Source organism: Actinomadura sp. KC216 (genome assembly GCF_004348535.1).
In the GTDB taxonomy this organism is placed as follows: domain Bacteria; phylum Actinomycetota; class Actinomycetes; order Streptosporangiales; family Streptosporangiaceae; genus Spirillospora.
The window spans coordinates 1-55,387 of sequence record NZ_SMJX01000015.1; the positions used below are offsets into that span (position 1 = coordinate 1).

At 70.9% G+C, this 55,387-nt stretch carries 45 protein-coding genes, 1 tRNA gene and 1 riboswitch; of the genes, 24 read left to right on the top strand and 22 right to left on the bottom strand.

What is annotated here, in order from left to right:
- Positions 1-2,298 (top strand): DUF3516 domain-containing protein (locus E1264_RS04610; RefSeq protein ID WP_132169883.1); only part of this gene is annotated, 2,298 nt, incomplete at its 5' end.
- A gap of 18 nt (positions 2,299-2,316) precedes the next feature.
- The gene (locus E1264_RS04615; RefSeq protein ID WP_132169953.1) at positions 2,317-3,153 is read left to right on the top strand and encodes a carbon-nitrogen hydrolase family protein; all 837 of its coding nucleotides are present in this window, start codon (positions 2,317-2,319) and stop codon (positions 3,151-3,153) included.
- Here E1264_RS04615 and E1264_RS04620 read toward each other — a convergent pair.
- The 4 genes from E1264_RS04620 to E1264_RS04635 form a co-directional block, all read right to left on the bottom strand.
- A complete protein-coding gene (locus E1264_RS04620; protein ID WP_132169885.1) occupies positions 3,139-3,687 on the bottom strand; it encodes a Clp protease N-terminal domain-containing protein in 549 nt (182 codons plus the stop codon). The two genes, E1264_RS04615 and E1264_RS04620, sit on opposite strands and share 15 nt — an antisense overlap.
- A 4-nt stretch (positions 3,688-3,691) precedes the next feature.
- Complete coding sequence (locus tag E1264_RS04625) at positions 3,692-3,925, bottom strand: RNA polymerase subunit sigma-70 (RefSeq protein WP_132169887.1); 234 nt, start codon at positions 3,923-3,925, stop codon at positions 3,692-3,694.
- 61 nt (positions 3,926-3,986) lie between these two features.
- The gene (locus tag E1264_RS04630; protein ID WP_132169889.1) at positions 3,987-5,000 is read right to left on the bottom strand and encodes a hemolysin family protein; all 1,014 of its coding nucleotides are present in this window, start codon (positions 4,998-5,000) and stop codon (positions 3,987-3,989) included.
- Positions 4,997-6,343 (bottom strand): hemolysin family protein, encoded by a 1,347-nt coding sequence (locus tag E1264_RS04635; protein WP_132169891.1) that lies wholly within the window; start codon positions 6,341-6,343, stop codon positions 4,997-4,999. The genes E1264_RS04630 and E1264_RS04635 overlap by 4 nt, the downstream gene beginning before the upstream one ends.
- A 168-nt stretch (positions 6,344-6,511) precedes the next feature.
- Between E1264_RS04635 and E1264_RS04640 the strand changes: the two genes are divergently transcribed.
- Positions 6,512-7,471 carry an MBL fold metallo-hydrolase gene (locus E1264_RS04640; RefSeq protein ID WP_132169893.1) on the top strand — a complete coding sequence of 320 codons (960 nt, stop codon included), beginning with the start codon at positions 6,512-6,514 and terminating at the stop codon, positions 7,469-7,471.
- Positions 7,472-7,706: 235 nt separating this feature from the next.
- Complete coding sequence (locus E1264_RS04645) at positions 7,707-8,711, top strand: hypothetical protein (protein WP_132169895.1); 1,005 nt, start codon at positions 7,707-7,709, stop codon at positions 8,709-8,711.
- A gap of 216 nt (positions 8,712-8,927) precedes the next feature.
- Here E1264_RS04645 and E1264_RS04650 read toward each other — a convergent pair whose 3' ends face one another.
- Complete coding sequence (locus tag E1264_RS04650; protein ID WP_132169897.1) at positions 8,928-9,257, bottom strand: Lsr2 family protein; 330 nt, start codon at positions 9,255-9,257, stop codon at positions 8,928-8,930.
- Between the two features lie 20 nt (positions 9,258-9,277).
- Positions 9,278-9,634, bottom strand: coding sequence for an Lsr2 family protein (locus tag E1264_RS04655; protein ID WP_132169899.1), 357 nt, complete (start codon positions 9,632-9,634; stop codon positions 9,278-9,280).
- A 254-nt stretch (positions 9,635-9,888) separates the two neighbouring features.
- Between E1264_RS04655 and E1264_RS04660 the strand changes: the two genes are divergently transcribed.
- Entirely contained in the window at positions 9,889-11,985 is a 2,097-nt protein-coding gene (locus tag E1264_RS04660; protein WP_132169901.1) for a catalase, read from the top strand.
- A gap of 45 nt (positions 11,986-12,030) precedes the next feature.
- Here E1264_RS04660 and E1264_RS04665 read toward each other — a convergent pair whose 3' ends face one another.
- The 3 genes from E1264_RS04665 to E1264_RS04675 all read right to left on the bottom strand — a co-directional run bounded on the left by E1264_RS04665 (position 12,031) and on the right by E1264_RS04675 (position 14,198).
- Positions 12,031-12,417 carry a nuclear transport factor 2 family protein gene (locus E1264_RS04665; protein WP_132169903.1) on the bottom strand — a complete coding sequence of 129 codons (387 nt, stop codon included), beginning with the start codon at positions 12,415-12,417 and terminating at the stop codon, positions 12,031-12,033.
- 112 nt (positions 12,418-12,529) lie between these two features.
- Positions 12,530-13,720, bottom strand: coding sequence for a zinc-dependent alcohol dehydrogenase (locus tag E1264_RS04670; protein ID WP_132169905.1), 1,191 nt, complete (start codon positions 13,718-13,720; stop codon positions 12,530-12,532).
- Positions 13,721-13,745: 25 nt separating this feature from the next.
- On the bottom strand, positions 13,746-14,198 hold the full coding sequence (locus E1264_RS04675; protein WP_132169907.1) for a YbhB/YbcL family Raf kinase inhibitor-like protein: 453 nt from the start codon (positions 14,196-14,198) through the stop codon (positions 13,746-13,748).
- Positions 14,199-14,282: 84 nt separating this feature from the next.
- Here E1264_RS04675 and ctaD point away from each other — a divergent pair, with 84 nt between their 5' ends.
- On the top strand, positions 14,283-15,926 hold the full coding sequence (ctaD, locus tag E1264_RS04680) for a cytochrome c oxidase subunit I (RefSeq protein ID WP_132169909.1): 1,644 nt from the start codon (positions 14,283-14,285) through the stop codon (positions 15,924-15,926).
- Between the two features lies 1 nt (position 15,927).
- Here the strand turns inward: ctaD and E1264_RS04685 are convergent, their stop codons facing one another.
- The gene (locus tag E1264_RS04685; RefSeq protein WP_132169911.1) at positions 15,928-17,559 is read right to left on the bottom strand and encodes a ubiquinol-cytochrome c reductase cytochrome b subunit; all 1,632 of its coding nucleotides are present in this window, start codon (positions 17,557-17,559) and stop codon (positions 15,928-15,930) included.
- Between the two features lie 478 nt (positions 17,560-18,037).
- On the opposite strand from E1264_RS04685, the gene E1264_RS04690 reads away from it, so the two are divergent.
- The 8 genes from E1264_RS04690 to E1264_RS04725 all read left to right on the top strand — a co-directional run bounded on the left by E1264_RS04690 (position 18,038) and on the right by E1264_RS04725 (position 31,767).
- Positions 18,038-18,898, top strand: coding sequence for a siderophore-interacting protein (locus tag E1264_RS04690; RefSeq protein ID WP_132169913.1), 861 nt, complete (start codon positions 18,038-18,040; stop codon positions 18,896-18,898).
- A 33-nt stretch (positions 18,899-18,931) separates the two neighbouring features.
- On the top strand, positions 18,932-19,921 hold the full coding sequence (locus E1264_RS04695) for an ABC transporter substrate-binding protein (protein WP_132169915.1): 990 nt from the start codon (positions 18,932-18,934) through the stop codon (positions 19,919-19,921).
- On the top strand, positions 19,918-20,937 hold the full coding sequence (locus tag E1264_RS04700) for an iron ABC transporter permease (protein ID WP_132169917.1): 1,020 nt from the start codon (positions 19,918-19,920) through the stop codon (positions 20,935-20,937). The genes E1264_RS04695 and E1264_RS04700 overlap by 4 nt, the downstream gene beginning before the upstream one ends.
- Positions 20,934-21,968, top strand: a complete 1,035-nt coding sequence (locus tag E1264_RS04705; protein WP_243710745.1) for an iron chelate uptake ABC transporter family permease subunit — start codon at positions 20,934-20,936, stop codon at positions 21,966-21,968. The genes E1264_RS04700 and E1264_RS04705 overlap by 4 nt, the downstream gene beginning before the upstream one ends.
- On the top strand, positions 21,965-22,786 hold the full coding sequence (locus E1264_RS04710) for an ABC transporter ATP-binding protein (RefSeq protein ID WP_207935712.1): 822 nt from the start codon (positions 21,965-21,967) through the stop codon (positions 22,784-22,786). Before E1264_RS04705 ends, E1264_RS04710 begins: the two co-directional genes overlap by 4 nt.
- The gene (locus E1264_RS04715) at positions 22,783-28,833 is read left to right on the top strand and encodes a non-ribosomal peptide synthetase (protein WP_132169919.1); all 6,051 of its coding nucleotides are present in this window, start codon (positions 22,783-22,785) and stop codon (positions 28,831-28,833) included. Before E1264_RS04710 ends, E1264_RS04715 begins: the two co-directional genes overlap by 4 nt.
- A 14-nt stretch (positions 28,834-28,847) precedes the next feature.
- Positions 28,848-30,821 carry an MDR family MFS transporter gene (locus E1264_RS04720; RefSeq protein WP_132169921.1) on the top strand — a complete coding sequence of 658 codons (1,974 nt, stop codon included), beginning with the start codon at positions 28,848-28,850 and terminating at the stop codon, positions 30,819-30,821.
- A gap of 127 nt (positions 30,822-30,948) precedes the next feature.
- Positions 30,949-31,767 carry a hypothetical protein gene (locus E1264_RS04725; RefSeq protein ID WP_132169923.1) on the top strand — a complete coding sequence of 273 codons (819 nt, stop codon included), beginning with the start codon at positions 30,949-30,951 and terminating at the stop codon, positions 31,765-31,767.
- 72 nt (positions 31,768-31,839) lie between these two features.
- Here the strand turns inward: E1264_RS04725 and E1264_RS04730 are convergent, their stop codons facing one another.
- Together E1264_RS04730 and E1264_RS43070 are read right to left on the bottom strand one after the other, a co-directional pair.
- Positions 31,840-32,928: a PrsW family intramembrane metalloprotease gene (locus E1264_RS04730; RefSeq protein ID WP_165964002.1), complete on the bottom strand. Its 1,089-nt coding sequence runs from the start codon at positions 32,926-32,928 to the stop codon at positions 31,840-31,842.
- The gene (locus tag E1264_RS43070; protein WP_165964003.1) at positions 32,925-33,509 is read right to left on the bottom strand and encodes a hypothetical protein; all 585 of its coding nucleotides are present in this window, start codon (positions 33,507-33,509) and stop codon (positions 32,925-32,927) included. Before E1264_RS43070 ends, E1264_RS04730 begins: the two co-directional genes overlap by 4 nt.
- Positions 33,510-33,628: 119 nt before the next feature.
- Between E1264_RS43070 and E1264_RS04735 the strand changes: the two genes are divergently transcribed.
- The 4 genes from E1264_RS04735 to E1264_RS04745 all read left to right on the top strand — a co-directional run bounded on the left by E1264_RS04735 (position 33,629) and on the right by E1264_RS04745 (position 36,554).
- Positions 33,629-34,426: a putative protein N(5)-glutamine methyltransferase gene (locus tag E1264_RS04735; RefSeq protein WP_132169927.1), complete on the top strand. Its 798-nt coding sequence runs from the start codon at positions 33,629-33,631 to the stop codon at positions 34,424-34,426.
- Between the two features lie 54 nt (positions 34,427-34,480).
- Positions 34,481-34,651, top strand: a complete 171-nt coding sequence (locus E1264_RS43075; RefSeq protein WP_165964004.1) for a hypothetical protein — start codon at positions 34,481-34,483, stop codon at positions 34,649-34,651.
- 297 nt (positions 34,652-34,948) lie between these two features.
- Positions 34,949-35,019 (top strand) — tRNA-Gly (locus E1264_RS04740).
- Positions 35,020-35,387: 368 nt separating this feature from the next.
- On the top strand, positions 35,388-36,554 hold the full coding sequence (locus tag E1264_RS04745; protein WP_132169929.1) for an acyl-CoA dehydrogenase family protein: 1,167 nt from the start codon (positions 35,388-35,390) through the stop codon (positions 36,552-36,554).
- Here E1264_RS04745 and E1264_RS04750 read toward each other — a convergent pair.
- Entirely contained in the window at positions 36,547-36,861 is a 315-nt protein-coding gene (locus E1264_RS04750) for a hypothetical protein (protein WP_132169931.1), read from the bottom strand. The two genes, E1264_RS04745 and E1264_RS04750, sit on opposite strands and share 8 nt — an antisense overlap.
- 730 nt (positions 36,862-37,591) lie before the next feature.
- Positions 37,592-41,038, bottom strand: a complete 3,447-nt coding sequence (locus E1264_RS46190; RefSeq protein ID WP_347813359.1) for an anthranilate synthase component I — start codon at positions 41,036-41,038, stop codon at positions 37,592-37,594.
- A 150-nt stretch (positions 41,039-41,188) separates the two neighbouring features.
- Here E1264_RS46190 and E1264_RS04770 point away from each other — a divergent pair, with 150 nt between their 5' ends.
- Together E1264_RS04770 and E1264_RS04775 are read left to right on the top strand one after the other, a co-directional pair.
- The gene (locus E1264_RS04770) at positions 41,189-42,037 is read left to right on the top strand and encodes a class I SAM-dependent methyltransferase (RefSeq protein ID WP_132169935.1); all 849 of its coding nucleotides are present in this window, start codon (positions 41,189-41,191) and stop codon (positions 42,035-42,037) included.
- Positions 42,038-42,074: 37 nt separating this feature from the next.
- Positions 42,075-42,815, top strand: a complete 741-nt coding sequence (locus E1264_RS04775) for a haloacid dehalogenase-like hydrolase (protein ID WP_207935713.1) — start codon at positions 42,075-42,077, stop codon at positions 42,813-42,815.
- 16 nt (positions 42,816-42,831) lie between these two features.
- On the opposite strand, the gene trpD is transcribed toward E1264_RS04775, so the two are convergent.
- The 3 genes from trpD to E1264_RS44465 all read right to left on the bottom strand — a co-directional run bounded on the left by trpD (position 42,832) and on the right by E1264_RS44465 (position 45,608).
- Complete coding sequence (gene trpD / locus E1264_RS04780; RefSeq protein ID WP_132169937.1) at positions 42,832-43,848, bottom strand: anthranilate phosphoribosyltransferase; 1,017 nt, start codon at positions 43,846-43,848, stop codon at positions 42,832-42,834.
- 1,041 nt (positions 43,849-44,889) lie between these two features.
- Complete coding sequence (locus E1264_RS44460; protein WP_207935714.1) at positions 44,890-45,297, bottom strand: hypothetical protein; 408 nt, start codon at positions 45,295-45,297, stop codon at positions 44,890-44,892.
- On the bottom strand, positions 45,294-45,608 hold the full coding sequence (locus E1264_RS44465) for a hypothetical protein (RefSeq protein WP_207935715.1): 315 nt from the start codon (positions 45,606-45,608) through the stop codon (positions 45,294-45,296). Before E1264_RS44465 ends, E1264_RS44460 begins: the two co-directional genes overlap by 4 nt.
- 92 nt (positions 45,609-45,700) lie before the next feature.
- Between E1264_RS44465 and E1264_RS04790 the strand changes: the two genes are divergently transcribed.
- Complete coding sequence (locus E1264_RS04790) at positions 45,701-46,543, top strand: SAM-dependent methyltransferase (protein WP_132169939.1); 843 nt, start codon at positions 45,701-45,703, stop codon at positions 46,541-46,543.
- A 545-nt stretch (positions 46,544-47,088) separates the two neighbouring features.
- On the opposite strand, the gene E1264_RS04795 is transcribed toward E1264_RS04790, so the two are convergent.
- Entirely contained in the window at positions 47,089-48,561 is a 1,473-nt protein-coding gene (locus E1264_RS04795) for a SulP family inorganic anion transporter (protein WP_132169941.1), read from the bottom strand.
- 389 nt (positions 48,562-48,950) lie between these two features.
- On the opposite strand from E1264_RS04795, the gene E1264_RS04800 reads away from it, so the two are divergent.
- A complete protein-coding gene (locus tag E1264_RS04800) occupies positions 48,951-49,595 on the top strand; it encodes a carbonic anhydrase (protein ID WP_132169943.1) in 645 nt (214 codons plus the stop codon).
- Between the two features lie 304 nt (positions 49,596-49,899).
- Here the strand turns inward: E1264_RS04800 and E1264_RS44470 are convergent, their stop codons facing one another.
- Positions 49,900-50,190 (bottom strand): beta-eliminating lyase-related protein, encoded by a 291-nt coding sequence (locus E1264_RS44470; RefSeq protein ID WP_207935716.1) that lies wholly within the window; start codon positions 50,188-50,190, stop codon positions 49,900-49,902.
- A gap of 357 nt (positions 50,191-50,547) precedes the next feature.
- On the opposite strand from E1264_RS44470, the gene E1264_RS45125 reads away from it, so the two are divergent.
- Positions 50,548-50,772, top strand: coding sequence for a hypothetical protein (locus tag E1264_RS45125; protein ID WP_243710746.1), 225 nt, complete (start codon positions 50,548-50,550; stop codon positions 50,770-50,772).
- Between the two features lie 509 nt (positions 50,773-51,281).
- A complete protein-coding gene (locus tag E1264_RS43085; protein ID WP_165964001.1) occupies positions 51,282-51,497 on the top strand; it encodes a hypothetical protein in 216 nt (71 codons plus the stop codon).
- Positions 51,498-51,955: 458 nt separating this feature from the next.
- On the opposite strand, the gene E1264_RS04815 is transcribed toward E1264_RS43085, so the two are convergent.
- From E1264_RS04815 to E1264_RS04825, 3 genes are all read right to left on the bottom strand, one after another.
- Positions 51,956-52,570 (bottom strand): DUF4232 domain-containing protein, encoded by a 615-nt coding sequence (locus E1264_RS04815; protein ID WP_132169947.1) that lies wholly within the window; start codon positions 52,568-52,570, stop codon positions 51,956-51,958.
- A complete protein-coding gene (locus E1264_RS04820; protein WP_132169949.1) occupies positions 52,507-53,247 on the bottom strand; it encodes a hypothetical protein in 741 nt (246 codons plus the stop codon). Before E1264_RS04820 ends, E1264_RS04815 begins: the two co-directional genes overlap by 64 nt.
- Before the next feature lie 193 nt (positions 53,248-53,440).
- Positions 53,441-54,457 (bottom strand): ATP-dependent DNA ligase, encoded by a 1,017-nt coding sequence (locus E1264_RS04825; protein ID WP_132169951.1) that lies wholly within the window; start codon positions 54,455-54,457, stop codon positions 53,441-53,443.
- A gap of 819 nt (positions 54,458-55,276) precedes the next feature.
- A riboswitch (cobalamin riboswitch) is annotated at positions 55,277-55,387 on the top strand. This riboswitch is flagged as partial in the annotation.

Here is a 55,387-nt window from a genome sequence, read left to right on the forward strand (position 1 = left end):
GGGCTGGGGCGGGACCAGGTCGGCTTCTACACCGCGCCGATCAAGGCGCTGGTGTCGGAGAAGTTCTTCGACCTCTGCGAAATGTTCGGGCGCGACAACGTCGGCATGATGACGGGCGACGCCAGCGTCAATGCGGACGCGCCCATCGTCTGCTGCACGGCGGAGGTGCTGGCCAATATCGCGCTACGGGACGGCGCCCAGGCCGACATCGGCGTCGTGGTCATGGACGAGTTCCACTTCTACGCCGAGCCCGAGCGCGGATGGGCGTGGCAGATACCGCTGCTGGAGCTGCCGCAGGCCCAGTTCTTGCTGATGTCGGCGACGCTCGGCGACGTGTCGTTCTTCCAGAAGGACCTGGCCCGCCGCACGGGGCGCCCGACCGCGCTGGTGACGTCGGCGGAGCGGCCCGTCCCGCTGATCTACGACTACCGGGTGACGCCGCTGCACGAGACGATCGAGGAGCTGCTCGCCGAGCAGAAGGCGCCGGTGTATCTGGTGCATTTCACGCAGGCGGCGGCGATCGAGCGGGCGCAGTCGCTGATGAGCATCAACGTGTGCACGAAGGCCGAGAAGGCGCGGATCGCGGAGCTGATCGGGAACTTCCGGTTCACGACGAAGTTCGGGCGGAACCTGTCGCGGTTCGTCCGGCACGGGATCGGGGTGCATCACGCCGGGATGCTGCCCAAGTACCGGCGGCTGGTGGAGCGGCTCGCGCAGGCCGGGCTGCTGAAGGTCATCTGCGGTACCGACACCCTGGGCGTGGGCGTCAACGTCCCAATCAGGACCGTGGTGTTCACCGCGCTCAGCAAGTACGACGGGCACCGGGTGCGGCGGCTCCGGGCGAGGGAGTTCCACCAGATCGCCGGGCGGGCCGGGCGCGCCGGGTTCGACACGGTCGGGTTCGTCGTCGCGCAGGCGCCCGAGCATGTGGTGGAGAACGAGAAGGCCCTGGCCAAGGCGGGGGACGACCCGAAGAAGCGGCGCAAGGTCCAGCGCAAGAAGCCGCCCGAGGGGTTCGTCGGGTGGGACGAGGACGTCTTCAAGAAGCTGCAGGAGGCCGAGCCGGAGATGCTCCGGTCCCGGTTCCAGGTCAGCCACGCGATGCTGCTGTCGGTGATCGCCCGTCCGGGCAACGCGTTCCAGGCGATGAAGCGGCTGCTGACCGACAACCACGAGGAGCCGGCGGCGCGGCGGAAGCACATCTCGCGGGCGATCGCGATCTACCGGTCGCTGCTGGCGGGCGGGGTCGTGGAGGTCCTGCCCGAGCCCGACGACATGGGGCGGTACGCGCGCATCACCGTCGATCTGCAGGAGGACTTCGCGCTCAACCAGGCGCTGTCGACGTTCGCGCTGGCCGCGTTCGAGGTCCTCGACCCGTCGTCGCCGTCGTACGCGCTGGACGTCCTGTCGGTGATCGAGGCGACGCTGGAGGATCCGCGGCAGATCCTCGCGGCGCAGGTCAACAAGGCCAAGGGCGAGGCCGTCCAGGAGATGAAGGCGGAGGGCATCGAGTACGAGGAGCGGATGGAGCTGCTCCAGGACGTCGACCATCCGAAGCCGCTGGAGGACGAGCTCGACGCCGCGTACGAGATCTACCGGGCCGGGCATCCGTGGGTCGGCGACCATCCGCTGCGCCCCAAGTCGGTCGTGCGCGACATGTACGAGCGGGCGATGACGTTCACCGAGTACATCGGGTTCTACGAGCTCGCGCGGGGCGAGGGGCTCGTCCTGCGGTACCTGTCGGGGGCGTACAAGGCGCTGCAGCAGACCGTCCCGGAGTCGATCAAGACCGATGACCTGATCGACCTGATCGAGTGGCTGGGGGAGCTGGTCCGGCAGGTCGACTCCAGCCTGCTGGACGAGTGGGAGCAGCTCGCGAACCCGCAGGACGAGGACCTGGACGAGCCGATCGAGGAGCGCGTCACGAAGGTGACCGCGAACGCGCGGGCGTTCCGGGTGCTGGTCCGCAACGCGATGTTCCGGCGGGTGGAGCTGGCGGCGCTGGAGCGCTACGCGGAGCTCGGTGAGCTCGACCCGGACTTCGGCGCCGGCGCCTGGGCGGACGCCATGGACGGCTACTTCGCCGAGCACGACGAGCTGTTCACCGGCCCGGACGCGCGGGGCCCGAAGCTGCTGCAGATCGAGGAGGTCCCGGACGACGCGCTGTGGCGCGTCCGGCAGGTGTTCGACGACCCCGAGGGGCACCACGACTGGGGCATCACCGCCGAGGTGGACCTGGCGGGCTCCGACCAGGCGGGCGAGGCCGTCATCCGGGTGACCGGCGTCGACCGCATGTGACACGGAAAGGGGATGGGCATGGTGCACGTCGCGGTGGCGCAGTTCGCGCCCGGCGTCGACAAGGACGAGAACCTCGCGGCGATCCGCAAGCTCGCGGAGGACGGGGCCGGGCGCGGCGTGCACGTCGTCGTGTTCCCCGAGTTCGCCATGTTCACGGCGCCGAAGCTGGACGAGCGGTTCCTCGACTCGGCCGAGCCGCTCGACGGCCCGTTCGCGTCCGGGCTCGCCGAGCTGGCGGGGCGGCTCGGCGTGCACGTCGTCGCGGGCGTGAACGAGCGGCTGGACGAGCCCGCCCGGATCTCCAACACGCTCCTCGCCTTCGGCCCCGGCGGCGACATCGTCGCCGAATACCGCAAGATGCACCTGTACGACGCGTTCGGCTACAAGGAGTCGGCGCTGGTCCGGCCCGGCGAGATCGGGGAGCCGGAGACGTTCACGGTCGAGGGCGTCACGTTCGGCCTGCAGACCTGCTACGACGTCCGGTTCCCGGAGGTGACGCGGCGGATCGTGGACGCGGGCGCCGACGTCCTCGCGCTGCCCGCCGACTGGGTGCCGGGGCCGCTGAAGGAGGACCACTGGCGGACGCTCGTCCGGGCCCGCGCGATCGAGAACACCATCTACGTCGCCGCCGCCGGGCAGTGCGCCCCGACCGGCGCCGGCAACAGCATGATCGTTGACCCGATGGGCGTGGTGACGGCCGGGCTCGGGGAGGGGACCGGCGTCGCGTCCGCCGAGGTGTCGCCGGAGCGCGTCGCGGCCGTCCGCGAGAAGAACCCGGCGCTCAGCCTCCGCCGCTTCGCGGTCACCCTCGCCGACCCCCACGCGGCTGAGGCATCGCGGTCAGGCCGCCCGTGACGCCGTCAGGCGTTCGATGCGGGCGCGCAGGGCCGGGACGTCCACCCCGGCCTCGGTGGCGAGCCGCACCGACAGGAACTCGTCGTCGTGCAGCAGGCCCAGCAGGATGTGCCCCTCGTGGATCGCCTTCTGCTTGAGCCTGATCGCGTGCCGCAGGCTCAGCTCCAGCGCCTTCTTCGCCTTCGGCGTGAAGGGGAGATGGCCCTTGGGGCCGCGGCATCTGCCGGGGGGAAGGTCCAGGGCGCCGGGCCCGAAGGTCCGCTCGGTCGCCTCCCGGACGGCGTCCAGGTCGATGCCGAGCATGCTGAGCGCCTCGGGGTCGAGCGGGTCCTCGCTCTTCCGGACGATCCGCGCCCGGAGGTCGGACGCGTCCAGCCCGTGCTCCGCCACCGCCCGCGTGATCTCCGCGCCGCCGCCGTCCAGGAGGGAGAGCAGGAGGTGCTCGGTGCCGATGTGATGGTGCCGCAGGCCCCGCGCCTCCGCCTGGGCGTCGACGACGACCCTGCGCGCGCCGTCGGTGAAACGCTCGAACATCGCGCTAGTCCTCCTTCTTGAGAATGCGGCGCTTGCCGCCGTGCTTCTTGTGGACGGCCTGCCGGCTCACGCCGAGGCAGACCGCGATGTCCTGCCACGAATAGCCCTGGTCGCGGGCGTTGGCGACCTGGAGGGCCTCCAGCCGCTCGGACAGCTCGCGCAAGGCCCGGACGGCCCGCAGCCCGACCGCGGGATCCCGGCTGCTCGCCTCCTGGGCGAGCGTCACTCCATCGCTCATGGCGTCAATGTAGGTTGACACCGGCGCCGATGTCAACCCATGTTGACGCGTGCGCGGAGGATCAGCGGACGGCCAGGAGCGTCGTCAGGAGGTCGTCCAGGTTGATCAGGCCCGCGACGCGGCCGTCGGGCGTCATGGCGAGGCCCAGGTGGCTGTGGTGGCGCTTCAGGAGGGCCACCGCCTCGCCGACCGGAGCGCCGATCGGCACCGCGGGCACCGGATGCGCCATCTCGCGGGCCGGGGTCCGGCGTCCGCGCGCACGGGCCAGGTAGGCGTCGCGGACGTGCACCATGAGGGACTCGCTCCCCGCGTCCCGCAGCATGATCCGGAGATGGCCGGTGCGGGCGGCGGTGTCGATGATCTCCTGCGGCGTCGCCCCGGCCGGTGCCGACACGATCCGGGAGACCGGGACGACGAGCCCGGCCAGCGGGGTGCGCGGTGCGTCCAGCGCGGCGGTCAGCAGGGACAGCTCGCTCTCCTCGATCAGCCCGAGGCGCCGCGAGTCCTGCGCGATGCTGCGCAGCTGCTCCGGCGTCCGCGACACCTCCCGCGAGTCGGCTGGCTCGATGCGGATCATGCGCAGGAGCAGGTTCGTCGTGCCGTTCAGCGCGGCCAGCAGCGGCCGGACGACGGTCGCGAACGCGCGGAACGGCAGCCCGAGCAGCGTCGCCGAGCGCTCCGGCGCGGTGATCGCCCACGACTTCGGCGCCATCTCCCCGACGACCATGTGCAGGAACGTGACGATCGCCAGGGCCAGGACGAACGCGACCGCGTGCGCGGCCCCGTCCGGCAGGCCCGCGGCATGGATCGGCGGCGTGAGCGTCGCCGCGAACACCGGCTCGGAGACCAGCCCGAGCCCGAGCGAGCACATCGTGATGCCGAGCTGAGCCCCGGCCAGGGTCAGCGACAGCTCGTCGATCCCCGCGATCGCGGCGGCCGCGGCCCGGCCGCCCCGCGCCGCGGCCCGCTCCAGGCGGGGCCGCCGCGCCGCGACCAGCGCGAACTCCGTCGCCACGAAGAAGCCGTTGCCGATCAGCAGCGCGAGGGTGACGAGCGCGCCCAGCGTCAGACTCACGAGTCCCCCTCGCCGGTCTCCCGGTCATCCGCGACGGCGCGGACGCGGATCAGCTCCGGCACGTGCCGGTGGACGGTCAGCACCTCGATGAACGCGGTGCGGGCGGGCTCGTCCAGGCGGGTCGGCGGCAGGTCGACGGTGACGACGTCGCCCGGGCGCGCGACCCGTCCGAGCCGTTTCAGCAGCAGGCCCGCGATGGTCTCGTAGTCGCCCTCGGGCAGCGCGATGCCGGTCTCGTGGGCGACCTCGTCCATGCGCAGGCCCGCGTCCGTCGTCCACCACTCGCCGGTGCGGATCGCGAGGTCCTCGCCGGGCTCGTTCTCGTCGGCGATCTCCCCGACCAGCTCCTCGGCGACGTCCTCCCAGGTCACCAGGCCCGCGAAGCCGCCGTACTCGTCCATCACGCAGGCGATCGGCGCGTCGGCGGCGCGCAGCCTGGTGAGCACGTCCGGCAGCGGCAGCGAGGACGGCAGCAGCAGCGGCGCCCTGGCGATGTCGCGGACGGTGGTGCGCTCCGCCTCGTCCGGGCCGAGGAGGATCAGCTCCTCCAGCCCGACGACCCCGACGAGGTCGTCGACGCTCTCGCCCACGACGGGATACCGTGAGTGCCCGGTCGCGGAGATCACGTCGCTCAGCTCGGCGGCGCGCGCCGCCGCCGGGACGGTCACCACGTCCACGCGCGGGACCATGACCTCCTCGGCGTCGCGCTCGGAGAACACCAGGGCCCGCTCCAGCAGGTCGGCGTGCCCCGCCTGGAGCTTCTCGCCGGACTCGCCGATGATGTGCCCGAGCTCCTGCAGCGTCGCGCCGTGGTGCAGCTCCTCCACCGGCTCGATCCCGGCGGCCCGGACGAGCCGGTTCGCGGCCGCGTCGAACAGCCGGATCAGCGGGCCCGCCACCGCCAGGTAGACGAGCGTGGACCCGGCCAGCACCCGCGCCAGCGCCTCCGCCCTGACCAGCGCCAGGTTCTTCGGGAACAGCTCGCCCAGGATCATCTGGACCACGGTGGCGAGGCCGAACCCGAGCGCCACCGCGATCCCGCCGGACGCCGCGTCCGGCACCCCGCCCGCCCGCAGCGCCGGGTCGATCAGGTCGGCCAGCGCGGGCTTGGCGATGAACCCGACGACGAGCGCGGTGACCGTGATGCCGAGCTGCGCGCCGGACAGCATGAACGACAGCCGCCGCATCACCCGCACGGCCCGCGCGGACGCCCGGTCGCCGTCCGCGGCGCGCTGGTCGAGGAGCGCCCGGTCGGCGGTGACGTACGCGAACTCCTGCGCCACGAAGTAGCCCGTCGCGGCCGTCAGCACGAGGACGGCCAGCAGCCCGAGCGCGGCGTTCACCCGGCCCTCCCTCCGTCGCGGGGGGTGTGCAAGATCCCCTTACCCGTCCGGCGGGGTTCTCCCCACCGGACGGTTGGGACGGTTATCGACCGCCGTGTGTGGAATGAACCCGGGGGAATGGGGCGGGGACGAGCAGAGGCCGCGGCCACGAGTTCGAGAGGGGCGCCCATGCCCAGACCGTTCGCGTCGTCCGCAGACCTGGGCGACAAGACGCAGACGCTGGAGGTCCTGGCGGACGGGGTGTACGCGCTCACCGCCGAGGGCGACCCGAACGTCGGGGCCGTCGAGGGGGAGGACTTCCTCGTCTGCTTCGAGGCCCTCGCGACGCCGGCCGCGGCCCGCGACTGGCTCGCCGTGCTGCGCGAGCACACCGACAAGCCGATCCGCTACCTGGTGCTGTCGCACTACCACGCCGTCCGGACCCTCGGCGCCAGCGCGTTCGGCGCGCCGATGATCATCGCGCACGACCTGACCCGCGCGCTGATCGCCGAGCGCGGCAAGGAGGACTGGGAGTCGGAGTACGGCCGGATGCCGCGGCTGTTCAAGGACCCGGACGGCATCCCCGGCCTCACCTGGCCGACCGTGACGTTCTCGCGGACGCTCACCATCGACCTCGGCGGCGACCGCGGCGACCTCGACCTCGCCTACTGCGGGCGCGGCCACACCGAGGGCGACCTCATCGCGTGGCTGCCGCGGCACCGGATCCTGTTCGCGGGCGACCTCGTCGAGACGCAGGCCGCGCTCTACACCGGTGACGCGTTCCACCGCGACTGGGCGTCCGGGACGCTCGACCACGTCGCCTCGTTCGGCGCCGAGACGCTCGTCGGCGGGCGCGGCGCCGTCGCGCACGGCCGGGACGCCGCCGACGCCGCCATCGGGCAGACCCGCGACTTCCTGACCACGATGATGCGCGAGACGAACAGGGTCCGGGTGGGCGGCGGGACGCTCAAGGACGCGTTCGGCGCCGTCCACGCCGCGCTCGCGCCCGCCTACGGCCGCTGGCCGATCTTCGAGCACTGCCTCCCGTTCGACGTCGCCCGCCTCTGGGACGAGCTGGACGGCGTCGAACGCCCCCGGATCTGGACCGCCGAACGCGACCGCGACGTCTGGGCCCGCCTCCAGGACTAGCGGATCGGCGCCCTGACCGCGGGACCGATCCCGTCCGCAGGACCAGTCCGGCAAGCACGGTCTGACGCCCACGTCAAGGACCGATGTCCGGATCTCGTGACAATCTGGAGGGAGCCGACCCCGCGTGATTAGGGTCGGAACCGGGCCCCCGGCACCCGCCACGTGCCGGGAACGACCCGCACCCGCCGGTTCGCTTCGCTCGACATACAGGGTTCCCACGCGGTGGGGAGTGCCGATGATTGTAGAAAGCCGTCCCCGTCCGGTGTTCGATCCCGGCATCTGCGATGACGACCGCGCCGTCCTCGCCGCCGCGCCGGAGCTGCTGGTCGCGGCGTGCAGGCCGCGCCCGCCTCGCCCCAGGCTCCGGCCCGTCACCGTCGCGGCGCGGCTGGTGTGGATCCCGGCGTTCGCGTTCTTCTACGGCGTCCTGCCCGGCGGCTGGCTCCGGGTGTTCTTCCTCGCCTCGCTCGACGGGGACGAGCTCGTCGGCGGCGCGGCCCGCTGGGGACGGCTGCCCGTCGCCGCGATGATGCTCACCCCGGCTCTGCAGGTCGTCCTGCTGCTTCTCGGCCAGACCGAGGCCGCCGCCGTCCTCGCGGCGGTGAGCTTCGGCGGGTGGGTCGCCGGCGCGCTGCGGTATGTCCGCGAACCGGCCGCCGCCCGCGCGGCCCGCGAGCACCACGGCTCCTACCTGCTGCCCGGCGACTTCGACCGGGCCGCCGCGCGGCTCCTCGTCCGCGCCCAGCGGGCCATCGACGCCGTCCTCGGGTCGCAGGCGCACGGCGCCGGGCTGCTCGACGACGTCAACAACGCGGTCGTCCTGCCGCGCCAGGAATGGGCGATCGCGGCCGCGCTCGCCGAGCACACGCGGCTGCGCCGGGAGCGCCGCGCCCAGCAGCCCGAGCGGCTCTCGCCGCGGGTCCGGGCCATGCTCGAACCGCAGGACCGCGCCCTGGAGCTGTCGGTCCGCTCGGTCACCCGGCGGATCGAGGCGCTGGAGGCGTACGCGCGCCGGGCGGGCGAGGCCGACGACGCCTACCACGAGTCGCGGGTGCTGCAGGAGCTGCCCGAGCAGAACGCCCGGTACCGGGACCTGCTCGCGAGCACCGTCGGGGACGAGATGGCGGGCGCGGAGATCCGCGGCATGGCCGAGGACGCGCACCGCGCGGAACGGGCGCTGCGGGAGCGCGTCACGAGCGCCCTGCGCGCCGGCCACGAGCTGAGGCTCCCCGCCGAGTAGGCCCGCCGTGCCGGGACGCGCCGGGTGACGCCCGCCGTGCCGCGCGCGCTGAGTAGGGCAGGGGCGGCCATTGTGTTGTCGCGTACCATTCCCGACGAATGCGGACCAGAAAAGGCGATTTGCCCGTTGTGCACGCAAGGGCCGGGGCGATGGGATATCCCACCACCCCGGCCCCGGGTGTGCGCCGTAACGCCGGCGGCGTCGCGGCCGGCCGTGCTAGTGCGCGGCCTCGTACTGCTCGATCACATTGGCGGGGATACGGCCCCGCTCATTGACCTTGATGCCGCGGCTCTTCGCCCACTCGCGAATCTCGGCGGACCGTTCGCGGCTGCCCGCGGTGCGGGCCGCGCGGCCGCCCCGGCCGGCGGGCTTGCGCGCCTTGCGGGCACCGGCCACGAACGGCTCCAGGCCGTTGCGCAGCTTGCTGGCGTTCTTCTTGCTCAGGTCGATCTCGTATGCGGTGCCATCGATGGAAAAGCTGACGGTCTCGTCAGCCTCGCCGCCGTCGATGTCATCCACGAGAAGGACTTCGACCTTCTGTGCCATGCGGGGACTCCCTCTTCTTGCTATGCGTCCGGCCTCGCGTCCGGATGTGCGTCGATGAATGCAGCATAGACCTCATCCGATATCTTGCCACGTTCAGAGACTTCGATGTTACTTCGCAATGCCCACGCGCGGACATCGCCGTTCGTGTAGCCCTTGATCTTCGCGGTGCGGGACTTGCGGCCCTTCCCGGCGGGCTTCACCTCGGCGGCGTTCTCGATGAAGGGCGCGAGCGCGTCCAGCATCTCGTTCAGGCGCTTGAAGTTGTCGTCGCTCAAGTCGATCGTGAACGTCCGGCCCAGGACTTCGAAGTCCCGCTTTGCGACATCGGCCCCTTCGGAGCCGTCGATGTCGTCCACCCGAATGACCTTCTCGGCCATGTGTACTCAGTGTTCCTTCCCCTCGCCTGCGCGGCGCCCCCGACCGTAGCGGATCAAGGTGCCGGGCGGTGCGCCGGGACGCGCCGTGGCAGGTGGAACCGCCGGTAGGCGGCACGCGCGTGTCGCGCCGGGGGCGTCTCGACCAAGTTCCGGTCAAAGGGTGCATGTCCGGTCGATCGGGGGGTAGCGGGCACCAGCAGTGACAGCAGCGCCGGCATCAGCACCGGGCCAATTCGCCGAGAAGGAGCCGAAACATGGTCGACCCCGCCGACCGGGAGGACCGGAAGCAGGAGCAGCTGGAGCACCGGCGGGTGAGCCCTGAAGGCGCGCGGCTCACCACCGATCAGGGAATCAGGGTCGACGACACCGACAACTCGCTGTCGGCGGGCGAACGCGGCCCGTCCCTGATGGACGACTTCCATCTCCGTGAGAAAATCACCCATTTCGACCACGAGCGGATCCCGGAACGGGTCGTGCACGCGCGCGGCGCGGGCGCCTACGGCCATTTCCGGCTGCACGAGTCGCTCGCGGCCTACACCACCGCCGAATTCCTGTGCGACACGTCGCTGACGACGCCGGTTTTCGTGCGGTTCTCGACGGTCGCCGGATCGCGCGGTTCGGCCGACACCGTCCGGGACGTCCGCGGCTTCGCGACGAAGTTCTACACCCGGCAGGGCAACTTCGACCTCGTCGGGAACAACATGCCCGTTTTCTTCATCCAGGACGGCATCAAGTTCCCCGACTTCGTGCACGCGGTGAAGCCCGAGCCGCCGAACGAGATCCCGCAGGCGTCGTCCGCGCACGACACCCTCTGGGACTTCGTCCAACTGCAGCCCGAGACCATGCACATGATGATGTGGCTGATGTCGGACCGGGCGCTTCCGCGCAGTTTCGCGATGATGCAGGGATTCGGCGTCCACACGTTCCGGCTCGTCAACGCCGAGGGGCGGCCGACGTTCGTGAAGTTCCACTGGAAGCCGCGGCTCGGCACCCACTCGCTCGCCTGGGACGAGACGCAGAAGATCGCCGGCAAGGACCCCGACTTCAACCGCCGCGATCTCTGGGACCGGATCGCCGCCGGAGACTTCCCCGAATACGAGTTCGGGGTGCAGCTCGTCGCGGCCGAGGACGAGCACAGGTTCGGGTTCGACCTGCTCGACCCGACCAAGATCATCCCGGAGGAGGAGGTCCCGGTGCGGCCGGTCGGCACGCTGACCCTGGACCGCAACCCCGACAACTTCTTCGCCGAGACCGAGCAGGTCGCCTTCCACATCGCCAACGTCGTGCCCGGCATCGACTTCACCAACGACCCGCTGCTCCAGGCGCGGCTGTTCTCCTACCTGGACACGCAGCTGATCCGGCTCGGCGGGCCGAACTTCCCGCAGATCCCCGTCAACCGGCCGGTCGCCGACGTCCGCAACCACCACCGCGACGGCTACCACCAGATGGACGTCCACCAGGGGCAGGCGAGCTACCACAAGAACACGCTGTCGGGCGGCTGCCCGGTCGTCGGCGGCGAGGGCTCCTTCACCCACTACGAGGAGCGGGTGGACGGCTCCAAGATCCGCAAACGGAGCGACAGCTTCGAGGACCACTACTCCCAGGCGACGCTGTTCTGGAACAGCATGACCGACTGGGAGAAGGAGCACATCGTCGGAGCGTTCCGGTTCGAGCTGGGCAAATGCGAGCACAAGCACGTCCGCGAGGGCGTCGTCGAGCAGCTCAACCACGTCGACCACGACCTGGCCCGCCAGGTCGCGGACGGCGTCGGGGTCGAGCCGCCGAAGGCGCCGGCGTCGGCCAACCACGGGCGCAGCTCGCCCGCGCTGAGCCAGGCGAACGCGCCGGGCTCCGTCCAGGGCCGCAAGATCGCGATCCTGGCGGCGGACGGCGTCGACTCGGCGGCCGTCGCCGCGGTCGGCGGCGCGCTCAAGGACGCGGGCGCGATCTGCGAGATCCTCGCCGCGAAGGACGGGTTCGTCCAGGCGGCCAACGGGGGCCAAGTCGAGGTCACCCGGGCGATGCCGACCATGGCGTCCGTCCTGTACGACGCGGTGCTGGTGCCCGGCGGCGAGGAGAGCGTCCGGACGCTCGCGCAGGACGGCGACGCCGTCCACTTCGTCGCGGAGGCGTTCGTGCACTGCAAGGCGATCGGCGCCCTCGACGCGGGCATCGGCCTGCTGGAGCGCGCCGGGCTCACGGGCGTGGAGTTCGCCGGTGGCGACACGGCGGTCAGCGACACGGGCGTCGTCACGGGCCGCGGGCCGGGCGGCGACTTCTCCGCCAAGCTGATCGACGCGGTGAAGGCCCACCGGCACTGGACGCGCGCCAAGTCGCACGTGCCCGCCTGACGCCCGGCGGGGGCCAGGCGGGGGCGGTGGGAGAGTTCGGGGCCGTCAGGCCAGGCCCAGCTCGCGCTTGACGGCCTCGAACTCGACCGCCATCGCCTCCGACAGCGCCAGCGCGCCCGACAGCGGCCGGACCATGACGCAGAACTCGTCGATCAGCCCGTCGTCGTCATGGTGGAGGAAGTCGCAGCCGTGGAGTTCCCTGTCGCCGACCCGCGCCTTGAAGACCAGCGCGTGGTCGCGCCCGCCGCCGATCTCCCGGACGTAGCGGAAGTCGGTGAGCACCCGCGTCACCGCGCGCAGGATCGCCGAGACCGCCGCGCGTCCCTGGTACGGCGCGTACGCGACCGGGCTGAGGAACGTGACGTCCTCGGCCAGCAGCGCCGGGAGGGCGGCGAGGTCGCCCTTCTCGATGGCCGCGCGGAACGGGTGCATCGGGCCCACCTCCATGCTCGCCCGGGGAGTCGCGGGCAAGCCTAGAGGCAGCGGACCCGATCCGCGATCAAGGGCGGTTCAGGCGGACGCGCGGTTCAGGGGCGAGCGCGGTTCAGGCGGTCTCGGGCTGGAGCAGCACCTTGATCGCCCCGTCCTGCTTCTTCTGGAAGATCTCGTAGGCGAGCGGTGCCTTCTCCAGCGGCCAGCGGTGCGTCGCGAGGTCCATCACGCCGAGCGGGTCGGCGTCGTCGGACACCAGCGGCAGCAGGTCGTCGATCCACCGCTTGACGTGCGCCTGGCCCATCCGGAGCGCGATGCCCTTGTCGAACATCCGCAGCATCGGCAGCGGGTCGGTCATGCCGCCGTAGACGCCGATGATCGAGATCGTCCCGCCGCGCCGGACGATCTCGATCGCCATGGCGAGCGCGGCGAGCCGGTCGACGCCGAACCGCGACATCAGCGGCGCGGCGGCGCCGCCCGGGAGCAGCCCGGCGAGGGTCTGCGCGAACTTGGCGCCGGGCGAGCCGTGCGCCTCCATCCCGACCGCCTCGATCACCGAGTCGGGGCCGCGGCCGCCGGTGATCTGCCGGACCGCGTCCGGGACGTCGTCGGCGCCGTCGGCGTCGATCACCTCGATGCCGTGCCGCCGCGCCATCTCCAGCCGCTCCGGCACGAAGTCGATCGCGATCACGCGGTGGCCGTGATGGCGGGCGATGCGGGCCGCCATCTGCCCGATGGGCCCGAGGCCGAGCACGGCGACCGTCCCGCCCTCCGGGACATCGGCCCACTCGACGGCCTGCCACGCGGTCGGCAGCACGTCGGACAGGTACACGAACCGCTCGTCCGGCGGGCCCTCCGGCACCCTGATCGGCCCGAAGTGGGCCTGCGGGACGCGCAGGTACTCCGCCTGCCCGCCCGGGACCTGCCCGTACAGCCTGGTGTAGCCGAACAGCGCGGCGCCCATCCCCTCGTCGCGGACCTGCGTGGTCTCGCACTGGGCGTACAGCCGCATCTCGCACATGTGGCAGCGGCCGCACGAGATGTTGAACGGGATGACCACGCGGTCGCCGGGCTTGACGTGGGCGACGTCGGCGCCGGTCTCCTCGACGATCCCCATCGGCTCGTGGCCGAGGACGTCGCCCTCGCTCATGAACGGCCCGAGCACCTCGTACAGGTGCAGGTCCGAGCCGCAGATCCCGGACGAGGTCACCCTGATGATCGCGTCGTCCGGCTCCTTGAGCTCGGGGTCGGGCACCTGCTCGACGCGGACGTCGCGCTTGCCGTGCCAGGTGACAGCCTTCATCGTGTCCTCCAGGAATGGGTGCGGATCAGCGGGCGTAGGTGCCGACCAGGGTCGCCGAGGCGAGCACGTCGTCCTTCAGGGACGCGCGCAGGTCGTCCATCGAGAACCCGGACGTCAGCCCGGACGGCCCGCGCAGCGCGTAGAGGGTGAAGACGTAGCGGTGCGGCGGGTCGCCGGGCGGCGGGTGCGGGCCGCCGTAGCCGTTGTCGCCGTAGCCGTTGCGGCCGCGGGCGATGCGCGGGGGCTCCTCGCCCGCCGCGAGCCCGTCGCGCTCGGGCGGGATGCCGCCGAGCATCCAGTGCACGAACGTGCCGCCGGGCGCGTCCGGGTCCTCGCACGTCAGCGCGAGCTCCAGGCACGCGGCCGGCACCCCCGACCAGCGCAGCTCGGGGGAGAGGTCGCCCGACTCGTGCGAGTACGCCGGCGGGATCGGATCGTGGTCGGCGAACGCGGGGCTCCGCAGCGATATCTCCTCCATGGTCCCCTCGTGCCCGATGACGGCGTTTGAAACGGGGCTGTCGCGGCATGTGCCCGGTGGGCTCGGACGAGGAGGGGAGGCCGGATGACCGCCGTGCGGGGCAGGGACGACACCAGCGTCGCCGACGCGCTCGCGCGGCACCGCAAGGGCACAAGGATCGGCCACGTCCTCGCGACGACCGACCACAAGATGGTCGGCTACCTGTACCTGACGACCTCGTTCGCGATGTTCCTGATCGCCGGGCTGATGGCGATGCTGATGCGCGCCGAGCTGCTGGAGCCCGGCCGGCAGGTGATGAGCAACCAGCAGTACAACGAGCTGTTCACCATCCACGGCACGATCATGATGCTGCTGTTCGCGACGCCGCTGTTCCTCGGGTTCGCGAACGTGATCGTCCCGCTACAGATCGGCGCGCCCGACGTGGCGTTCCCGCGGCTGAACACGCTCACCTACTACCTGTTCCTGTTCGGGTCGCTGACCGTCCTGTCCGGGTTCCTGATGCCGGGCGGCGCGGCGGCGTTCGGCTGGTTCGCCTACGCGCCGCTGACGTCGGAGACGTTCTCGCCCGGCCGCGGCGCCGACCTGTGGATCATGGGGCTGATCGTCTCCGGGGTCGGCACGACGCTGACCGCGGTCAACCTGATCACCACGATCATCGGGATGCGCGCCCCCGGCATGGTGATGTTCCGGATGCCGATCTTCTGCTGGAACACGCTGCTCACCGGCCTGATGGTGATCATCGCGTTCCCGGTGCTGGCCGCGGCGCTGTTCGCGTTGGAGGCCGACCGCAGGCTCGGCGCGCACATCTACGACGGCGCGCACGGCGGCGGGCTGCTGTGGCAGCACCTGTTCTGGTTCTTCGGCCATCCCGAGGTCTACATCGTGGCGCTGCCGTTCTTCGGCATCATCACCGAGATCATCCCGGTGTTCGCGCGCAAGCCGCTATTCGGCTACCTCGGCATGGTCGCCGCCACGATCGCGATCACCGGCCTGTCGATGACGGTGTGGGCGCACCACATGTTCGCCACCGGTCAGGTGCTGCTGCCGTTCTTCTCGATCACCTCGTTCATGATCGCCGTCCCGACCGGGATCAAGTTCTTCAACTGGGTCGGGACGCTCTGGAAGGGGCATCTGACGTTCGAGACGCCGATGCTGTTCGCGCTGGGGTTCCTGACGACGTTCCTGTTCGGCGGGCTGACCGGCGTGATCCTGGCGTCCCCGGCGATGGACTTCCACCTCACCGACTCGTTCTTCGTCATCGGGCACCTGCACTACGTGCTGTTCGGCACCGTCGTGTTCGCCATGTTCGGCGGGTTCTACTTCTGGTGGCCGAAGATGACCGGCCGGATGCTGGACGAGACCTGGGGCAAGATCCACTTCTGGTCGCTGTTCGTGGGCTTCCACACGACGTTCCTCGTCCAGCACTGGCTCGGCGCGGAGGGCATGCCGCGCCGCTACGCCGACTACCCCGAGCAGTTCGCGACGCTGAACTTCATCTCGTCGGTCGGGTCGTTCGTGCTGGGCGCGTCGACGTTCGCGTTCCTGTGGAACGTGCTGCGCACCTGGCGGCGCGGCGAGAAGGTCGGCGTGGACGACCCGTGGGGGACCGGCGGCTCGCTGGAGTGGGCGACGTCCTGCCCGCCGCCGCGGCACAACTTCACCACGATGCCGCGGATCCGCTCGATCCGTCCCGCGTTCGACTTGCGCTACCCGCCGAAGGACGCGTGACCTACTCGCCTTCGCCGTCCCGGCGCTGCCCGCCCTGGCGGAGGTCGCCCTGGCCGCCGCCGTGCGACTCGCTCTGGTAGTTGAGGTAGAAGCGGTTGACGCGCGTCCGGACCTGCGTGCGCGCGCGGTCCGGCGTCGGCAGCGGGATGAGGTGGTGCGGGTAGGGCGCGACGAGCTCGCCCGGCTGCCGGGCCCGCAGAAGGGCCTCCTGCTCGTCCGACGGCCGCTCATGCCGCTCGTGGAACCCGCCCTCGGGGCTCAGCCTGATCAGCCCGCTCTCCACGCCCTCCACGCGCTGCTGGAGGTCGCGGCGCTGCAGGCTCAGGCAGACCCGCCGGGTGACGGTGAACGCCAGGAGCGGCGCGACGAAGAAGCCCACGCGGAAGAACCACGTCGTCCAGAACAGCGGGATGCCGAACACGTACGCGAGGACGTCGTTGCCGCCCGCCGCCCACAGGTTGCCGTACCAGGCGATGGCCGCCGCGCCGATCGCCGTCCGGGTCGCGGCGTTGCGCGGCCGGTCGAGGAGGTGGTGGAGGCGCTCGTCTCCCGTCGCCCAGCGCTCCACGAACGGGTACATCGCGATGAGCGTGAGGAACACCCCCGGCAGGACGACGGCGGGCAGCAGCACGTTCCACGAGACCGTGTGCCCGAACACGGTCGTCGACAGCGGCGGCATGATCCGCAGCGCGCCTTCGAGGAAGCCGACGTACCAGTCGGGCTGCGAGCCGACCGAGACCTGGTCCGGCTCGTACGGCCCGTACAGCCAGATCGGGTTGATCTGCGCGAACGCCGCCAGCCCGGCCAGGACGCCGAACACGTAGAGGAAGTACGCGGCGCTCTGCACGGCGAAGTTCGGGAACGTCGGCTCGCCGGTCACCGACCGCTCGCGCCGTCCGCGGCCCGGCCAGATCGTGTGCGTCTGATGCCAGAGGATCATCAGGTGCGCGGTGATGAGCGCGAGCAGCAGCCCCGGGATGAGCAGGATGTGGACGGTGAACAGCCGCGGCAGGAACGTCTCGCTCGCCGGGAACTCGCCGCCGAACACCCACAGGCTCAGGTACGTCCCGGCGAGCGGGATCGACATCACGATGCCCTGCATGATCCGCAGCCCGGTGCCGGACAGCAGGTCGTCCGGAAGCGAGTACCCGGCGAACCCCTCGGCCATCGCCAGCGCGAACAGCGTCACGCCGATCAGCCAGTTGACCTCGCGCGGCTTGCGGAACGCGCCGGTGAAGAAGATCCGCATCAGATGGATCGTGATCGCCGCGAGGAAGACGATCGCCCCCCAGTGGTGGATCTGCCGCATCAGCAGCCCGCCCCGCACGTCGAACGAGATGTGCAGCGTGGACGCGTACGCCTCGCTCATCGTGAGCCCGTTCAGCGGCGTGTAGGAGCCGTCGTAGACGACCGTGGCACCGGACGGCTTGAAGAACAGCGTCAGGTACACGCCGGTGATCAGCAGGACGATGAACGAGTACAGCGCGATCTCGCCCAGCAGGAACGACCAGTGCTTCGGGAACGCCTTCCCGATGTTGCGGTGCAGGAACTCCGTGGAGCCGAGCCGGTCGTTGACGCCCCACGCGAGCCTTCCGAGTCTCTCGGCCTTCGCGCCGCCCTTCCGACCCGCCATCGAGCTTTCTCCCCTGGCCCAGCACCGGTTCCGCAGGGCGGGTACCCGAGGCCGGATAGGGCAAACGCGAGACTAAGTGCCAAGAAAGCGGCACCGGAAACCACTGCGCCATTCACTGTGGCCTTTCCGTGCCCGGCCGAGCGGGGCACGGCATTGGGGTGAATCGTCCGATTGGGGGGTGTACGTCCGGCTGAGATATCGCTAACTTAGGCGAGGCTAACCTAATGGCGAGGAGGTCGGGATGGTGCTGCCGGAGAGCGGGCCAGGCGCGACCTTGGGAGCCACCGTGGCCGCGTTCGGCGTTGATCTCCAGATGATATTAGGTTAGCCTAACCTAAATTACAGGAAGGAAGCTCCCCGTGGACCCCGCCGCCGACCTGTTAGCCGGGTATCTGCCCGGCTCATCCTGCTTCTCCCCGCCCCGTGGCACGAGCCGCCGGCCGCGGCTCCGCGCGCCCGCGCGGACGGGGGTGGGCCGGTGACCGGGCACCTGACCAGAATCGCCGAGGTGCGGGCGGGCACCGTACCCGCGAAGGTCCGCTACCCGACCCGCGTCCGCGCGGCCGTGGTGCTCCGCACCGGCATGGTCGGCGCGGGACTGGTGCGGGTCACGCTGGGCGGGCCGGGCATCGACGGGTTCGAGTCCCACGCACCGGACGAGCACGTCAAGCTGATCTTCCCCGAAGAGGACGGCAGCCTGCGGCTGCCCGAGAGCGACGGCGACGTCCTGCGCTGGCCGCGGCCCGCGCCCACCTCACGCGAGTACACGGTGCGCCGCTACGACCCGGCCGGCGGGGAACTCGACATCGACATCGCGCTGCACGGGGCCGGAGGCACCGAGGGGCTCGGCGCCGCGTGGGCGCGGTCGGTGCGCCCCGGCGAGATCGTGCACGTCGCGGGCCCGCCCGGCGGCCTGATCGTGCCGCACTACGACCGCTACCTCCTCGGCGGCGACATCACCGCGCTGCCCGCGATCGCCCGGCGGCTGGAGGAGCTCCCCCGCACGGCCCGCGGCTGGGCGTTCGTCGAGGTCGCCGACGCGCGGGAGGAGATCGAGCTGAACCCGCCGGAGGGGGTCGAGGTGCGCTGGCTGCATCACGGCGCCGCCGCGCCCGGCGCCGCCGGCCCGCTCGCCGACGCGGTGCGGTCGGTCGAGGTCCCGCGCGACGAACGCGTGTACGTGTGGCTCGCCGGCGAGGCCGGAGCGCTCAAGCCCTTGCGCCGATGGGTCCGCGACGACCTGCGGCTGGCCAGGGCCGACTACGACATCACCGGCTACTGGAAGCGCGGTGTCACCGACTTCGACGAGGAAGACGAGCACGAATCCGCACGCCACTGACCCGCCAGAACCCCCGCACCACAAAGGAAGAACATGTTCAGCTCCCCCCAGCTCCGCATCGTGGGTGCCCTGGTGCTCGCGGCCACGCTGACCGCCGGCTGCGGCTCCAGCGCCGGATCCGACGCCGACTCCGGCCCCACCAGGCAGTTCGCCGCGGACAACGGAACCATCACCATCCCGGTCAAACCGAAGCGGGTGGTGGCCACCGGCTACGCGGTGCCCGCGCTGCTCGAGTCGGGCGCCCCGCTGGTCGGCATCTCCACCTGGAAGCGCGGCCTGCCGCTGATGAGCGCCGCGGACCGCAAGACCTACGAGGAACTCCCCAAGATCGCCGGTGAGTCCGCCGCGGAGACCAACTACCAGGCGATCGCGAAGGCCGAACCCGACCTGATCATCGTCGGGGTGCCGAAGGTGGTGCTCGGCGACATCAACATGAAGCGCCTGACGTCCATCGCCCCGGTGGTGGCGATCGGCCCGACGGTGCCCAAGGCGTGGCGCGAGCTGTCCCAGAAGCAGGCCGACGCGGCGGGTGCGCTCAAGGGCTTCGACGCCGTCCGCGGCTCGTACGAGCAGAAGGCCGCGAAGCTGGCCGAGAAGTACAAGTCCGTCCTGCCCAAGCTGAAGTTCGGGCACGTCGGCGCTTACGGAGAGGTCTCCAAGGGCAGCTTCGAGCGCGAGTTCAACGGCTCGTGGGGCACCAATGTGGCGCAGGACATGGGCGCCAACTACTACGGCCGGGTCAAGGTCATGGGCAAAGGCGCCAAGTCCGTCAGCGAATACCCGTCGATCGAGGAAATGCCCGCCGCTTTCGGGCAGGCCGACGCGATCACCTATTCGGTCGACGTGGACGGCTCGGTGCCGCCGGAAGTGCAGTATGTCCTGGACTCGCCCCTGTGGAAGAACCTGCCCGCGGTCAAGGCCGGCATGACCTTCCCGCTGCGCTACACCGAGGCCGCGACCTACCGCCAGGCCGAGTTGACGCTCGACGCGGCCGACAAGGCGTTCTCGCGCCTGCTGAAATGACGACCACGATCGCCGCGGCCGACCGCGCCGGTCCGAAATGGGGCGTGCGTCCGCTGCTGCTGGTCCTCGGCCTCGCCGCGCTGCTCGTGATCGCGGTGGCCAGCGTGGGGGTCGGCGCGCAGTCCATCGGGCCGGTGACGGTGCTGAACGCGTTGTTCGGGAGCGGGGATCCGGACGACGTCGCCGTGGTCCGAGACATCCGGATCCCGAGGGCGGTGCTTGCCATCGGGGTCGGTGCCGCCCTCGCGGTGTCCGGGGTGCTGGTGCAGGTGTTGTCGCGCAATCCGCTCGCCGAGCCCGGGTTGCTCGGCATCACCTCGGGCGCCGGGTTCGCGATCACCGTGGGGGCCGGTCTCGGGCTCACCGCGAACGCGCTCGGCGAGCTGCTGGCGGCCGTGGTCGGCGCGGTGGCGGCGGCCACGATGGTCGCCGCGGTGGGCCTGCGCTCACCGCTGCGCATGTTGCTGGCCGGAGTGGCGCTCAGCTCCGTGCTGACGGGTGTCGCCCTGGGCATGCAGCTGATCTCGCCGACCGTGTTCGACGAGTACCGGTTCTGGTCGGTCGGTTCGCTGGCGGGCCGGGAACAGGTGCCGCACACGGTGCCGCTCCTGGTGATCGCGGTCTCGGTGGCCGCGGTGCTGCTGCTGAGCCGCCAGCTGGCGGCCATCGCGCTGGGCGAGTCGGTGGCGCGCACCCTCGGCGTGAACGTGATGGTCGTGCGGATGGTCACGCTGGCCCTGGTCATCGCGTTGGCGGGGGCCGCGACCGCGATCGCCGGCCCGATCCTGTTCGTCGGGCTGATCGTGCCGCACCTGGTGCGCCGGGCCGCGGGCGGGTCGGTGCCGTGGCTGATCGGGTTCGCCGCCGTGCTCGGCCCGGTCGTGCTGCTGGTCGCCGACACCGCCGGCCGCCTGCTGCTGCCCACCGGCGAGATGCCGGTGGCCATCGTCACGGCCTTCGTCGGCGGCCCCGCCCTGATCTGGGCGGTACGGCGGTACGGGGTGGGGCGGCTGTGAGCGCGATCGGAACCGCCGTGGTGCTGCGCCGGGGCCGCTTCTCGGCCCTGGTGGAGCGCCGGACGCTGGTGTTCACGTGCGTCCTGCTGACGCTGATGCTCGCGCTCGGGCTCACCGCGCTCAGCTACGGTGCGGGCTGGTCCAGCCCCGCGCAGGTGCTCGACGCGCTGAGGGGGGAGCGCGGCGGCCTGAACGTGATGATCCGCGAATGGCGGCTGCCGAGGGTGCTCGCCGCCGTGGTGTTCGGCGCGGCGCTCGGCGTCGCGGGCGCCATCTTCCAGAACGTCACCCGCAACGCGCTGGGCAGCCCGGACGTGATCGGCCTCGACGCGGGCGCCTACACCGGCACGCTGGTCGCCCTCACCCTCCTGTCCGCCGCGCCCGCCCAGCAGACCGCCGGCTCGGTGGTCGGCGCCCTCGCCGCCGCCGCCCTGGTCTACGTGCTCGCGATGCGCGGCGGGGTGTCCGGGCTGCGGCTGATCGTGGTCGGCATCGCGGTCAACGCCATGATCACCGCGGTCAACTCGTGGATCGTGCTGCGCGCCGAACTCGAGGTGGCGATCGCCGCCGTCGGCTGGAGCGCCGGCTCCCTCAACGGCCTGGACTGGGACCACGTGCGCGTCCCGTTCTGGGTCATCGGGGTGCTGCTCGCCGTGCTGGTGACCCGGGCGCCCGCGATGCACCAGGCCGCGCTGGGCACCGAGGTCGCGGTCGGAACGGGGGTCCGGACGGGGTCGCTCCAGCTGCAACTGGTGCTGATCGGGGTCGGTTGCACGGCCACCGTGACCGCCGTCACCGGGCCGATCGCGTTCGTCGCGCTGGCCGCACCGCAGATCGGGCGGCGCATCGCCCGCACCCCCGGTGTCGGCCTGCTGCCCGCGGCGCTGACCGGCGCGCTGCTGCTGCAGTCGGCCGACCTGATCGCCCAGCTGCTGCTCTCGCCGGTGTCGCTGCCGGTCGGTGTCGTCACCACCGCGATCGGCGGTTGCTACCTGATCTGGCTGCTCACTAAGGAGGTGCGTAGCGGATGACGCCCCGCCTCACCGCACGCGACCTGACCCCCCGCCTCACCGCACGCGACGTGACCCTCCGCTACGGCGACCGGGTTGTGTCCACCCGGCTCACGGTCGACGTCCCGGACGGCGCGTTCACCGCCGTCGTCGGCCCGAACGCGTGCGGCAAGTCGACCATGCTCCGCTCGTTCGTGCGGCTGCTGCGGCCCGACCAGGGCGTGGTGACCTTCGACGGCACCGACGTCAACACCATCGGGGGCAAGCGGTACGCCCGGTCGGTGGCGTTCCTGCCGCAGGAACCGTCCGCGCCCGACGACATCCGGGTGCGCCAGCTCGTCGCGCGGGGCCGGTTCCCGCACCAGTCGATGTTCACCGCATGGTCCCCGCAGGACGAGGAGGCGGTGGTCGAGGCGATGGCCGCGGCCGGGATCACCGATCTCGCCGAGCGCTACGTGCGGGAGCTGTCCGGCGGGCAGCGGCAACGCGTCTGGGTGGCCATGGCGCTGGCGCAGCGCACCCCGTACCTGCTGCTGGACGAACCGACGTCCTTCCTGGACATCACGCACCAGTACCAGCTGCTGGCGCTGCTGGGCCGGCTGCGCGACGAGGGCCGCACGGTCATCGCGGTGCTGCACGACATCAACCAGGCGTGCCGGTTCGCCGACCATCTGATCGCCATGAAGGACGGTGCGGTGGTCGCCGAGGGCGCACCCGCCGACACGGTGGACGCCGCGCTGATCAAAGAGGTCTTCGACCTCCCATGCCTGGTCGTGCCGGATCCGGTGACCGGCACGCCGATGGTCGTCCCCACCATGGATCGAGGCGGTATCACATGACCGACCTGCCCCTGACCGGCGCGCAGCTGGGCATCTGGCACGCTCAGCGGCTCGAGCCGGACTCGCCGTACTACGTGGTCGGTGACGTGGTGGAGATCACCGGCGGCGCGCCCGTCGACGTGGCCGCGCTGGCCGACGCGATCCGGGCGACCACCGAAGAGGCGGAGAGCCTGCGCCTGCGGGTGCACGACACCCCGGACGGCCCGCGCCAGACGGTGTCCACCGATCCCGTGCCCGTCCCGCAGGTGATGGACCTGCGCGCCGAGGCGGACCCGCCGGCCGCGGCGCGGGTGCGCGTCGACGAGCTGCGCTGGCGGGCGGCCGACCGGTGGCGGGCGATGGTCGACCGGCCGCTGTTCGGCCACACCGTGCTGCGCCTGTCCGACACCGAGGTCTGGTACACGCAGCTAGGCCACCACCTGGTGTTCGACGGCTACACCGCGGCCATGCTGAGCCGCCGTGTCGCCGCGCGCTACACGTCCGCGGTGCGCGGCGAAGCGGTGCCGCCCTGCCCGTTCGGCGCGTTCGCCGATCTGGTCGCCGCGGACGCCGACTACCAGGCGAGCGACCAGTTCGTCGAGGACCGGGCGTACTGGACGGACCGGTTCACCCCGCTGCCCGACTTCGGCGACACCGGCCATGCCTCGGGCGCACCCGAGCGGACCGTGACCGCCGGCGCGGTGCTGTCCGCCGAGCGGCTGGCCGAGCTGAAGAGCTACGCCGAGCGGATCGGGTCGACCTGGGGCGAGGTGCTGATCGCGGGTTACGTCGCGTTCCTGCACCGGGTCCACGGCCACGACGACATGGTGCTCGCGATGCCGCTGATGTGCCGGTCCGGCAGGGCCCTGCGCACCCCGGCCATGACGGTGAACGTGCTCCCGCTGCGGGTGCGGGTCCACAAGACCGACACCCTCCGGGAGCTGACCGGGCGGGTGACCGAGGCGTTGCGGGAAATGCGGGCGCACCAGCGCTACCGGGGGGAGAACCTGCCGAGGGACCTCGCGGTGCCGGGCGCGGGAGCGCTGCTGCACGGCCGGGGCATCAACCTGAAGGCGTTCGACCTGGTGCTGGATTTCGCCGGAAGCACCGGCAACATGCGCAACATCGCCGGTGGGCCCCCGGAGGACATGGGCCTGAGCGTGCTTCCGACCGTGGAGGGCGGCCTCTCGCTGGGGTTCGAGGTCGACGCCCGGACTCATGACCAGGCCGGGGTGGACGCGCGCCTCGCCGGACTCCTGACCCTGCTGGACGCACTGACCGGGCCGGATCATGGTGGGGGGACGACCCCCCACACCCCCCGGAACGGCCCTGGGGAGTCAACCGTCGGCACCACAGACCTGGTGCCCGCCGGCGAGCGGGCGGCGCTGCTCCGGGCGTGGACGACCCCGGCGGTGCCGGGGCGGCCGACACCGGTGCCGGACCTGCTCGACACCCTCCCCGGCGACCAGACGGTGCTGGTGCACGGCGGGCGGCGGGTCACCGGGCGGGAACTCGCCGACCGGGTGCACCGCCTGGCCGGATGGCTTCGCGCCCGGGGCGTCGGCGCGGACGACGTGGTGGCGCTGGAACTGCCGCGCTCGGTGGAGTTCGTGGTGGCGATGCTCGCGGTGCTCGACGCCGGCGCGGTGTTCCTGCCGCTGGACGTGGACCAGCCCGCGCAGCGCGTCCGCGAGCTCGTCGCCGAGTCCGGCGCCGCGCTCGTGCTGACCCCCGCCGACCTCGCCGCCGCCGACGGCCCCGCATCCGCCGCGCGGCCCACCGCCGCCCGGCGGCCGGGCACCGGCGGCTACCTGATCTTCACGTCGGGATCGACGGGGCGGCCCAAGGGGGTCCTGGTCCCCGCGCGGGCCCTCGCCGAACTGGTGCACCGGCAGCGGGCGACCACGGTCGCCGAGGCCGAACGCGCCGCCGGCCGGCGGCTGCGGGTCGCGCACACCTACTCGTTCGCGTTCGACTCCGCGCTCGACCAGCTCGCGTGGCTGCTGTGCGGGCACGAGCTGCACCTCTACGACACCGATACCGCGCGCGACGCGGACGCCCTGCTGGCCGCGTTCGCCCGGGACCGCATCGACGTCGTGGACACCACGCCGTCCATGGCCGCGCCGCTGCTGGACCGCGGCCTGCTCGACGGCGCGCGGCGCCCGGTCCTCCTGATACTCGGCGGCGAGGCGACCCCGCCCGCGCTGTGGTCGCGGGTGCGTGACTCGGGGGTCCCCGCCCGCAACATGTACGGCCCCACCGAAGCCACCGTGGACAGCGCGAGCGCGCCGGTGGCGGGACCGGCGCCGGTGATCGGCACCGCGGTGCCCGGCACCCGTGCCTACGTGCTGGACGACGCGTTGCGCCCGGTGCCGCCGGGCGCGGTCGGCGAGCTGTACCTGGCCGGACCGCACCTCGCGCTCGGCTACCTCGGCCGGGCCGACCTCACCGCGGAGCGGTTCGTCGCGGACCCGCTGGGCGCGCCCGGCGACCGCATGTACCGCACCGGCGACCTGGTCCGCTGGCAGGGGGAGCTGGAGTTCCTCGGCAGGCGCGACGACCAGGTGAAGGTGCGCGGCCACCGGATCGAGCTGGGCGAGGTGGAGGCCGCGCTCGGCGCGGTGCCCGGCGCCCGCGCCGCCGCGGCGGCGGTGCGCGGCACCCGGCTGGTCGGCTACGTGGTCGGCGACGTCGACGGCGACGAGGTGAAGTCGTGGCTCGCCGAGCGGTATCCCGAGCACCTGGTGCCCTCGGCGGTGGCGGTGCTGGCATCGCTCCCGGTCACCCCGAACGGCAAGCTGGACCGCGCGGCGCTGCCCGAACCCTCCCGCACCGGCAGCGGCCGGGCACCGGCCACCGAGCCGGAGAAGATGCTGTGCGCGGCGGTCGGCGAGGTGCTGGACGTGCCGGAGGTCGGCGTGGACGACGACTTCTTCGCCCTCGGCGGCGACAGCATCACCGCGATCGGGGTGAGCGGCAAGCTGCGCGAGTACGGCCTCGACCTGCGCCCGCGCGATCTGCTGGCGCGCCGCGACTTCGCGTCCCTCGCGTCGGCGGTCCAGCCGCTGCACGCCGGCCAGGCCGGCGGCGACGAGCCCGACGAGCCGCTCGGCGACGTCCCTGCACCGCCGATCGTGCGCGTGCTGCTGGACAGCAACCCGGATCGGGCGGCCATCGCCGGGTACGCGCAGTGGACCGCGGTCGAGCTGGACGAGGACGTCCCGCTGGACCGGCTCCGCGCGGCCGTGCAGACCCTGCTCGACCACCACGACGCGCTGCGCCTGCGGATCGACCCGCTGACCGTGCCGCCGCCCGGCTCCGCCGCCGCGGTCGTCACCGAGGTCACCTCGGCGGCCGAACCGCTGGACGCCGTCGCGCGCCGGTTGGCCGGCGAGCTGGACCCGGCCCGGGGCGACCTGGTCCGGGTGGCCGCGCTGCCCGGCCGGTTGCTGATCGTGGTGCACCACCTGGCGATCGACGGCGTTTCGTGGCGGGTGCTGCTGCCGGACCTCCATGCCGCGTGCACGGGCGCTCGGCCGGCCCCGGTCACCACCTCGTGGCGGGCCCACGCCCTCCGGCTGGCCGAGCAGGGCACCGCGGGCGCCCGGCGCGGCGAGCTGCCGCACTGGCGGACCGCGCTGCGCCAGACGCACCTCGGCGGGCGCGGGCTGGACCCAAGCCTCGACACCGTGGCCACGGCCATCGAGACCACCGACGTGGCCTCGCCAGAGGCCACCGCCGCGGTGCTCACCGCGCTGCCCGCCGCGTACCGCGCCGGGGTGGACGACGTGCTGCTCGCCGTGCTCGTGCTCGCGCTGCGGCTGTGGCGCGCGGGCGGCGTGGACGCCGAGACGGTCACGGTGGAACGGCATGGGCGCGAGGGCGAGCACGACGTCGCCCGCACGATCGGCTGGTTCACCGCGGAGTACCCGGTGCGGGTGCCCGCCCACGCCGTCCACGACGACGCCGATCTGACCGACGCGCTGGCCGGCGGGCCCGCCGCCGGACGGCTGCTGCGGGCGGCGATCAGCGCGGGCGACGCCGTTCCCGGCGACGGGCTCGGTTACGGCGTCCTGCGTCACCTCGACCCCGAGGTCCGGGGCGCGGAGCTGACCGGGCCGCCGCCGGACGTGCTGCTCAACTACCTGGGCCGGTTCGCGCCGGTACCCGGCTGGCGCTCGGCGCAGGAGAACCCGTTCTCGGTATGCGAACCCGGCGCCAAGGCACTGGAGCAGGTGCTGGCGGTGAACTGCTTCGTCCGGGAGGCGGACCGGCCCCGGCTCGCGGTGGAGTGGACGGCGGCGGGCCGGGTGCTGCCCGCCACCGCGCTCGCGGCGCTGGTCGACGCGTGGCGCACCGCCCTGGCCGCGTTCACCGAGCACGCCGCGCGGGTCGAGCGGGAGGGGCCCGCGCCCGAGGTGCTGCCCGCCACCGCGTTGCAGGCCGGGCTGATGTTCCAGAGCGCCGTCCGCGACGAGACGGACGCCGACGTCTACGTGGTGCAGGCGGTCACCCACCTGCGGGGCACGCTCGACCCGCACCGGATGCGGGCCGCCGCCGAGCGGCTGCTGCACACCCATCCCGCGTTGCGGGTGCACCTGGAGACCACCGGGTCCGGCGCGGTGGTCCAGGTGATCCCCGCACGGGTGGCGCCGGACTTCCGGGCCGTGCCGGCCCGGCCGGAGGACCTCGCCGAGCTCTGCCGGGCCGAGCACCGGCGCCCGTTCGACACGGGGACGCCGCCGCTGATCCGGTTCCTGCTGTGCACCCTCGGCCCGGACGAGCACCGGCTGGTGTTCACCATCCACCACGCGTTGCTCGACGGCTGGTCGATGCCGCTGGTCGGCCGCACCCTGTTCGCCATCTACCACGAGCTGGGCGGCGGCCCGGCCGCCCCGGTGGCGCCGCCCCTGGCCGACTACCACCGGGCGCTGGCGGCCCGCGACCACGAGGCCGGTCTCGCGGCCTGGCGGGACGCGCTCGCCGGGCTGGAGTCCGGCACGCACCTGGCCCCGGCCGCCGGGCCGGGCCCCGTGGAGCGGCCGGAGCGGATCACGGTCCCGCTCGGCGCCGGGTTCACCGCGCGGCTGATCGCGTTCGCCCGCGAACGCGGGGTCACCCCGGCCTCGGTGTTCAACACCGCGTGGGGCCTGCTGCTCTGCGGGCTGACCGGCCGGCGGGACGTCGTGTTCGGCAGCCCGGTGTCCGGCCGCCTTGCCGACGTGCCCGAGGTGGCGCGGATGGTCGGCCAGCTCGGCAACACGGTCGTGACGCGGGTGCGGACCGTCCCGGGCGAGACGGCCGCCACCGTGCTGGACCGGGTGCACACTGAGTCCACCGCACTGGCGGAACACCACCACGTCGGGCTGCCCGATGTGCAGCGCGCCACCGGGCTCGGCAGGCTGTTCGACACCATGCTGGTGATGGAGAACTTCCCGCTCTCCAGCCGCCACCGCGAGACGATCGCACCGGGTCTGGAGCAGACCGGGGTGGACATCGCGGACGCGACGCACTACCCGCTGACCGTGTTCGTGCTGCCCGGCGAGGAGTTCACCGTCCTGCTCAGCTACCAGCGGCACGTGCTCGACGAGGCGACGGTGCACGGGTACGGCCGCCGCCTGTGCACGCTCCTGGAGGAACTGGTCGCCGATCCGGACCGTCCGGCGGACACACTGCCGCCGCTCGACGCCGACGAACGCATCGAGGTACCGCCGGCCTCCATACCGGACGCCGTCGCGCCGCCCGCCCCCGCACCACGCGCCGGTGTACCGGCCAGGGGACCGGCGACCGAGACCGAGGCCGTGGTGCTGCGGGTGCTGCGGACCGTGTCGGGAACCGACGTCCTCGGCCCGGACGACGACTTCCTGGAACACGGCGGGGACAGCATCGCGTCCCTGCGGGTGGCGTCGATGATCCGGCGCGCCGGCCTCACAGCCACCGTGCGCGACGTGTTCGAGGGAAGGACGGCCGCCGCGATCGCCGCCCGCATCGACCGCGCGGACACCGCGCAGAAGCCCGCCGCGCGAGCGGCCGGTGACGCGCCGCCGGCCCCGGGTCCGACACCGTGACCACCGCCCCTCCGATGGACAAGATCGACGCAAGGCTGTGGCGGGTCGCGTTCGTGCTGGTGCTCGGCACCGTGATGGCCACCCTGGACGGCACGATCGTCGCGGTCGCGATCGCCACGCTCGCCGACCGGTTCGCCGCGCCGGTCGCCGACGTCCAGTGGGTCACCACCGCCTACCTGCTCGCCGTGGTCACCGCGGTGCCCACGTCCGGCTGGCTGGCCGACCGGTTCGGTGGGCGCCGCGTCTGGCTCGGCGCGGTCGCGGCGTTCCTGGCGGCCTCGCTGCTGTGCGGGCTGGCATGGTCGCTGCCCAGCCTGGTCGTCTTCCGCGTCATGCAGGGGCTCGCGGGCGGCCTGCTGCCGCCGGTCGGGCAGGCGCTGCTGGTGGGCATCGCCGGCCGCGAGCGGACCGGACGGGTGATCGCGGTGGTCGGGGTGCTGCCGCTGCTGTCGCCGGTGTTCGGGCCGCTGGTCGGCGGCGCGGTGCTGAACGCGGCGGGGTGGCGCTGGATGTTCCTGATCAATATCCCGGTCGGGGTGGCCGCGCTCGCGCTCGGACGCCGGCTGGTGCCCGCGGTGCCGCCGGCCGCGACCGGCGCCCGGTTCGACTGGCGGGGCGCCGCGCTGCTGTCGCCCGGCCTGGCCGTGCTGGTGTACGGGCTGACCAGGGTCGCGCACGACAGCCCCGCGTGGCAGGTGACCGCGGCGCTGGTGGCCGGCGTGGGAATGCTCGCCGGTTTCACTCTGCACGGTGTGCGGACCAAGGGCGTCCCCCTGCTGGACCCACGGCTGTTCGTCCGGCCGCCGTTCGGGGTCGCGGCGCTGGCGCTGCTGGCGTTGGGCGCTTCGGTGTTCGGCACGATGTTCCTGCTTCCGCTGTACTTGCAGGGGCCCGGCGGGCTGTCGGCGTGGCAGACCGGGCTGCTGCTCGCCCCGCAGGGGGTCGGGGTGGCGGCCGGGACCGTCCTGGTGACCCGGGTGGTGGACGCGGCCGCTCCCCGCACGCTGGTGCTCGGCGGGATGGCGCTGGTCGCGGCGGGCACCGTCGCGTTCACCCGGCTCGGCCACGGGGTGCCGGACGAAGTGGTCGCCGGTTCCCTCTTCCTGCGCGGCGTGGGCGCGGCGATGATCAGTACACCGATCATGACGCTCGTCTACCGCCGGACGAGCCCGCCGCAGCTGCCGCGGACGGCGGTCGCGCTGAACCTGCTCAGCATGCTCGGCGGCTCGATCGGCACGGCGGCGCTCGCCGCCGTCCTTCAGGCGAGGATCGCGGCCCGCGCCGACCAGGCGGTCGCGTTCGGCGACGCGTTCTGGTGGGTGCTCGGTCTCGTCGTGCTCGCCGCCACCGCCGCGTACGCGTTGCCGCGCACAGCGAGCGCCGACGGCGCGGATCACGGGCAGCGGGCCACCGTGAAACGCAGGCATGCCCGACGGCGCACCTCGGCGACGCTGCCCCAGCTGGTCGATGGCCAGCTCCCGCCGGGCCGATGGGTCTGCACGGTCGAGGAGGCCGAGTCCATCTACGTCATGGGGCAGCCCGGCGAACGGGAGGCGATCTGGAGCGAGTGGCGGCGCCTCACCTCGGCGCTGCGGCAGCTCGTCGGTGAGGTACCGGCATGCTGGCTGTCAGGCGGCTTCTTCTCGGCCAAGCCGGACCCGGCGGACATCGACTGCGTGTACCTCGTCGACACCGTCAAGCTGCAAAACGCCGCGACCAACGCCGCGACCTTGGACCCGAGAGCACTGAGCTTCCTCACCGCCACGGCGACGGGCCGGATCAAGGACGCCTACGGCATGCGCGTCGACTCCTACATTCTGGAGTGGACGCCGACACTCGGTACCGACCCCGAACCTGAGACAAAGCAGTACCTGGAGGCTCGAGGCTACTGGGATGACCTGTGGAGCCGGGTTCACGACGCGGACGGGCGCCTCGACTCCGTCCCACGGCGCGGCTACCTGGAGGTGATCATCGATGGGTACAGATGACCTGGCCTGGTTCCTTGAGCACGCTCCCGAGTCCCCGGACACGGCCCTTTCGCCAGCGGAACAGGGTGAATGGAGCCGGCGGAGCATCGAGGCGTCCATGGACCGCCGATCCGGGACCGCCCGAACCGTGCGCTCTCGCGGAGAGCTCCGGCTGCGCGGCGGCGGGGACCAAGGCCACCCGGCCGAGCTCGGCCAGATCGGCCTGATCGCTGCGGGCTGGCAACGAGCGGTCTCGGCCACCGGAGCGGCCCTTGAAGACTTCAGGGCGCTTGGGGGAGTGCTGCCCCCCGAGATCGTGCGGCGCACGACCCTGGTCCTCAACGCCGCCTCCTCGGCAGGTTCGATCATCCTCAGCCTCGAACCGCGGACGCCTCCGGCGAACGAGGACGAGCCGGGCGGGAACGTGGCGCTGATCAACACTCCCCGTCCACTCGCCGACCGCGCCTCCGCGGTGCTCATCGGCCTGCTGGGCGGTCTCGGCACGGACACCCCCGTCATCGACGACAGCGCGGCCGCCTCGCTGGGGGAGCTCGGTCCCCGCGTCGGGAGCACGCTCGCCGACCTCGCCAGAGTGATCACCCGCTCCGGAATCACGCTCGACGCGACCTGGGCTGAACCCGGCTCAGCCACCGTCAGGGCGAGCATCACACCAGCGGCGGCCGGACGTATGCGGAGCTTCATCGCCGGGCGAGGTCTCGACGCCGAGGAACAGCTGTTCACCGGAACCCTGCGGACCGTGAGCGACACGCAGTCCTGGCTGGTGGCGCTTCCCGATGGCGAAACGGTGAAGATGAGCGCGAAGGAGCTTCCCTACCGGGAGATCAGCCATTGGAACATCGGCGCCACGGTCCAGCTTCGCGTAAGAGTCACCCTGCAAGAACAGCCCGACGGCCACGTGCGCCGCACCTTGACGATTTTCGAGGTCACAGCACTGGACGGCTACTGACGACGCATCGCGCACGTCAGGCGCTCACCGCGTAGAGGACCTCCCGCAGGCCGGGAAGCGCGGCCCTTCTCGTCAGGCCACGCGGCGGGGCGACGGGCAGGAGTTGAGGTGATGGCGCATGTCATGGACGTCCGTCCGGAGCCGCACGGCGGCGCGCGGGTCCCGCTCCAGGCCGCCGAGACCGTTCTCGATCAGGTTCAGCTGCGCGGCCCTGAGCCGGGCGAGCAGCCGGCGCGGCTCGCCGGTCGGCACGTCCCACCGCTCCTTCCGGCGCCACTTGCGGTGGATGAGCACATGGCCCTCGCCAGGCACGAGGACGCCGCGCGCCGTCTCCGCGTGGACCGTCCGCCGGAAGTGCGACAGGTAGCGGCGCCGCGCCAGCCGGTACGCGACGATCGCCGTGAGCAGGATCGGCGCGCCCTTCACCGGCAGCCACGCCACCCCGTGCAGGACGGGCGCGTCCCACCAGGAATGCAGGCCCATCGCCAGGACGAACGCGGCGACGGCGATGGTCGCGCTGCCCCGGGACGCCCGGCCGAGCAGGCAGCCGAGCCCCGCCCCGGCGATCGCCGTCATCGCCCAGTGGCTCCACCACGCGCCGCCGATGACCCGGCTGCCGAACGAGAACAGCGCCGCGTTCACGTCCTGCGTCGCGCCGGTCAGCACGATCGTGTTCAGCACGTACAGGAAGTTCTCGGAGATCTGGAAGCCGAGCCCGGCGAGCGCGCCGTAGCCCCAGCCGTCCAGCGGGCCGCGGATCGCCGACGGCGCCATCAGCGCCAGCGTCACCACGCCGAGCAGCTTCAGGATCTCCTCGTCCACCGGAGCGGCGATCGCCGCGCCCCACGCGGAGTTGAAGTCCGGCCCCGCCGCCTTGCCGATGACCGCGTGGAAGGCCGCGTTCGCGGGCAGCGCCAGCCCGAACGCGGCCAGCCCGCCCCACGCCACCGCGATCAGCGCGTACCCGAGCCGGTGCGACCGGACGGGATGCAGCCGCCGCAGCCCCCACACGCCGGCGGCCAGCGCCGGGGCGAGGAGCGCGCCGCCGACCACCGCGCCGACCGGGAACGCGCGGACGGCCGCGTCCATCCCGCGGACCGCGATCCAGGTCCCGATGGCGCACACCGCGGCCCAGAGCCAGAACGCCGGCCTGCGGATCACGGGCCCGCCTCCGACGTCCAGGGCGCCGCGATCGTGAGGGACCGCACCATCGCCTGAACCTCCGCGGCGACGCTCCGGAAGGCGAGCGGCGGACCGGCCGCCGTCACGGTCGCGCCGAGCGTGTCGGTGGCGAAGACCGCCGCCGTGCCCGCCCGGTCCCGGCCGGTGATCGCCCCGGTGAGCCCGGTCAGCCCGTGCTCCGTCCTGATCGGGACGGGCCGCGACGCGAGCCGCGCGCGCCCGCCGAGCGCGACGATGCGGCCTAACCCGTCCCAGAGCTCGTGCGCGTCGAACGGGGCCAGCGGGACGGCGACGTTCAGGTTGACCACGACGTCCTCGCTGGTCAGCTCGGCGTAGCCGGTGAGGGAGGTCGCGCTCGAGTCGAGCGCCCATCCGGCGTGCGACACCGTCAGCGTGATCGGGCGGACGCCGCCCCGGTCCGTGCCGACCGACACGACCGTCCCCGGCGCCAAGGGCCTGCCGCCGCTCCCGAGCATCTTGTTCAGCAGGGGCAGCCCCGCGCAGAGGCTCAGCAGCGTGAGCGCCACGAGACCCGTCCCCCACCATCTCACCCGCGTCACGCAGCCCCCCTGATGACCCGTGCAGCCGGGATGCCCCTGGACAAGGCCCCTAAACAGGTCAGGACGGGCAGGGGCCGCCGGGGCGCGGCCGCATGTCTCGGCTAAAGTTGCCGTCGCTCATGACAGAACCCCTGACCGAGACCGCCATGGTGGCCAGGCTCCGCGCCGCGGGCTGCGTCTTCGCCGAGGACGAGGCCCGGCTGATCCGCGCCACGGCCGCCACGCCGGACGAGGCGTCCGCCATGGTGGAACGGCGCGCCGGGGGACTGCCGCTCGAACACGTCCTCGGCTGGGCCGAGTTCTGCGGCCTCCGGATCGCCGTCGACCCGGGCGTCTTCGTGCCCCGCCGCCGCACCGAGTTCCTCGTCCGGCGGGCCGCCGCGCTCGCCCCTCCGCGTCCCGTCGTCGTCGACCTGTGCTGCGGCACCGGCGCGCTGGGCGCCGCGCTGGCCGCCATCGTCCCCGCCGGCGGCCGGAAAGAGCCGGTACTCCACGCCGCCGACATCGAGCCCGCGGCGGTGCGCTGCGCCCGCCGCAACGTCGAGCCGTTCGGCGGGCACGTCCACGAAGGCGACCTCTTCGCCCCGCTCCCGGCCGGGCTGCGCGGCGGGATCGACGTGCTGCTCGCGAACGTCCCCTACGTCCCGGCCGGGGAGCTGGCGCTGATGCCGGTGGAGGCGCGGGTGCACGAGCCGCGCGTGGCGCTCGACGGCGGCCCGGACGGCCTCGACGTCCTGCGCCGTGTCACCGCCGAGGCGCCGGAGTGGCTGGCACCGGGCGGGCACCTGCTGTTCGAGACGAGCGAGCGGCAGGTCCCGGACGCCGTCGCGGCCGTCGAGCGGAACGGTCTCGCGGCGACCGTGGCCGAATCCGCGGAGTTCGCCGCCACCGTCATCATCGCGACAAAGCCCGTGTAAATCTCCAAGAGCGGGTATGAGGCGCTATAGGACGACTTGAAGGAGTGAATCCTTATGCGCCGCATCAGTGCAGCGCTCAGCGCCATCGTCGGCACGATCGCGGGCGTTCTCAGCGCCGTGGCGAGCGTGGTCATCAGCATCGTCACATTGCCGCTCAGGGTTATCCAGCGGCTGGTGACCCCGTCGCGCCGCCGCCCGGCCCGCACCCGCCGCAGGGCCTTCTGACCCCTCCGGCGCCCGCCGGCCGCACCGGGGCCCGTGAGCTGGGTAGGACCCCGGTGCGGTCCCGGGTGCAAAAAAACCGATTGCCGATGCCTTGCCCCATACCGCACCATATGAGTGTCGAACCGAGAAAGGAGCCGCACGATGACCGGGATTGCCACCCAGTATCAGCGGCGGCCTTTCGACGTCCGGTCGCAAGGCGGTAGCAGCGTCCCCGCGGACGCCTCTGGATAGGTCCGCAGGTCCATCGGAGGCCGCCAGGGAGAACCCTCCCAGGCGGCTTTTTCATGCCCGACCCATGTCGCACAAGTCGAATGGTGAGACACCAGGCTTCCACCCTGGCGAACCGGGTTCGATTCCCGGGTGCGGCTCTGGACTGGACCGGCGGGAGTAACGACCCCCGGCTGGTCCTCCCGTGCCCAGGCGGGCGGACGCCACCGCCCGCCGGAGGGCACCCATGCTGGACCATCCAATCGGCAGGATCCGTGACTGGATCACGTCATGCATGGCCGGGGCGGCGGGTCGCAGGTTCGAGCCCTGTCCGGTCAACCGGCCACGGAAAAGGACGGTCCCGCCGACCCGGACGGGGGCCGGCGGGACCGTCCCCCTTCGCATGTGACGCGTGTCGCCCGGCGCCGCCTTGACTCCGCGCGGCCGCCTCGCTTACTTTGGCGTTCAAATATTGGCCGTCAAAGTAATATGGCCGTCGTCGACGCGGCCGGGGACCCGCGGAGGACCGATGAACGACTTTCCCGCCTATGCGCCGTCCGAGGACCACGAGCTGCTGCGGAGCACGGTGCGCGAGCTGGCCGACGCCAAGATCGCCCCGTTCGCGGCGGAGGTCGACGAGGAGGCGCGGTTCCCGCAGGAGGCCCTCGACGCGCTGGTGGCCAACGACCTGCACGCGGTGCACGTCCCCGAGCAGTACGGCGGAGGCGGCGCGGACGCCCTGGCCACGGTGATCGTGATCGAGGAGGTCGCCCGCGCGTGCGCCTCCTCGTCGCTGATCCCGGCGGTGAACAAGCTGGGCACCGTCCCGATCCTCCTGTCGGGCTCCGAGGAGCTGAAGGCGAAGTACCTGGCGCCGGTGGCACGCGACGGGGCGATGTTCTCCTACGCCCTCTCGGAGGCCGACGCCGGCTCGGACGCGGCGGGCATGAAGACCCGCGCGGTCCGCGACGGCGAGGCATGGGTGCTGAACGGCACCAAGATGTGGATCACCAACGCGGGGGAGTCGGAGTACTACACGGTGATGGCGGTCACCGACCCGTCGCAGGGCGCCCGCGGCATCTCCGCGTTCGTCGTCGAGAAGAGCGACCCGGGCGTGTCCTTCGGTCCCAAGGAGCGCAAGCTGGGCATCAAAGGCTCCCCGACCCGCCAGGTCATTCTGGAGGACGTCCGCATCCCCGCCGACCGGATCATCGGCCCGGAGGGCAGCGGCTTCAAGACGGCGCTCGCCACCCTGGACCACACCCGCATCACCATCGCCGCCCAGGCCCTCGGCATCGCCCAGGGCGCCCTGGACTTCGCGCTCGGCTACGTCAAGGAGCGCCGCCAGTTCGGCAAGCCCATCGCCGACTTCCAGGGCGTGCAGTTCATGCTGGCCGACATGGCCATGCGCCTCGAAGGCGCCCGCCAGCTCACCTACCACGCGGCGATCAAGTCCGAGCGGGCGATGCACGGCGAGAAGGTCGCCGACCTGACGTTCGTCTCCTCAGCGTGCAAGACGCTGGCGTCCGACGTGGCGATGGACGTGACGACCGACGCCGTCCAGCTCCTGGGCGGCTACGGCTACACCCGCGAGTTCCCGGTGGAACGAATGATGCGCGACGCCAAAATCACCCAGATCTACGAGGGCACGAACCAGATCCAGCGCATGGTCATGGCCCGCCAACTCCTCAAGTGACGCGTCTGATAGTAGCTGACGTGGGGAAACTCTTCGGCGCTGCCGCATGAGGATCGTTCGGCACGGCCATAGGTACGAGCGCTAGCCCTCCGCGGACGGCCGATCGGGAGACGATCGGGAGACGGCCAAGATCGGCCATCCTGCGCCGCTCGGCGAGCAGCTCGTTGAGGACCGGCACCGGGGACATCGGCGAGAGGGCGAACCGCTGGTCCAGGGTCGCCTCCCACAACCCCTGGAGCCGCCCGCGGAGCTGCTCGCGCATGACCGGGGAGACGTGGGCGTAGGTGCCGCCGATCGCCGCCCTCATCAGCAGCCGCCCACCCAGCGCTGACCCCGCCGACCTGTTCCGCCCCCACTGCCGACACGACCCCGACCAGGCCACCCGCTGGCTCGGCTACCTCGCCACCTCCTCGACACCGTCCCACCCGAGACCTGGCCTGGTGGCGGCTCGCCGCCATCAGCCACACCCCCCTCAACCGCCTCGCCAGTCTCGCGTCCGGGCTCGCTGCCGGGCTCATGTTCGGGTTCGGGCTCGTGTTCGGGCTCGTGTTCGGGCAGCATCGTGCGTGGCCGGCGCATCTGGTCGCCACCTTCTGGCTGGCCCGGCAGCGGCGGCTGCCGCGGTCGGTTGATGGCATTCCTCGGCGACGCGCACCGTCTGGGCTTGCTGCGGACCGTCGGCCCGGTCTATCAATTCCGGCACGCTGAGTTCCACGACCACCTCGCCGCCGCTCGCACAGCGCAAGTGGGCCATTAGGCGGGAAGACCGGGCGTGCCTGCGTGCCGGCTGAGGTGGCGCGTCATCAAGGTCATCGCGGCCCACGAGATGCGAGCTTCGCAATGCGCGGTCGTGCGCTCGTACTCCCGAACGACTCTGCGTGTGTTCATGAGCCAGCTGAACGATCTTTCGGCGACCAGCGGTGAGGCACCAGGCTGAACCCGACCGCGCCGGCGGGCCGCGCGACGATGGCCGAGTGGACGCTGGTGCTCTGGCCGTCAGGCACCTCCAGGCAGGCTCTCGCGGAGGGCGGTTCGCCCTACTTCGAAACACGGCCTAGGTGCAGGATGTTGGTGATGATGCGGTGTCCGGCGTGGTGATCGGTGGTCATGAGGGATTCGGGGTGGAACTGAACCGCCCAGCGGGGTGCGTGGCGGTGTTCGATGGCCATGACGACGCCGTCGTCGGTGGTGGCGGAGATCTCGTAGCAATCTGGCACCTGGACGGCGTGCAGGGAGTGGTAGCGGCCTGCGGTGAACTGGGCGGGCAGACCCGCCAGCAGGCGTCCGGAGTGGACGGTGATGTTGCCTGGCCGGCCATGGGCGGGTTGGGGCAGTGGCACCACGGTGCCGCCGCTGTGCTCGACCATCGCCTGCAGTCCCAGGCAAACGCCGAAAGCGGGCAGCCCGCGGGCGGTGATCTCGTCGAGCAGGTCCAGGCAGCCGTGGTCGCCAGGGCGGCCTGGACCGGGAGAGAGCACGACCAGGTCAGGGGCGAGTTCGTCGAGTGTCGCGGGGGGAAGTCCCGCGCGCAAGGTGGTCACATGCGCACCGGCCTGGCGGAAGTAGTCGGCCAGTGTGTGCACGAAGGAGTCGCTGTGGTCGATCAGCAGCACCCGCATCGGTGTCGCTTCGGTCTGCAGAGGCGGTTCGGGCTGGGTGGCGGGCGGGGCTCCGGTGAGGGTCTCCATCAACGCCTGGGCCTTGACCTGGGTCTCGCGCTCCTCGGCGTCGGGGTCGGAGTCGTGCAGCAGCGTGGCGCCCACGCGGACGGCGGCCAGCCCGTCGTGGATCTGTGCCGTGCGCAGGGTCAGGCCGCTGTCGAGGGTGCCGTCGAAGCGCAGGACGCCGACGGCACCGCCGTACCAGCGGCGGGGGGATTGCTCGTGGTCCTCGATGAACTGCATCGCGGCCCGCTTGGGGGCGCCGGTGACGGTGACGGCCCACATGTGGGTGAGGAAGGCGTCCAGGGCGTCGAAGCCGGGCCGTAGCCGCCCCTGCACGTGGTCCACGGTGTGGATGAGGCGGGAGTACATCTCTATCTGGCGGCGGCCCAGGATCTGAACGCTGCCAGGGTCGCAGATGCGGGCCTTGTCGTTGCGGTCGACGTCGGTGCACATGGTCAGCTCCGACTCGTCCTTGCGGGAGTTGAGCAGGGCGCGGATGTGGTCGCTGTCCTCGACGGCGTCTCGGCCGCGGCGGACGGTGCCGGAGATGGGGCAGGTCTCGACCCACAGGCGGCCGTGGTCGTCGCGGGTGACCCGTACATACATCTCCGGGGAGGTCCCGGCCAGGTGCTCCACACCGCCCAGGTTGAACAACAGTTCGTAGGGCGCGGGGTTGCGGCGGCGCAATTTGCTGTAGAAGTCGCTCGCCGACGTGCAGGAGGCGTACATGACCTGGCTGGGCACCACTTCCACCAGGTCACCGCACATGAAACGCTCCTGGGCGGTGCGGACGATCTTGGCGTAGGCACCCTGCCCGGGCGGTGGTGGTAGCGCGGCGGGCCGGGCGGCCGGGCGGGTGCTGTCGCTGTCTCGGGGCAGACCGGCGGTGGTGGTGTCACCGACGGTGAAGTCGTAGCGGTAGCGGATCAGGCCGGACTCGTCCTCGACGTAGAGTTCATCGGGCAGGTGCAGCACCAGGTCGCGGTGGTCGTCGGGCCGCGGCAGCCGCAGGGCGATGGGCTCGAACCCGAACGCCAGGTCGTAGCCGAACGCGCCGTACAGCCCCAGGTGTGCGTCGTCGGGTGCGGCGAACGCTGCCAGCAGCGCGCGCAGAGCCGAGAAGACACCGGCCCGCCGACTGCGTTGCTCCTCCGGCAGGACGTCGTCGGGGGCCGGCACCGCCAGGGTGAGGGTGGAGGGGCTGGTGGAGATGAGGTGGCCGCTCGCCGACAGCGCCTGCGTGACGATCGGGAGCAGCACGCGTCCGCGTTCGTTGAGCGCCCGGACATCCATGCGGCGTGCGGCGGCGGTGACTTCCAGGCAGGGGGCCAGGTAGCCGATGCGCCAGCGGCGGTAGCGGCCCGGCTGCTGAACACTGGAGCCGAGAACGCCGCCGGGTCTTTCGTCCAGCGCCGCGGTGACCTGATCCAGCGCATGGTGGGGATAGGGCTGCGCGGTCCGTGTGATCTCCAGGCACCCCGGCGTGGTCCAGGTGTGGGAGGTGGCGGCTGCGGTGAGGTCAGCGCGCCGGTCCTGGGCGTAGGGTCGCCAGTGGGCCGCGCTGGCCTTCGGCGGGGTGGAAGCGGTGGGTTCTGTATGTCGGTGTCCGGTGAGCCGCCGTCCCGTCTGCAGGACCAGTTCGGTGGCCTGCTCCGGGTTGAGCCGCGGGTCGCACGCCGACAGGAAGTGCTGATGTACCTGGGCTTCGTCGACGGCGCCCGCACGGCCGCCGACGCATTCGGTCACGTTGTCGCATGTGACTTCCAGATGCAGTCCTCCGGGGTGGGAGCCGGCCCCGCGATGCGCTGCCAGCCATTGTTGGACCTCGGCGAGCATCGTGTCCAAGTGCCGGGTCTTGAGCCCAGCGGCCGTCGTGGTGGTGTTGGCGTGCATGGGGTCGCACACCCAGGTCACCGGGTGCCCGGCACGGGTCATCGCCTCGATCATCTCAGGGAGCAACCGGCCCACCTGGCGCGCTCCCATCCGGGTGATCAGCGTGAGCCGGCCCGGCAGGCGCTCGGGGTCCAGTCTCTGGCAGAGGGCGACGACATCGTCGGCAGTGGTGGTGGGGCCAAGTTTGACCGCCACCGGATTGGCGATGCCGCGCAGGTACTCCACGTGCGCTTGGTCGAGTCCTCGGGTGCGGTCGCCGATCCACAGCAGGTGGGCCGACGTCGAGTACCAGGCGCGGGACTGGCCGTCGTAGCGGGTCAGGGCCTCCTCGAAGGGCAGCAGCAGTGCCTCGTGGGAGACGAACACATCGGTGGCCGCGCGGGTGTCGGCGCTGGCGCTGCGAGCGCGCAGCAGGGCCAGGGTGGCCGTGGCGCGGTGATAGCCCTCCACCAGCCGGTCGGGGTCGGGGTCGCGCGAGTCGGGTTCTGGGGCGTTGACCAGGTCGCCCCGATAGGTGGGCACGGTGAGCGGGCCGTCAGGCCCCGGCACCTTCTCGGTCGGCGACGATCGTGGTTTGGGGTATTGGCCCGCCATGCGGCCGATGGTGACCACCGGCAGTCCCGTGGCGGTCATCAGCCGGTCGGCCAGCGTTTCCACCAACTGGGCCCGGGCCTCCGTGCTGGCGGTCTCGGTGAAACGCTCTGCGCAGTCGCCTGCCTGGAGTATCAGCGCCCGGCCGCTGGCGACCTCGGCCAGTGCCGCGGTGAGCGCCCGGCACTCCTCCGGAGTCACCAAGGGCGGCAGTTGCAGCAGCCGCCGTTCGGCGTCCGCCACCGCGGCCGCATCGGGCCACTCTGGCTGCTGGGCGACAGGTTTATTCCGCCATGTGCCCGGCTGCCACCCGGGCACGATCGGTTTGTGTTCCATAGGCATGTCAGTGTCCGTTTCCTTTTTGAATCCCGGGGGCGGGCATGGCAAGCGGGTGCAATCAGCCGCGATTCGTTCGTGCATTATTCGGCGACCGGTTAAGGGGTGAGGTGTATACCCGGGACAGCGCTTCCCATGTACGCTTAACGAATGGAACCCGATGATGTTGATGGTGCGTCGGATAAAGATGGGGAACGCTACGGCGAGCAGATCTTTGCGCACACGCGTGACAAGGAACGGGACCGCCTGGATGCGATCAGCCGCACCTATGACCCGGTCACTCACCAGCGCATCGGGGCGCTGGGCCTTCGACCCGGAATGCGGTTTCTGGACGCCGGGGCCGGCACCGGGGAACTGGCCTTGTGGCTGACCGCCCACGCCGCGCCCCGCGAGGTCGTCGTCCTGGACCGCAGCACGGTCTACCTCGACCCGCTCCGCGCACCGAACCTGCGTGTGGTAGCCGCCGACCTGACCGCCGAGGACCTGAGCGGCACGCTCGAACCGGCGAGCTTCGACCTGGTGCACGCCAGGTTCCTGCTCATGCACCTGCCCGAACGTGACCGGGTACTGCAACGGCTGGTGTCCTGGCTGGCCCCGGGCGGTGTCCTGCTGCTGGGCGACTCCGTCGACCTGACCACCCAGAGCAGCCGCGAACCGGCCGTGAGGGCCGCCTTCGCCGCCCTGTGGTCGGCCCTGCGGTCGACTATTGGCACCGACATCACCTGGGTCCGCGACTATCCAGCCCGGCTGACCTCGCTGGGACTGATCGACCAGGGCCTCGACGTCTTCCTGCCCGCGATCGTTCCCGGGGCCCCCATCAGCCGGTTCTGGCAGCTGACCTTCGAGCAGACGCGCACGGAGATGATCGCCACCGGCCTCGTGTCGGACAGTGAACTCCACCGTGCATCGACTCTGTTCGAGACACCGGGGTTCGCCGAACTGTCCCCCGGAATGATCTCCGCATGGGCGCGCCGCCCGGACGCGAACAGCCTCCATTAATAGCCTGAACGACCGTCCAGAATCGAGGTGAAAGGCGATGTCCGAGACGACGGGCTCCACCCAAGTCGGTTATCGGATTCTGGTGCTCTGGGACATCGACCGCACTCTCATCGACGTCCAAGCAGTGGGCCTGCGGCTCTACAGCCAGGCATTTACCCAAGTCACCGGCCAGACGATGGAACAGCACGCCGTGATCGACGGCCAAACCGACCCCGTCATCTTCCACCAGACCGCCCGCCTGCACGGCATCGACACCAACGTCGCCGACTTTCGCGGCTTCGCCGAAGCGCTGGCCGACCAGCACCGGCGACGGGCAGAGCAGATACGCCGTCAGGGGCGTGCGCTACCCGGCGCCGCCGCCGCCCTGGCCGCCGTCGCCCGGCTGCCGGGCGCCCTGCAGACGGTCGTCACCGGCAACGTGCGGCCGGTAGCGCAAATCAAGCTGACCGCCTTCGGTCTGCACACCCACATCGACTGGGCGGCGGGCGGTTTCGGCGACGACCACTCCGCCCGTGATGCCCTCGTCGCCCACGCCCTGCGGCACGCCCGGGAACGCGCCGAACCACCCGACGCCGCGGTCCTGGTCGGCGACACCCCCGCCGATACCGCCGCCGCGCACGCCCACGACATACCCGCCCTGGCCGTGGCCACCGGCAGCAGCGGCCCGCACCAGTTGCGCGCAGCCGGCGCGGACGCCGTGCTCCCCGACCTCGCCGACACCCGGCAGGTCCTCCAACAGATCTGTGCCCTGGCCGCGCGCTCTGGCCAGCTGCGATAGTGAGACGACCCGCCGGTCAGCCGGACGCCACCGCCTGCGATACCTCGATCCACTGATCGAGCGTCGCGGTCGCGCGGCCGCTGTCAATGGCCTCGGCCGCCAGCGCCATCCCCTCGCCCCAGTCCTCGCACCTTCCCGCCGCCCGCAGCGCCGCCGCCGTGTTGAGCAGCACCATGTCGCGCCGGGGCCCACCTTCACCGGCCAGCAGCCCCCGCACCAGATCAGCGCTCGGCCCGGGCGGGCCGCCCTCCAACTCCTGCAGGCCGGCAGGGGCCAGGCCCAGTCGCGCCGGGTCCAGCAGGTAGGGGTGCATGGAGCCGTCACGGACTTCCACCACACGCGCGGGAGCCGAGATGCTCAACTCATCCAGACCGTCCTGAGAGGAAAACACCAGCGCGCGCTCTGCTCCCAGTTTCAGCAGGACCTCGCTCAGCAAGGGAACCAGCGCCTGGTCGGGGACCCCGAGAATCCGGTAACGGGCCCAAGCCGGGCTGCACAACGGCCCCAGCAGATTGAACACCGTCCGCACGCCCAGCTCCTTGATCGGGTCCATCGCGTGCCGGAACGCCGGGTGGAACACCGTGGCCGACAAGAACACGATGCCGACCAACTCCAAGCACCGCGCCGCCTGCGCCGGTCGCAGGTCCGTGCGCACCCCGAGCGCCTCCAGCACATCAGCGCTGCCACACTGGGAGGACACGCTGCGGCTACCGTGCTTGGCGACCCGCTGCCCGCACGCCGCAGCCACGATCGCCACCACCGTGGAGACATTGAAGGTGTTGTGCCCGTCGCCGCCGGTGCCGCACGTATCCAACACCTGGGAACTCCCCGAGAACGGCGCCGAAAACTCCATGACCGCCCGGGCCATGCACACGACCTCCGCCGGCGAGACCCCCTTAGCGGCCAGCCCCATCACCAGCCCACCGATCTGCACCGGTGACGCCTCACCGCGCATAATCGTGCACAGCGCGGCCGACGCCTCCTCCTCCGTCAACTCCTCACCGAGCGACAACCGGCTCAACGCCGCCTGCATCACAAAGTCCGCGTCACGTCGACCACCCTTCGGGAAGGGACGGCATCACCAGCCCCAGGCTAAACAGCCCACCCCACGACGCGATGCCGCCTCACCGACAGAAGAGGATTACCCCCGCGACCGGCAAAGCCGAGTCCCTCAAGATGCAGTCGAAGGCCGAAGAGCTCCCGTGGTCTTCGTCCACCGGTGATTCCGCTGAAGGATGGTGAGCGTCGGCAACACGCCGACGGGCACTCCGGTGCCCAGGGCTTTCAGTGGCGCAGCACGCGCTGGTCACCGCAACACGGACCGCCCCCGCCAAAAGCGATCGGTGTTCCCGCCGACCACCTCATCGAGACCGTCACCCTGGAACCAGTCACCGCCGTCGCCCTCGGCAAGTCTTCGACCAGCGTCACGACACGCTCCCGCTGCTGGGCCAATCCACACCGCCTGGTGGTTTACGCCATTGGCATGAGCATCAGCGGGATGAGTCGCGACGATCTGCTGCGCAACATGAGCTATGGGGAGACGGATAGTTTGAGGGCGCCACACCCCAGCGCGGTACAGCGGGCTCCATCAGGGCACACTCTGATCAGTGGGTTCCGCGTAAACGGTCGAGCAAACTTGGCGACTCAGTCCTTCCCCACCCTCGGCACCAACTGGAAGGGCGCCTCAAAGGACCAAATAGACCCCAGCCCTTGTACCCATCACAGCGCTTGCCATTTCGCTGAAGACCGACTTGCCCGGCATTGGCACTGTTCAACGCTTTATTCGACATTCTACCAGCTCCGAGGAAGCACACCCCCTCACCAGCCCACCCTGCGGCCAGGGCTGCCGACCGTCAACCGGTGGCCGTTCCTAAGCTGATTGCGAAAACGTGCGTTCTTGCACCCGCCTTGGGCCCCGCAGTGGCTGACCGGCCAAACGGTTCAGCATCCACAGCCCCTGCCCGCTGTGGACCAGGGAAAGGTCCTGCTGAGGCTTGCTGTGTAAAGCCGTGCGCCGTTGGTCCCTTATTTCCGGGCAGAACGCTACCTGGCTATATCAATCCAGTCGCAAACTTCAAGATCCTGAGTTGGGCTGACTTGTGCCCTCGTCGATCGCGGCATCGTAGAAGGCGTCGGCGAGCAGCCGCTGCACGAGCCCCTGCACGAACTCCCGGACCTGGGACTCGGCGAACGACTCAGCGCCGAAGAGGTCATTCATCTTGTCGATGACGACCTGGAGCGCGACGTACTTCGGCTCCCTCTTGGTGCCGGTGCCTGCTGCGCTGATCCCCTTCAGCGCGCCGTCTCCAGTCAGCGAGATGTCGACGGCGATCTTCTTGGTGTGCTTCACCCCGACCAAGACCACGTCCGAGAGGTCGACCTCAGCGCTCCAGGGGGACTCGGCGATGACCTTCTCCAGGAGCCGGAGGAAGATTGCGAGCATCTCCATGTACGGGTCGCCGTAGTCGACGATCTGGCTCATGAAGTCATACAGCCGAACGTAGGTGGAGACGTCTTTGCGGAAGAGGTCGAGGCGTTGAGCATGACCTTGTCCTCAGCCTCGATCGCTGCCGCGTAGCGACGCCGGAAGTCGTGCTGGGCCAGGCTGATCGCCGCGGAGAGAGCGTTGTTGCCCTTGCGGGTGACCCACAGCTCGGCGACCTGGCGGACCTGCTCCTCGGTGTAGATCCGGCTCTGGGCGAGCTTGTTGGCGAGGTGGACGACGATGTACGGGTCGGTCTCGGTCTCCAGGGTGGCGTTGGTGAAGTATGGGTACTCAAAGGGCGCGCTCACGCCGACAGGGCCTGGCTCGTACGGGTGAGGGCCGGTAATATGGCGCGCTATGCTTTGCGGCAATCAAATGCCGCAAAGCGGGAGAGCGGGAGATGCGCACCGTGAGCGATAATTCGGCCGATCCGGAGCGGGGCCGTTCGTCGGAGATCGACACGACGGTGCCTCAATCTGCGCGTGTATGGAACTACTTCCTGGGCGGCAAGGACAACTTCGCCGTCGACCGCGAAGTGGGCGATCAGTATAGGAAGACTTTCCCCGGGATCATCGATATAGCGCGTACCGATCGTGCCTTTCTCGGCCGGGCGGTTCGCCATTTGGCGGGTGAGGCGGGCGTCCGGCAGTTTCTGGACATCGGCACCGGGCTGCCGACCATGGACAATACCCATGAGGTCGCCCAGCGGGTAGCCCCCGAGGCGAAGATCGTCTATGTCGACAACGACCCGCTCGTCCTGGTGCACGCGAGGGCTTTGCTGACCAGCACCCCGCAGGGGGCGTGCAAATACATCGAGGCCGACCTGCGCGAGCCGGACAAGATCCTGGAAGGGGCCGCCGAGACGTTGGACTTCGGCAAGCCGGTGGCGGTCATGCTGCTGGCGATCCTGCAATTCATCCCGGACTTCGACAGGTCGTACGAGATCGTCATGCGCTTGCTGGCGGCGATGCCGTCGGGCAGTTACTTGGCGCTGACCCACGCCACGCTCGACCTCGGCGGCCAGCCCGACATGGATGCGAACGCCGAGGCCCAGCGGACCTGGAACGAACGGGCCGCCGAGACCATCACCCCCCGCTCTCGCGACCAGATCCTTCGCTACTTTGACGGCTTGGAGCTGCTGGAGCCCGGCCTGGTGTCGCTGCCGCAATGGCGTCCCGAAGCCGTCCAGCGGGGGGAGCCCGGCGTGGTGGCCGGCTTTTGCGGGGTGGGCCGGAAGCCCTGACGCGCCGCCGAGATCACCCGTAGAAGGCCAGCGCCTCGCGGATGGCGGTGCGCGGCGTTGACGGGTTTCGGTTCTCTTGCTCCTGGTTCGCTGTCAGCCCGAACCGGTGTTGGCGTACGCGTCGTTGCGGTGCGCTGTGCTCCTACCTGGAATCTATTTGGATGTCTGCGTCGCCAACGCTGATGATCGGTCCGTACTCGCCGCGGGATCAGCGCATGCTCGTGCGGTCAGGACGCCGGGCCGGCGGCGGCGTGATCGCTGTACATGTACCCCGTCGCTCGATCACCACCCGCGGGGTCTCTACGGACCGGCGGCGGGTGGAGGCGTACTCACCGGCTGTCTGCAGCCCTGGTGGTACGGCATCCTTGCCCGACGTCGCTATGGATGCCCTGTACAGCGACCTGAGCTGGGCCTACCTGGATGGACAGCTCGGTCTCGTCGGGTCGGTGCAGCCCCATCCGCCCCGGTGTTGCCGTATCGACTATCTGCGACGATCCGCTCGGGCCCAGATCCCAGGACCCGGGTGACCGACGCTCGCGTACGGGTTACGTGGTGCGCACGCGGGGCGTGTCGATGACGGTTTTGAGCTTGTCGTGCTGCTCTTGGGTGGCTTGCGTGACCAGTTCGTGCTTGATGTGCGACGGCAGGCTCGTGATGTCCACGGTGACGCCGGCCTTGTGTGAATGGTCGATGAAGGTCAACAACGCCTTTGTGCCGGATGTGTCGATGTAGCTGACGTTGTCCAGGTTCAGCGACAGATGCGGCTGGCCGTTGCGTAGTGTGGAAAAGACATGGTCGACGGAAAGGAATGACAGCGGCCCTTGGATGCCGTAGGTGCCATTGTCCTGGACGATTGAGGCCTTGAATTGGCGTGATTGCAGGACATGGACGATGAGCGCCAATCCGACGCCGGTTGCGACCGCCACGGTGAGGTCGACCAGCACCGTGACGATCATTGTCGCGAACATCACGGCGACGTCGCCTCGGGGGGAGACGTGCGCTTTGCGGATGCTCTGCCAATCGATCATGCCGAGCGCGGTCAAAATCAGGATCCCTGACAGCACCGCGAGGGGAATGTATCGAACGACGGCTCCGAGGCCGACCACCAGGGCCAGGAGGATGACGCTGTGCGTGGCGGCCGACAGCGCGGTGCGGCCGCCGTTTCTGACATTGACCACCGACCGGACGGTCGCGCCGGCGCTTGCCAGCCCGCCGAATAGCCCGCTGGCGATGTTCCCGAGGCCCTGGCCGACCAGTTCCCTGTTGCTGCGATGCCGACCGCCGGTGATGTTGTCCATGACGACCGACGTGAGCAGTGAATCGATCGACCCCAGCAAGGCGATGCTGAGCGCGGGCAGCACCAGGGAGAGGATCAGCGATCCGCTGAGCGAGGGAAGGGTGATCGAGGGGATCGATTCAGGGATCTGGCCGATGTAGTCCACCGCTGCGTTGAGCGGGACGGGCCCGAGGCGCACGCCCTGGAGCAGCGAGTCGGCGAGCCGCAATGCCAAGGTGACGGCCACCAGCGCGATCAGGCTCGCGGGAATCGACCTGATCAGGCGCGCCGACACGAGCATGAGCACGATCGTGACCGCCACCACCAGGAAACTGCGCTGTACCTGATCGATCTCACCCAGGATGATGATCAGCGCGATCCCGCCCATGAATCCCGACACGACCGGATGGGGTATGTAGCGGATCAAAGATCCGATCCTGCACAGCCCGAAAAGTATCTGGAACACGCCCGCCATGATGAAAGCGACGAACGCGGCCTGGAGCCCGTGCGCGGCGATCACCCCGGTAGCGACCACGGTGATGGGGCCGGTCGGGCCTGTCACTTGGGCGGGGGTACCGCCAGCCACGGCCGCGAAGAACCCGGCGAAGATCGCGCCGTACAGGCCGACGAGCGCACCTTCGGAACTGCCGGTCGCGGTGATTCCGAAGGCGATCGCCAATGGCAAGGCCACGACGGCCACAGTCAGGCCGGAAAGAATCTCCTGCGCAATGTGTTTGAACAACGGGCGCCACCTTGGTCCACAGCTCGCATCGACCCACCATGAGCCGAACTGCCGACCAGACTTCCCGGCGCTCCTTGTTGCAAAGATGCCGCAAAGACCGCTTCGAAGCAAGGGGGGATATCGCGAGTTGAGTTGTTTGGACCGGTCCGCGGGACCCAGGGTCGTGGACGCACCGGTGATCAGCTGCGAAGATTCCGATTCACTCGACTTCTTCGGTTTTCCCGGTATCGGCCGCCGACCTTGGTCTCCCATTCGGTCCATCGGCCTTTCACCCGGCCGACCACTCTCAGGTGTGTTCGGTGCCTCCGCAACCCTCAGTCCGCGGCCGCCCGCCGCAGAACCCACGGCAGCCTGCCGACCTGACGGCCTGCCACGTAGAGTCTGCTGCTATGACCGACAACCCAGAGCTGGCGCCTCGATCGGCCTTGGAGATGCTGTTGGCCGGCAACCGGCGGTTCGTGGCCGGCACCCCGCAGCATCCCAACCAGGACGCCGCCCGCCGCACCGAGGTCACCGCGGCTCAGCGCCCCTTCGCCGTGCTGTTCGGGTGCTCCGACTCCCGGCTGGCCGCCGAGATCATCTTTGATCGCGGTCTGGGAGACCTGTTCGTCGTGCGCACGGCGGGACACGTCCTGGGACCCGAAGTGCTGGGCAGCATCGAATACGGGGTCAGCGTCCTGGACGCCCCCCTGGTGGTCGTACTGGGCCATGACTCGTGTGGTGCGGTAAGGGCCACACAAACCGCGCTGGAGCAGGGCGTACCGCCCATCGGTTACGTCCGTGACGTGATCGAACGCGTGGCCCCCAGTGTGCTCACCGCGCACGCCGCCGGGCGCCTCCAGGAGGAGGAGATCCTGAGCGAGCACATCGCGCACACCGTTGACCTCTTGCTGGACCGCTCTCGTGTTCTCGCCGAGCGGACCGCCACCGGCGGGGCCGCCGTCGTGGGCCTGCGCTACAACCTGGCCGACGGCCGCGCACAGCTCGTCGCAACCCGCGGCCCCGACGCCACTCTTGACGCCTCCCGGCCTTGAGGCGGGACAGCTTGATCATGATGTGCGGGTCGCCCGGCCTTCGGCAGTCCAGCGGTACCCGCAGGTCGGCGCAGCGCAAGCGCGGATGGTGCGGCTCGTCGGCTTACGCCAATGGGCACTGGCTCCAGGTCAACGGGGAACCTGCGTGGCAATCGTGCCGCCGCGATAGGCGGTAGCGTCTTACCGCGACGCTGGATGCGCCGGTGAAGACCACTCCGTTGTGCGCGAAGCTTGCCGCTTGCCGGCCTTGCCCTCGTCGGTTCGCGGACGGTTATCAACGACCTCGACTCGCTCGGGGGTCGGCTCATTCCAAGAACGGTGCGTCGGACACCGGAGCGAAGCGCGCCTGGAAGAACCGCAGGGTGTCGGGTTCGTGGACGAACCGAAGGCCGCGGGTGATCGGGTCGCGTTGGCGCAACACGTGGATCAGGCTGTCGGCGACGAGGTCCATGTGGCTTTGGGTGTATGTGCGGCGTGGCACGGTGAGGCGGGCCAGTTCGAGCGGCGGGAAACGATCGAGACCGGTGGCGGGATCGCGACCGGTGGAGGCTGCGCCGCGTTCGGTGGAGCGAACTCCGGAGTCGAGGTAGAGCACGGCGGCGAGCGTCTGGGCCGGGAACTGTTCGTGAGGCAGGGTGAGGAAGGAACGCGGCGGCGGCGAGGCAGGCGGCGTGGCCGCCCACTGGGGGGACGATCGGGATGTCGGCGGCGGTCAACCGTTGTCCGAGATAGGCGACCTGCTCGACACGCGTACGGATGGTGTCTTCCTGGACTGATTCGGCGATGCCCTGGGCGACCGCCTCCATGTCGCGTCCGGACATGCCGCCGTAGTTGTGTAGCCCCTCGTAGAGAACGGCGAGGTTCCGTGCCCACTCGGCCGGGCCGGTGCACGGAAGGCGAGCCAGCCGCCGATGTTGGCGTAACTGAGCGGTTCTTCGGGCGGGATCACCTGGTGACCGAGTTGCTGACCCAGCTGCGCGAGAGCCGGTTGCTGGTGTTGGTCGGCCCGGGCCCGTTCCACCTCACCAGCACGAACTCCTCGGCGCTCGATGAGCTGGGCCGTGGCAAATACCGGGCGCGGCAGGTGCCGCAACAGCAGCCGGTACCCGTAGCGGGAGGCCTCCAGACCCTTGACCTCCCGGAGCAGAAGCCCGTATCGGAGTGTCGTCCTGTGTAGGCCCAGCCTGCCGAAGAACTCCTGCAACGCTGCGGTGTTAGCGGCCGACGTCTCGGAGCGATAAGGCGGAGCCACATGCAACACCTCCGTGAGCGACCGCCGGTTGACCTGGACGTCCCTGGCCGCGCTGGTCAGGCGGTCGTGGCACGTCCACCAGGTGCGCCCCCATGACGGCGTCCACCGATTCAGGCTTGCCTCCTCCCGCAACAGGTGGAGAAGCCCCAGCAGGGTCACTGTTCCTGGCGACGCCCCTGCTGATCGGTGGGTTCCTGCGGAGGGCTCATGCTGACCACTGTCGGCGCGGACCATCAGAGCAGACTTCAGCCGGATCCGGCTTCCCTCCTCGTCCTCGGCAACGGCCGTGGTGCTGTAGTGCGACCGTCCCGACTCGGCGGTCTTGAAGAACTCAGAGGGTTGTTCGTTAGGTATTGCTCCGTTTATTGGCGAAAAGCCCCTATTGGGGTTCGGTGGCCAGGTCCCGGCCGACGAGGCGTTTGAGTTTGGCGCGAATGCCCTCGACGGTGTTCGAGGTGGTGATGGTGTTTGGCCGCCGCGACACCGCGACACGGCCGCCCGGCGCCGGGCTCGTCAGCTCCGACGGCCGCACCACCCTGGTCCCGGTCCACCTCCACGCTGGCGGCGACGCCCAGCTGCCCGAAGCGGCGGCGGACCTGAGCGATGCCGCGACCGGGTCAGGCTTCCCGCAGGCGCCTCCGCGGACGTGACAGGGGAGTGGCCGGTCTGGGCGGACGAGCCCGAGTGGAGGGATCCCTTGTCGGATCTGCGCCAACGGAAAGCGACCCCCATCGTGGTCTTCGTTGTCTCCGAGCCGTCAAAGTTCACGACTCGACAGCGCGTGCAGGTCGACGGCGATCCGCTTGTCGTTCTTGGTCCAGCCGCACATCGCCGACCCCACCACTCACTGCCTCCGACACTCGATGTGGTAGACGCCCCTCACGAAGGCGAGGGGCCACCGCAGCGGGTTGCTGCCGTGGACGCCGCTCGTGCCAGGCAGCCCCGCCGGCCTGGCCGCCAACGTCGCCGACCATCGGTGGTTGGCCGCCTCACCGCCCATGAAGTACTGATGCGGCAAATCAGGCACATTTCTGCGGGGAAGTCCGAGCGCGGCAATGCCCTAGCGAACGGTGGAGCGCGAAGGCGGGAGCGCCCCACCGAGTGGGGCTTAGATGGTTTCGACTCTGGTATCTGGCTGGGTGGCGGTGGCTTTGCGTGTCGATGGGACGGCGAGTGCGACCAGGGCCCCGGCCACGGACAGGGCCGGTGCGACGATGACCGCCATCTGCATCCCGTTGACGACGGCGACGGCGGTGTCCGTGTTTCCGGGTGCTGCGATGGCCACTAGCATGCGAGCCCGACCGCGCTGCCGATCTGCTGCGAGGTCGGTAAGCCACCAGGACGTCGGCGCAGCGGTCCACGGCCACCCCGACGATCGGTTTCCAGGCTTGGCCCTGACCCTGACGTAGGGGACATTGACCGGTGCACCGCCGGCGTCGGTGGTGTTGCGCCACATCAGGCCGCTGTTGGCCGTCTGGCCCGGTTCCAGGACCACCGGCCGGGCCGGGGCATCGAAGTCGGACATGGTGGCGATGCCGCCGCTGCCCTTGAGGATCTTGACGGTGGGTTCGGGTTTTCTGTCCTCGTCGAGAAGTTGGAGGAGCGGGAAGCCGTTGAGGTGGTAGGCGCGGCTTCCGCAGTTGGTCAGACGTAGTCCTATTACGCGTAGCCCATGGCGGCGTTTCCGGCGTCGGTCGTCAGTCGCATTCCGGAAGACGGGCAAGGGCCGGTCTCTGCTGGAGCCTCGGCGGTGGGGACGCGCCGGACTTTGGCGATGCGAACACGCCCCTTGTCGCCGCGCAGGTCTGGGGAGGAGCCGTTCAGGCGGACGGTGCGCCTGACGGTCTGGCCGGGTCCCACGGCGGGCGTCGTCTGCTTGGTGTTCTCCAGCACCGCGCCAGAGGTGGAAAGGGCGTCAAAGGTGATGGTGTAGGTGAAGGGTTCGCTCTCGTGGTTGGTGACCTCGAACTCGGCGGAGATCGCCGGGGGTGTCTTCTGGTGGGACCAGCCGGTCATGCTGGTGATCTTCACCCCGTCCTGCGCCAGAGCATCAAGGGCACCGGGAAGAGTCGGGCTGCCGGATGCGGCTGCGTTCACGCCGTCGGCCGCTGAATCGCCCTGCGTGCCGCACGCCGTGATGGACACGGCACAGGCGAGGACAGTGGACAGTGCGGGGAGCATCCGGCCATCCCACCATAAGCGCGAGGATGTGAGCGCAGCGGCGTCTGGATGCGCACGCTGCGCGGGCACGGCTTCACCCAGACCGAATGTGACACCGTGCACGCCCAGTGCGGGCGTCGACTGGATCGAGACCGGCCGCCAGCGCGGCGCGTCCCCACGCCGACCACACGCCCGATTCTCCCCGCTCGGCACATGGCTGTCTGGAGTGAAGATCACCAAATATGGAATGGCTCGAAGCTGGCTTGACGAGCATCTGCTTGATCGTCTGTGCTCCTCAGCGCCGTAGCCAAGCTACGGACGCGGTGCGATCCCGCAACGCCGCGAAGGCAGGATGCCGTCCTTCCCCGCCATCCTCGGGCCGCCCGAGGCCCCCCGCGGGTCCTTGGTAGGCACCGGGATGTGACCTGCCAGGTCATTCCAGGTCTAGGTCCCTGGGCACGGCCATCGGATGTAAGTCGGCGCGGATGTCTTCCAGGCGGGCCAGATGGCGCCAGCGTCCGTGGCTGGTGGCAACGTCGACCGAGACCTGGACTACGAGGGTGGGTTGGACGCGGTGGTAGCGGGTGGGGGCCGCGGTGGTTGGGAGCCCGCTGGCCCATCCGGCCGGAAGTTCGGCCGGCCATGGGTGCTCGGCATCGCCCGGGTGCCGGGGGGCCAGATGCGCGGTCAGCTCGTCACGGAGCCGCGCGGGCGGCGGACCGGTCCGGCCGACCACGCGCAGTCTCCCACTGCCGCTGGGATAGCGGCCCAGCAGCAGACTGGTCACCGCGGTGGGAGTACCTGTGTAGCCGCCCACGATCGCGAGTGTCTCGTCGCGGTGCTTGAGCTTGTACCAGCCGCGCACCCCGGCCCGGTACAGCCCACCCGAGGCCTTGATCACGACACCCTCGACCGCCTGGGCTGTCAGTAGCTCCAACCAGAGCCGGGCTCGGCCTTGGGAGGTCTCCTGCGGGCACAACAACACCAGGCCAGCGGCCGGTGTGTCGCGCAGGAGGCATTCCAGTACCGTCCGCCGTTCTCTCAGTGGCCGGCTACGCAGGTCGCCTTGCTCGGCTGTCTCCAGGCAGTCGAACACCACGTAGGTGATCGGCGTGTGGCGGGCGAGCCGAAGGGCTCGGCGGCGGCCGGAACCGAGACGCTGCTCCAGCGCCTCGAAGTCCAGCTTGCCGGTCGTGGGCGACCAGTGGACCAGTTCGCCGTCCAGGACGGTCCCCGCCGGTAGTTGCGCGGTGATCGCTGCCGCGGTCTCAGGGAAGGAGTCGGTGAGCCGGGTGAGGGAGCGCGAGTAGAGCTCTGTCCGGCCGTCGTCGCGGATGTGGGCTTGGCAGCGGAAGCCGTCGAACTTCGGCTCGTACACCCAGTCGTTGCCAGGGGGAAAGTCGTCGACGGGCTTGGCGAGCATGGGCGCGACAGGGTCGTGGATGTGCATGACGGCTCGCGCACCCCCGAACGTTTGCCTCGCCCGTCCCCTTCCTTCTGCCTGTGCTACCCCTGTGAGCTGGCCAAACAATCACGTCGCTCTAGGGCGCGGGGATGACGGGTGGGTGATAAAGCGGGCGGCGTCCAGCTCGACGCGGCATCGGGCGTAATGGATGCTGAGCCGCTGAATGGCGGCGATCGCCGGTTCGAATCGCCGGGTCAGGTCGCGGTCGGCGGCGCGCAACCGGGCGTTGGTCTGCCGGAGCGCGCGGTAGGAGTCACCGGCGCCGCTGATGGCGTTGTCGATGTCGGCGTCGGAGGGATCGGAGGAGCGTCTGGCCAGCTCGGCGCAGATCGCGGGATAGTGCCGTCGGAACGTGGTGTTGGGTAGTCCGAACTGGTGGGCCAGCGCCAGGACGCTGGGCGGCCGGTCTGCTGGTGGCGGCGTCGATGGCGGCTCGGACCTGGTCGGTGCTCGGCGGCGGCCGGTGACTGGTCATGGCTACTGGCACCCCTTGTGCTTCCAATCGCTCCCGAGCCGCCTCTACCCGGGGCCGCACCCGCGACCCCGATAGCGATCACGTCGCCATTACTGGGCGCCGGGTGGCCGGTCACCCCATTACCGCGTGGCCGGCGGCACCCACACCGACGGGCTGGACGCCGCATTCCCCGCCCTCGTCCGGCCATTGGAACCCGACTTTCCTGATCGCCTTCGGCCAGCCGGCGTGTCCTGGACGCAGCGCGGCCTCCGACTGGAGTGACCGGCCCGAACCTCCGCTCGGGCCTCCCTGCCCGGGGGCGGCCTGGGCGGTGTCGGTAAGGTTTGTGGTGGCATGAACTGATGCGAGGTGCCCCCATGCGGGGGAGAATCGGGAAGCCGGTGGAATTCCGGCACGGGCCCGCCGCGGTAACCGGGTAGTCGCCGTCCACGCGCGTTTCG

Bases quoted from the DNA above. Each gene is read 5' to 3' on its own strand.
- E1264_RS04615 (WP_132169953.1), top strand. From the start codon at position 2,317: ATGGTGCACGTCGCGGTGGCGCAGTTCGCGCCCGGCGTCGACAAGGAC.
- E1264_RS04620 (WP_132169885.1), bottom strand. From the start codon at position 3,687: ATGTTCGAGCGTTTCACCGACGGCGCGCGCAGGGTCGTCGTCGACGCC.
- E1264_RS04625 (WP_132169887.1), bottom strand. From the start codon at position 3,925: ATGAGCGATGGAGTGACGCTCGCCCAGGAGGCGAGCAGCCGGGATCCC.
- E1264_RS04640 (WP_132169893.1), top strand. From the start codon at position 6,512: ATGCCCAGACCGTTCGCGTCGTCCGCAGACCTGGGCGACAAGACGCAG.
- E1264_RS04645 (WP_132169895.1), top strand. From the start codon at position 7,707: ATGATTGTAGAAAGCCGTCCCCGTCCGGTGTTCGATCCCGGCATCTGC.
- E1264_RS04650 (WP_132169897.1), bottom strand. From the start codon at position 9,257: ATGGCACAGAAGGTCGAAGTCCTTCTCGTGGATGACATCGACGGCGGC.
- E1264_RS04655 (WP_132169899.1), bottom strand. From the start codon at position 9,634: ATGGCCGAGAAGGTCATTCGGGTGGACGACATCGACGGCTCCGAAGGG.
- E1264_RS04660 (WP_132169901.1), top strand. From the start codon at position 9,889: ATGGTCGACCCCGCCGACCGGGAGGACCGGAAGCAGGAGCAGCTGGAG.
- E1264_RS04665 (WP_132169903.1), bottom strand. From the start codon at position 12,417: ATGCACCCGTTCCGCGCGGCCATCGAGAAGGGCGACCTCGCCGCCCTC.
- E1264_RS04670 (WP_132169905.1), bottom strand. From the start codon at position 13,720: ATGAAGGCTGTCACCTGGCACGGCAAGCGCGACGTCCGCGTCGAGCAG.
- E1264_RS04675 (WP_132169907.1), bottom strand. From the start codon at position 14,198: ATGGAGGAGATATCGCTGCGGAGCCCCGCGTTCGCCGACCACGATCCG.
- ctaD (WP_132169909.1), top strand. From the start codon at position 14,283: ATGACCGCCGTGCGGGGCAGGGACGACACCAGCGTCGCCGACGCGCTC.
- E1264_RS04685 (WP_132169911.1), bottom strand. From the start codon at position 17,559: ATGGCGGGTCGGAAGGGCGGCGCGAAGGCCGAGAGACTCGGAAGGCTC.
- E1264_RS04695 (WP_132169915.1), top strand. From the start codon at position 18,932: ATGTTCAGCTCCCCCCAGCTCCGCATCGTGGGTGCCCTGGTGCTCGCG.
- E1264_RS04700 (WP_132169917.1), top strand. From the start codon at position 19,918: ATGACGACCACGATCGCCGCGGCCGACCGCGCCGGTCCGAAATGGGGC.
- E1264_RS04710 (WP_207935712.1), top strand. From the start codon at position 21,965: ATGACGCCCCGCCTCACCGCACGCGACCTGACCCCCCGCCTCACCGCA.
- E1264_RS04715 (WP_132169919.1), top strand. From the start codon at position 22,783: ATGACCGACCTGCCCCTGACCGGCGCGCAGCTGGGCATCTGGCACGCT.
- E1264_RS04720 (WP_132169921.1), top strand. From the start codon at position 28,848: ATGGACAAGATCGACGCAAGGCTGTGGCGGGTCGCGTTCGTGCTGGTG.
- E1264_RS04735 (WP_132169927.1), top strand. From the start codon at position 33,629: ATGACAGAACCCCTGACCGAGACCGCCATGGTGGCCAGGCTCCGCGCC.
- E1264_RS43075 (WP_165964004.1), top strand. From the start codon at position 34,481: ATGCGCCGCATCAGTGCAGCGCTCAGCGCCATCGTCGGCACGATCGCG.
- E1264_RS04745 (WP_132169929.1), top strand. From the start codon at position 35,388: ATGAACGACTTTCCCGCCTATGCGCCGTCCGAGGACCACGAGCTGCTG.
- E1264_RS04750 (WP_132169931.1), bottom strand. From the start codon at position 36,861: ATGAGGGCGGCGATCGGCGGCACCTACGCCCACGTCTCCCCGGTCATG.
- E1264_RS46190 (WP_347813359.1), bottom strand. From the start codon at position 41,038: ATGGAACACAAACCGATCGTGCCCGGGTGGCAGCCGGGCACATGGCGG.
- E1264_RS04770 (WP_132169935.1), top strand. From the start codon at position 41,189: ATGGAACCCGATGATGTTGATGGTGCGTCGGATAAAGATGGGGAACGC.
- E1264_RS04775 (WP_207935713.1), top strand. From the start codon at position 42,075: ATGTCCGAGACGACGGGCTCCACCCAAGTCGGTTATCGGATTCTGGTG.
- trpD (WP_132169937.1), bottom strand. From the start codon at position 43,848: ATGCAGGCGGCGTTGAGCCGGTTGTCGCTCGGTGAGGAGTTGACGGAG.
- E1264_RS44460 (WP_207935714.1), bottom strand. From the start codon at position 45,297: ATGAGCCAGATCGTCGACTACGGCGACCCGTACATGGAGATGCTCGCA.
- E1264_RS04790 (WP_132169939.1), top strand. From the start codon at position 45,701: ATGCGCACCGTGAGCGATAATTCGGCCGATCCGGAGCGGGGCCGTTCG.
- E1264_RS04800 (WP_132169943.1), top strand. From the start codon at position 48,951: ATGACCGACAACCCAGAGCTGGCGCCTCGATCGGCCTTGGAGATGCTG.
- E1264_RS43085 (WP_165964001.1), top strand. From the start codon at position 51,282: ATGCCCTCGACGGTGTTCGAGGTGGTGATGGTGTTTGGCCGCCGCGAC.
- E1264_RS04825 (WP_132169951.1), bottom strand. From the start codon at position 54,457: ATGCACATCCACGACCCTGTCGCGCCCATGCTCGCCAAGCCCGTCGAC.